The following is a 44,557-nucleotide window of genomic DNA, read 5'->3' as shown; positions in this document are numbered from 1 at the left end:
GCTTGCTCGCGAAAAACTCACAGGCGCCGCGTTCATTCAGGAAGCACGCGTTATCGTTGACGTTTTTCGCGAGCAAGCTCGCTCCTACAGGGGGCGATGTACGCTTAACTGACTGGCATTAGGGCTTGCCCCCTCCCACATTAGACTCAACACATATTCAAAAATAGAATATCAATTGAGTTTAATATTATTTTCAAGTCTTAAAACTCGGCTTTATCATCGCGCCGCAGGCGAAGACGCGCTACGCGCTTTAAGGCAGGATACGACTACTGCGTCACCTGCTTCGCTCAACATAAAAAACACAGGGGCTCTTCATGACTATTTCTGTATTCCGTCGCACGTTGCTGGTTGGCACTTTGGGTCTGGCTCTCGGCGCCGGTTGGCTGGGCCAGGCGGTTGCCGGCGAGCAACTGGGCAATATTAAAAAGGCCGGCGAGATCAAAATCGGCCTGGAAGGCACCTACCCGCCGTTCAGCTTCGTCGATGAAAGCGGCAAGCTCAGCGGTTTCGAAGTCGAGCTGTCCGAAGCCCTGGCCAAGGAGCTGGGCGTGAAGGTCAAGCTCCAGGCCACACCCTGGGACGGCATCCTCGCGGCCCTGGAATCCAAGCGCCTGGACGCGGTGGTCAACCAAGTCACCATCTCTGAAGAGCGCAAGAAGAAGTACGACTTCTCCACGCCTTACACCGTTTCCGGTATCCAGGCACTGGTGCTGAAAAAGAACGTCGACACCATCAAGACCGCCAACGACCTGGCCGGCAAGAAAGTCGGGGTAGGCCTGGGCACCAACTACGAACAATGGCTCAAGGACAACCAACCAAAAGCCATTATCAAGACCTATAACGATGACCCGACCAAGTTCCAGGACCTGCGCATCGGCCGTATCGACGCCATCCTGATCGACCGCCTGGCCGCCCTGGAATACGCCAAGAAAGCCCCGGACACCGCCGCTGCCGGCGACGCGTTCTCCCGCCAGGAAGCCGGTATCGCCCTGCGCAAAGGCGAGCCCGAGCTGCTTGAAGCGGTGAACAAGGCCCTCGACAAGCTGCGCACCGATGGCACCTTGAAGAAGCTGTCCGAGAAGTACTTCAACGCTGACGTCACTCAATAATGGAAGCAGGTTTCCAACTCGCGCTGGACTCCGCGCCCTTTCTGCTCAAGGGCGCGTACTACACGGTGATTCTCAGCCTTGGCGGGATGTTTTTCGGTTTGCTGCTGGGCTTCGGCCTGGCCTTGATGCGCCTGTCGCGCTTCAAGCTGCTGAGCTGGACAGCCCGTGTCTACGTGTCGTTCTTTCGCGGCACGCCCTTGCTGGTACAGCTGTTCCTGATCTACTACGGCTTGCCACAAGTGGGCATCGAGCTGGATCCGATCCCGGCCGCCATGATCGGCTTTTCGCTGAACATGGCCGCCTACGCCTGTGAAATCCTGCGGGCCGCCATCGCTTCCATCGAGCGTGGCCAGTGGGAGGCCGCCGCGAGTATCGGCATGACCCGTGCGCAGACCCTGCGCCGGGCCATCCTGCCGCAGGCGATGCGCACCGCCCTGCCGCCTTTGGGCAACAGCTTTATTTCGCTGGTCAAGGACACCGCGCTGGCCGCCACCATCCAGGTGCCAGAGCTATTCCGCCAGGCTCAACTGGTGTCTGCGCGCACCTTCGAAATTTTCACCATGTATCTGTCCGCCGCCCTGATCTACTGGGTACTGGCAAGCATCCTGGCGCATTTCCAAAACCGCCTGGAAGACCGGGTCAACCGGCATGACCTGGAGTCTTGAAGCATGATCGTGGTTGAAAAACTGACCAAACAATTCAACGGTCAGGTGGTACTCAACGGCATCGACCTGGAGGTCAAGGAAGGCGAAGTCGTCGCCATCATCGGCCCCAGCGGTTCCGGCAAGACCACCTTCCTGCGCTGCCTGAATTTCCTCGAAGAACCCACCAGCGGCCGAATCAAGGTGGGCGACATCCAGATCGACGGCAGCAAACCGCTCAACCAGCAACAAGGCCTGGTACGGCGCCTGCGCCAGCACGTGGGTTTTGTGTTCCAGAACTTCAACCTGTTCCCCCACCGCACGGCGCTGGAAAACGTCATCGAAGGGCCGACCGTGGTCAAGAAGATGCCGCGCGAAGAGGCTATCGCCCTGGGGCGCAAACTGCTGGCCAGGGTCGGCCTGGCGGGCAAGGAAGACGCCTACCCACGGCGCCTTTCCGGCGGCCAGCAACAGCGCGTGGCGATTGCCCGCGCGCTGGCCATGGAGCCGGAGGTGATCCTCTTCGACGAACCCACCTCCGCGCTGGACCCGGAGTTGGTCGGCGAAGTACTGGCGACCATCCGCAGCCTCGCCGAAGAAAACCGCACCATGGTTATCGTCACCCATGAAATGAGCTTTGCCCGCGATGTCGCCAACCGGGTGATCTTTTTCGACAAGGGCGTGATCGTGGAGCAAGGCGAAGCCAAGGCGTTGTTCGCCAACCCCAAGGAAGAACGCACCCGGCAGTTCCTGAGCAAGTTCCTCGCCCACTGAAACCCACCCTGCAGGAGCTGGCGTGCCAGCGAAAATCGCCAACGATAACGCGTTTAACCGGCTTCACCGTGTCGTTTGGACCTTCTTCGCTGGCAAGCCAGCTCCTACAGGAACGTCTGGTTCCACCCAGTAAATCTCGCCACCACTCTCCCCTTAAAATCCCCCGCCCAGTCAGACCCTTCTGAATATCTCCGAACCCGCCGTTTAGCCTTTTGCCGCCATTGACGCTCCCCGGCCAACCCTCTTATCTAAGGCCCAGAGGATTGGATCCTATCCCGGCTACTCACTGAATCGTTCCTTTCAGCCCACCTGCGCACCCGCGCCAAAGGGCTGGAGCGATTGCTGCTGGCTGCATCAAGGAGATTACTTATGACGCACACTGCAACCCCGGCCATGCTCACTGCCCCCACCTTGCCCCAGGCCAACCGGCACGGCATCAACGCACTGTCGGCCAGCCAACTGCAGGTGGACATAGCGCCCTACCCCGGCATGGATGAGGGCGACTTGATTGAACTGTTCTGGAACAACTGCTTTGCCGCCTCACGCAGGGTGAGCGCGTGCAAGGTCGGCATGCAGACCCATCTACGGGTGCCGGAAAGTTTTGTGCAGGACGGCCTGGCACAGGTGCATTACCAGGTCATGCAAGTCGGTCGCGCGCCTGCGCGCTCGGCCGTGACAGGGGTGCGTGTAAAGACTCAATGCCCCGGTGGCCAGCCCTCCCCCCTTTGCAGCGACGAAAACCAGAACCTTGCCCCGGTCAGCCTGCCCGAGACCATTCGCCGCTACGGCGTCAACCCGAGCCAGGTGCGGCGTGGTATTCCCCTGACCATCGAACCCTACGTGAACATGGCTACGGGCGATGCCATCACCCTGCGCTGGGGCGATGCACGCATGGATCTGCCAAGAATCCAGGCCAAAGGCGTGGGCCTGGCGGTACAGGTGTGGGTGCCTTCGACGCTGATGGTTGAAGCGGGCGACGACTGTCGGCTGGAAGTGACGTACTGCATTCTCGATCGTGTCGGCAACAATTCGCGCTGGGCCCCGACCCGCACCTTACGCATTGCCGCCTGCGCCCCGAGCCAGCCGGCCGGGACCACGCGGATCTATCAACCACGCCCCTTCGGCTCCCCCTGCGAGCCTGGGTAACAGACCTTCTATGCATATTCCCAAAAGTTAGTTTATTTAAATATTTAACACGCTTAGGGTATATGCACCGGACCACCGGACATCTTTGATTTTTCTGTTTTCATTTCATTGAATGCGAGGTCGGTATGGTCAGAATTACCCCGGTGCATAACGCCAGGGCATTACGTGCAGCCAAGGAGCGGCGCTGATGTCTAACTTGGCTCTAACACCCCCCCAGAGTGATCTGGATGTAGCGCCCCTGCTGTTGCCGGCCACCGTGCTGCGCAACGATGCAGAGGCGCTGAAGGCTGCCCACGAGCTGGCCCAGGCCGCGCGCCTGCAAGCCGCCAAGCGTGATCAGCAGCGCAAGCTGCCGTGGGCGCAGATCGAACAATTCACTCGCAGTGGGCTGGGCAGTATTTCCATTCCTCGCGAGTACGGCGGCCCACAAGTTTCATTCGTGACCCTGGCCGAAGTCTTCGCAATCATCAGCGCGGCAGACCCGGCCCTGGGGCAGATCCCGCAGAACCATTTCGGCATCCTGCATGTGTTGCAGGGCGCCGCCACCGCACGCCAGAAAGAGCACCTGTTCCAGAGCGTCCTCGACGGCTGGCGCATCGGCAATGGCGGACCTGAACGCGGCACCAAAAACACCCTGGAGCTCAAGGCGCGCATCACCGCCCAGGGCGACGGTTACGTGATCAGCGGCCAGAAGTTCTACTCCACCGGCGCGCTGTTTGCCCATTGGGTGGCCGTGAAGGCACTGAACGACGACGGCAAGCAGGTCATGGCGTTTGTGCGCCGTGGCACCGAAGGGCTGCGCATCGTGGATGACTGGTCGGGCTTCGGCCAACGCACCACCGCCAGCGGCACCGTGCTGCTGGACCGCGTGCCAGTGGACGCCGAACTGGTCGTGGAAAACTGGCGCATCGGCGAAAGTCCGACTATCCAGGGCGCCGTTTCACAACTGATCCAGGCCGCCATCGACGCCGGCATCGCCCGTGGCGCCCTGGATGACACCATCGCCTTCGTCCGTGAGCGTTCGCGCCCGTGGATCGACGCCAAGGTCGAGCGCGCCAGCGATGACCTCTACGTGATCGCCGATATCGGCAAGCTGAAAATCGAACTGCATGCCGCCGAAGCGCTGTTGCGCAAGGCCGGGCAAGTGCTGGACCAGGTCAGCGCCGCGCCGATCACCGCACAGTCCGCCGCACGTGCATCGATTGCCGTGGCCGAGGCGAAGGTGCTCACCACTGAAGTGTCGTTGCTGGTCAGCGAAAAACTCTTCGAACTGGCCGGCAGCCGCGCCACCCTCGCGGAGTTCAACCTCGACCGTCACTGGCGCAACGCCCGGGTGCACACCCTGCACGACCCGGTGCGCTGGAAGTATCACGCCGTCGGCGCCTATCGCTTGAACGGCACGTTGCCGGCTCGCCACTCCTGGATTTAACCGACCAGACCTCTGGAGAAACTCATGACCCTTTCTCACCGTGTCGCGGTTATCACCAGCGACGAACAAGCCCTTATTGTCGCCAGCGACCTGGCCGAAGACTTCCGCCGCGACAGCGCCCAGCGCGACCGCGAACGCCGCCTGCCGCTGCCCGAGTTGGACGTGTTCTCGCGCTCCGGCCTGTGGGGCATCAGCGTGCCCAAGGCATACGGCGGCGCCGGCGTGTCCAACGTCACCCTGGCCAAGGTCATTGCCCTCATCGCCCAGGCGGATGCCTCCCTGGGCCAGATTCCGCAAAACCATTTCTATGCCCTCGAAGTGCTGCGCGTGAATGGCAGCCCTGAACAGCAACAACGCCTGTACGCCGAAGTACTCGCCGGCCAGCGTTTCGGCAACGCCCTGGCAGAACTGGGCACCAAGACCGCCCACGACCGTGTTACGTCCATCACCCGCGACGGCGACGGCTTCCGCATCACCGGCCGCAAGTTCTACGCCACCGGCGCGATCTACGCCCAGCGCATCCCCACCTCGGTGGTGGATGAACACGGCGTGCAGCAACTGGCCTTCGTGCCCCGCGACAGCGAAGGCCTGAGCGTGATTGACGACTGGAGCGGCTTCGGCCAGCGCAGCACCGGCAGCGGCTCGGTGGTGTTCGATAACGTGTGGGTTGCGGCGCAAGACGTGATCCCGTTCCAGAGTGCATTTGAGCGCCCGACCACCGTCGGCCCGCTGGCGCAGATTCTTCACGCCGCCATCGACACCGGCATCGCCCGCGCCGCCTTTGAAGATGCGCTGCACTTTGTACGCACCAAGACCCGCCCGTGGATCGATTCCGGCAACGACAAAGCCACCGAAGACCCACTGACCCTGAAGAGCTTCGGCCACCTGAGCATTCGCCTGCACGCCGCCGAAGCCTTGCTGGAGCGTTCGGGTGAATACCTCGACCGCGCCCAGGCCGACAGCAATACCGAGACCGTTGCCGCCGCGTCTATCGCCGTCGCTGAAGTGCGCGCCTTGAGCACCGAGATTTCCCTGGCCGCCGGCAGCACCCTGTTCGAACTCGCCGGCAGCCAGGCCACCCTGGCCGAGCACGGCCTCGACCGCCACTGGCGCAACGCCCGCGTGCACACCCTGCACGACCCGGTGCGCTGGAAATACCACGCGGTAGGCAATTACTACCTCAACGCTGAAAACCCGCCACTGCGGGGGACCATTTGATGGCAAAGAAAAAGATCCTGCTCAATGCCTTCAACATGAACTGCATCGGGCATATCAACCACGGCATGTGGACCCATCCACGGGACACGTCCACCCAATACAAAAGCATCGAGTACTGGACCGAACTCGCACAGATTCTGGAGCGCGGTCTGTTCGACGGTTTGTTCATCGCCGATATCGTTGGCGTGTATGACGTGTACCAGAACTCGATTGATGTGCCGCTCAAGGAGTCGATCCAGCTGCCGGTCAACGACCCGCTGCTGCTGGTTTCGGCGATGGCCGCCGTGACCAAAAACCTCGGCTTCGGCCTTACCGCCAACCTCACCTATGAGCCGCCGTATCTGTTCGCCCGGCGCATGTCCACGCTCGACCACCTGAGCCGTGGCCGGGTGGGCTGGAACATCGTCACCGGCTACCTCGACAGCGCCGCCAAGGCCATGGGCCTCACCGAACAGGTCGAGCACGACCGGCGCTACGACCAGGCCGATGAATACCTGGAAGTGCTCTACAAACTCTGGGAAGGCAGCTGGGAAGACGACGCGGTGCTCAACGATCCGCAGGCGCGGGTCTATGCGCAGCCGGGCAAGGTGCACAAAGTCGAGCATCACGGCGAGTTCTACCAGATGGAGGGATATCACCTCTGCGAGCCGTCGCCGCAGCGTACGCCGGTGCTGTTCCAGGCCGGCAGTTCGGACCGTGGCTTGCTGTTTGCCGGGCGCCATGCCGAGTGCGTGTTTATCAGCGGGCAGAACAAGGCCGCGACCAAGGTCCAGGTGGACAAGGTGCGCGCCAGTGCGGTCGAGGCCGGGCGCAACCCGGATGACATCAAGGTGTTCATGGGGCTGAACGTGATCGTCGGCGCCACCGCAGAACTGGCCTGGGCCAAGCATGCCGAGTACCTGAGCTATGCCAGCGCGGAGGCCGGCGTGGCGCACTTTTCGGCGTCCACCGCGATTGATTTTTCCCAATACGAAATCGACGAACCGATCCAGTACGTGAAGAGCAACGCGATCCAGTCGGCCACCAAGAACCTGCAAAACAACGACTGGACCCGACGCAAATTGCTCGAGCAGCACGCCCTCGGCGGGCGCTATATCACCCTGGTCGGCTCGCCCGAACAGGTCGCTGACGAGCTGGAATCCTGGATCAGCGAAACCGGGCTGGATGGCTTCAACCTCACGCGCATTGTGACGCCGGAAAGCTATGTGGACTTTATCGATCTGGTGGTGCCGGAGTTGCAACGACGGGGCTCGTACAAGACCGCTTATGAGACCGGCACGCTGCGGGAAAAAGTCTTCCACGCCAGTGCTCGCTTACCCGAACAACACACCGGCTCGACCTACCGCCACTGAACAAAAAAGGTGGGAGGGGGCTTGCTCCCGATAGCGGTGTATCAGTCACCACATCTGTCAACTGAACCACTGCTATCGGGGGCAAGCCCCCTCCCACATTGGATCTGCATTGTTTGTCCTAATACCTTATGACTGGAAATACACTATGAAAAAGACATTCCTCAATAACCCAGTCAAAGCACTGGCCCTGGCCTTCGGGTTGTTCAGCTCGGCCGTATTCGCCGCCGACGCCCCGTTGAAAATCGGCACCACTGCCGCCTTCGCGATCCCCCTGGAAGCCGCAGTCGCCGAAGCCGGCAAGCAAGACCTGAAAGTCGAGCTGGTGGAGTTCACCGACTGGATCGCGCCCAACGTCAGCCTGGCCGCTGGCGATATCGACGTGAACTACTTCCAGCACATCCCGTTCCTGGAAAACGCCAAGGCCGCCGCCGGTTTTGACCTGGTGCCGTACGCGCCGGGCATCATCAACAACGTCGGCCTGTATTCTAAAAAGTACAAAAGCATCAACGACCTGCCCCAAGGCGCCAGCGTGGCGATTGCCAACGACCCGATCAACAGCGGTCGCGGCCTGCAACTGCTGGCCAAGGCCGGCTTGATCACCCTCAAACCGGGCGTGGGCTACAAGGCCACCGAAGAAGACATCGTCACCAACCCGAAGAAGATCAAGATCCTGCAAGTCGAGGCCGTGCAGCTGGTGCGCGCCTATGACGATGCGGACCTGGTGCAGGGCTACCCGGCGTACATCCGCCTGTCCAAGACCTTCGATGCCGAGTCGGCGCTGCTGTTTGACGGCCTCGACCACCCGGAATACGTGATCCAGTTCGTGATCCAGCCCAAGAGCAAAACCGACCCGCGTGTGATCAAGTTCGTCGACATCTACCAGCACTCGCCAGTGGTACGCGCTGCATTGGATAAATCCCTCGGCAAGTTGTACCAAGTCGGTTGGGAAGACAAAAAATGACCGCCGCCCACTCTCAACTGCGCGACCTGGGTTCACCGCCCAGGGACGCCGAGCAGACAGAACTTCACCCGGACCTGAACCGCGCGCACGTGCGTTTTATCAACCTGGGCAAGACCTACGACGGCGGCGTGCATGCCTTGCAAGGCATCGACCTGGCGATCCAGCACGGTGAAGTGTTCGGCATTATCGGCCGCAGCGGCGCCGGCAAGTCGTCGCTGATCCGCACCATCAACCGCCTGGAGCAGCCCAGCAGTGGCCGGGTGTTGATCGATCAGGTAGACATCGGCGAGTTCGACGAAGACCACCTGGTGGCGCTGCGTCGGCGTATCGGCATGATCTTCCAGCACTTCAACCTGATGTCGGCCAAGACCGTGTGGCAGAACGTCGAATTGCCGCTGAAAGTCGCCGGCGTGCCCAAGCCCCAGCGTGAGCAAAAAGTGCGCGAGCTGCTGGAATTGGTCGGTTTGCAGGACAAGCACAAGGCCTACCCCGCGCAACTGTCCGGCGGCCAGAAACAGCGCGTGGGCATCGCCCGTTCGTTGGTGCACGACCCGCAGATCCTGTTGTGCGATGAAGCCACCTCAGCCCTTGACCCGGAGACCACCCAATCGATCCTCGGTCTGCTGCGCGAGATCAACCGGCGACTGGGCCTGACCATCGTCTTGATCACCCACGAGATGGCGGTAATCCGCGACATCTGCGACCGCGTGGTGGTGTTGGAACACGGGCGCATCGTCGAGCAAGGCCCGGTGTGGCAAGTGTTTGGCAACCCACAGCACGAGGTCAGCAAGACCCTGCTGGCGCCGCTGCAACATGGGCTGCCGGAAGAATTGCAAAGCCGCCTACGACCCACGCCAGTGTCGACGGATGCCGCCGTGGTGTTGCGCTTGCAGCTCACCGGCAGTGCCAGCGACGAACCGGACCTGGCCGCGCTGTTCAGCGCCCTCGGCGGGCGCGTGCGCTTACTGCAGGGCGGTGTCGAACGGATCCAGGGGCATGCCTTGGGGCAACTGCTGCTGGCGGTGAATGGCTCGCCCCATAGCACCGAAGAACTGCGCAACCGCGCCGCGAACTGGGCACAACAGGTGGAGGTGCTGGGCTATGTGGTTTGATCGTTTAGTGCAAGGCGCCATCGACACCTTGTTGATGGTCGGCGTGTCGTCGTTGATCGCCTTGCTGGTGGGGATTCCGCTGGCGGTGTTTCTGGTGACCAGCGACAAAGGCGGCATCTACCAGGCACCGGCGCTCAACCGGGTGCTGGGGGCGTTCGTCAATCTGTTCCGCTCGATTCCGTTCCTGATCCTGATGGTGGCGCTGATCCCGTTCACGCGGCTGATCGTCGGCACCACCTATGGCGTGTGGGCGGCGGTCGTACCGCTGACTATCGCCGCCACACCGTTCTTCGCGCGGATCGCCGAAGTGAGTCTGCGCGAGGTCGACCACGGCCTGATCGAAGCCGCCCAGGCCATGGGTTGCCGGCGCTGGCACATCATCTGGCATGTACTGCTGCCCGAAGCGCTGCCGGGGATTGTCGGCGGGTTCACCATCACCCTGGTGACCATGATCAACTCGTCGGCCATGGCCGGGGCGATTGGTGCGGGCGGCTTGGGCGACATTGCCTATCGCTACGGCTACCAGCGTTTTGACACGCAGATCATGCTCACAGTGATTGTGCTGCTGGTGATCCTGGTGGCGGTGATCCAGTTGGGTGGTGATCGGTTGGCGCGGGTGCTCAACAAGAGGTGAGGTATAGTCGGGCGATCTCAGCGCCCGGTATTCAGCCCCATGCCTCTCAAGCCCGACGACCTCGACCAGATCACCTCCACCACCCTCGGCCACTACAACAGCGTGGCCGAGAGCTTTCGTGACGGCACCCGCGATCACGATGTGAGCCAGAACATCGACGCGCTGCTGCGGCATATCCAGGGCACGCCGCCCTTTACCGTGCTGGATTTCGGCTGCGGACCGGGGCGGGATTTGCAGACCTTTACGCGCATGGGGCATATCGCCGTCGGCCTGGACGGTTCCGAGCGGTTTGCGCAGATGGCAAGGGAAGACAGTGGCTGTGAGGTCTTGCAGCAGGACTTTCTCAAGCTGGATTTACCGGCTGAACGCTTTGACGGGATCTTTGCCAATGCGGTGCTGTTTCATATCCCCAAGCAGGAACTGCCGCGTGTACTCAAGCAACTGCATGGGGCGCTGAAGCCTGGCGGTGTGCTGTTCAGCTCTAATCCACGGGGTGAGAACCAGGAAGGCTGGAATGGGCCGAGGTATGGTTCTTATCACGACTTGAAGGCGTGGCAGGCATTGCTGACGACGGCGGGGTTTGAAGAGTTGGAGCATTACTACCGGCCGGCGGGATTGCCTCGGGATCAGCAGCCTTGGTTGGCCAGCGTTTGGCGCAAGGCTTAAGTCTGGGCAAGCCCATTCCCACATTTGAAATGCATTCCCCTGTGGGAGGGGTCTTGCCCCCGATGACGGACTGATGGACGCCACTACTGCACCTGATACACCACCGATGTCCCATCCACCACCGCTGTCACACTCCTTGCCGCAAACCCCTCTCTCGACCCGGTGGCAAAATTCGCCACCAACCGCGTGCCATCGACAAACGTGGTTTCCTGCACCTGCCGATCCGCCGTCAGCCAGCGAAACCCGGTCATCGCCTGGGTGGCCAGGCGCTCATGCAGCGGTCGGAAAAATCGATCCTGGCGCTGGATCAGCGGCAGCCGCGCCTTGAGCGTCGCAGCACTCAGGTGATACAGCGGCGGCACGTTGTAGAGCAGTTGGGTCAGCTCATTTTCAGCCCGCACATTGCTCAGCTTGAGGCTGTCGAACAGCCAGTGATGGGTGGTGATCACCGAGCCATGGAACACCGCCTGATACAGCGGCAGGCGCAGCGTCGGGTCGAAGTAGAGGGTGCGAAACGGCTCGTTCAGCGGCACCGACTTGAAAAATACCGCCGGTTGCTCCGGCGGATACCAGTTGCCCACGTAGTAGGGCGACTGTTTGTCCTGGGTCATGTCGCGATCCCCCCAGCCCAGCACCGGGGTTTGCATGCCATGGGCGAACAGGATGCCTTGGGCGGTGATGGCGTTACCGTCTTCGGAGCCGGTCGGCAATTGCAGCGTGGTGTTCAGCCAACGGGACGCATCGATATTGCCTTCGGCGTTTTGCGCCTGGGTCATCGGTGCGCTGTCGCGGTAGCTGTCGAACAGCATGCTGGTGGCGTACGCATCGAGAAACCAGGCGTTGAAGCCGGCCCTGGCCTGCACGGCTTTCACCCGCGCCTCCAGCAGAGGCCGCACGCAGCGCGGGTCGGTGTAGTGGCCGGACTGCTGGAAGCCGGTCTTGAGTGTGCCGTCCTTCAATACGATGGCGCAGGCGCGGTAAGCCTGGCTGCCCAGGTGGGCGGTGGTCCAGTCGGGGTTTTCGGTAGCGGACAGCGCGGTTTGGTAGGAATCGTAGGGCGCCATCAGGTAGCCGGCGTCGACACCGGCGCGGATGGTCTCGGGGTGCCAGAGTCCGCCTTCCCAGCCTTCGCCCAGGGTCAGCATCAAGCGCGGCAGCCCGGCGTCGCGCAGCGTCTGTACCACCTGGCTGCCCCAGGTGCCGGGGCTATCGCGCAGAGCACCGGCAAAGTCCACGGCCAATTCGCGACGCAACTCGCCATAGCGAGCGGCAAGATGGGTCATATCGGGCTCGTCCACCTGCCAACTCTGCCGGGCCTTCCTGTTGATCGCGGCGTTGAGGCCGCGCAACAGCACGCTTTGCTCGTAGCGATTCAAGGCGCGGGGCTGCGCCAGCACCGCTGCGGAGTCCTTGTCCAACAGGTCTCTGAGTTCATGAGCGCGCAAGCGCTGGAGCAACAGCGGCCAATCACGCACATCCTCGGGCGCCAGCAGGTCATTGCCCCACAGGTAGACATGGCTGGCGCCCAGCAGCTTCTCAGCCCCAGGGGTCTGCTGCAGCTTGTCAGCCAGGGGTTCATAGCGCCCCTGCTCGACCAGCCATCGGCGATAGCGCTTGGCCCCGGCCAGCGGATCGCTTTCACCCAGGTGCAACAGCAGGGTCATGGGTGCGGCAGGCCCGAGCGAGGTGAACTCATGGGCCAGCGACAACGCCTGGCCCCGCCAGCGCAGGCGGTTGTTATAGGGATTGGTCAGCAGCCAGTTGAGGGTGAAGGCGCCGTGATCGACGCCCCACAGCGGCAGGCTGAGGTCCTGGGTGGTGTTGATGTCACCCTGGGCCACCAGGAAGGCGCTCCACATGGTATTGCCGGCCGGCACGTAATGCCCTTCGGCCAACGGCCACATCAACCCTCGGCCCATGGCGCTCGCCGGTTGCAGAAGAATCGGCAGCTCACCGGCTTCCCGCGCCGTGATCGACAGCACCAGGTCGCGCTGCTCAAGGCTGGCGGTCAGGCGATAGGCACCGTCGTCCCATTGCCAACTGGCCTGTTGAGCGTTTTGTGCGAGTTGACTGACGGCACGCGCCGCTACGCCGTTGGAGGCTTGCACCTGGGGCTGGCCACTGGGTGTCACACGGATGGCGAGGGTGGCCGGGTCGAGTTCGACTCGCCACAACGGGTTTTCCAATACGGTGCTGGCAAAGGCCAGGGGCGACAGGAACAAGCAGCAGATCAGCAAGGTATGACGCATACGGTTCATGGCAGGCGACCGTTGAGAGGTGGAGGCCGGAGGGTAAAGCACTCAATGATTGGCCGGGGCAACAGGCGTCACTTGCGGAAATTTCCCACGTCTCAAATGCCCAGCTGAGATCAATTGTGGGGGGCAGTGCGACGATTCGACTTGCTCCCGATGGCGGTGGGTCAGACAAATATTTTTTGCTGACCCACCGCCATCGGGAGCAAGCCCCCTCCCACATTTTTAACCGTGGTTTTCCTGCTGGGGTTCGCGGATCTTGTACCAGGCCACATACAGCGCCGGCAGGAACAACAGCGTCAGCAAGGTGGCGATGATGATCCCGCCAATCATCGCGTAGGCCATCGGCCCCCAGAACACTTCCCGGGCGATCGGGATCATGCCCAGGCTCGCCGCAGCCGCCGTGAGCAGGATCGGCCTGCGCCGGTGCTCGGTGGCTTCCACCACCGCGTCCCAAGGCGTGTAGCCGGCCACTTCATATTCGTGGATCTGCGTCACCAGGATCACCGAGTTACGGATGATGATGCCGATCAGCGCCAGGATACCGAGGATCGCCACAAAGCCCATGGGCGTGCCCGTGGGGATCAACGCCAGCACCACGCCGATCAGCCCCAGCGGCGCGACACTGGCCACCAGGAACATCTTCTGCACGCTGTGCAGTTGGATCATCAGGAACGTCGCCATGAGGAACAGCATCAGCGGCACCACGCTGGCAATCGGGCCCTGGGCCTTGCCGCTTTCTTCCACGGTGCCGCCCGTGGCGACCTTGTAGCCCACCGGCAGGCCGGCGCTGAATTTGTCGATCTCCGGCTTGAGCTGCTTGACCAGATCGGTCGGTTGCATCTCATCGCGCACCGAGGCCTTGATGGTGATGGTCGGCTTGCGGTCGCGACGCCACACCAGCGGCTGCTCCAGCTCATAGCGCACGGTGGCGAAGGCCAGCAGCGGGATTGAGGTGCCGTTGGGCGTGACGATCTGCAGGTTCTGCAAGGTTTCCGGGGTGCCGCGCTCGGCGTCCTCGGCGCGGCCGACCACGTTGATCAGGTAGATGTCGTCGTGCACCTGGGTCACCGACGCACCGCTGACCACGCTGTTCATCAACTGCGCTACGTCTTCGGATGACAGCCCGAGTTGGCGCGCCTTGTCCTGGGCAATGTCGATGCGCAGCACTTTGCCCGGCTCGTTCCAGTCGTAGATGATCTCGCCCAGGTGGGTGTTTTGATCCAGCAGGGTCGCCAGTTCGATGGCGTGCTTGCGCACCTGGTCGGTGTCTTTGCCGGATACGCGGTACTGGATCGGACGCCCCACAGGCGGGCCCATTTCCAGTGGTTGCACAAAACTGCCGATACCCACGAAGTCATCACGCAGGCGCTTTTGCAGGCGCGCAATCAGGGCGCCGCGCTCTTCCAGGCCTTTGCTGACGATCACCAACTGCGCGTAGTAGGGGTTTTCCAGTTGCTGGTCGAGGGGCAGGTAGAAACGGATCGCGCCCTGGCCGATATAGGTGCTCCAGCGCGTAATGTCCGGATCGTCCTTGATGATCGCTTCCAGACGGTCGACCGCCTTGCGCGTCTCGTTGATCGAGGCGTTTTGCGGCAGGTTGAGGTCGACGAGAATTTCCGGGCGGTCCGACGACGGGAAGAACTGGTTCTGCACAAACTGCATGGAGAACACCGACGCCACGAACAGGCCCACGGTGATGCCGATGGCCCACCAGCGGTTGCGCATGGCCCATAGCATGCCGCCATTGAACGCGCGGCCGATGCGCCCCGGCTCGGCGCTGTGGGGTTTGACCTTGGCACTGAGGATATGCACGCCAATCACCGGCGCAAACAGCACCGCCACCACCCACGACACCAGCATCGCCACGGCGATCACCGCGAACAGGGTGAAGGTGTACTCCCCCGCCGAACTGGCGTTGAGGCCAATCGGCACGAAACCGGCGACGGTCACCAGGGTACCGGTGAGCATCGGGAATGCCGTGGAGGTGTAGGCGTAGGTCGCCGCCTGCTCCTTGGTTTCGCCTTTTTCCAGGCGCGTGATCATCATCTCCACGGTGATCATCGCGTCGTCCACCAACAGGCCGAGGGCGATGATCAACGCCCCCAGCGACACGCGCTGCATGGTGATGCCGCTGTATTCCATGAACACGAACACCAGCGCCAGCACCAACGGAATCGAGCACGCCACCACCAGCCCGGCGCGCATGCCGAGGCTGATAAAGCTCACCACCAGCACGATGATCACCGCTTCGAACAGCGCGCTGGTAAAGCCGCCGACGGCCTCTTCCACCACTTCGGCCTGGTCGGAGACCTTATGCACACCGACGCCCACCGGCAGGTCGGCGGTCAGTTCGTCCATGCGCGTGTGCAGTGCCTTGCCGAACGACTGGATGTTGCCGCCCTTCTGCATGGCGATGGCCAAGCCAATCGCCGGCTTGCCGTTGAAGCGGAACATCGGCCGCGCCGGGTCGACGTAGCCACGGCTGATCTCGGCGATGTCCGCCAGGCGATAGAAGCGGTCATTGAGGCGCAGATTGACGTCGGCCAGGTCTTTCTCCGAAGCAAACTGCCCGGATGTGCGCACCGAAATCCGCTCCGGCCCGGCCTCGATCACCCCCGCCGGGGTCACCGCGTTCTGCGACTGCAGGCTCTGCACCACCTGGCGCTGGTCAATGCCCAGGGCCGCCAATTTGCGCGTGGAGAAATTCAGGTAAATCACTTCGTCCTGCTGGCCGATCATCTCGACCTTGCCCAGCCCCGGCACCGAACGGATCTCGGCGCGCACCTGCTCCACGTAGTCGCGCAACTGGCGCATCGACAGGCCGTCGCCGGTAAAGGCGTACACCGAGCCGAACACATCACCGAATTCGTCGTTGAATGACGGCCCCTGCAAGCCCTGGGGGAAGCTACCGCGAATGTCGTCGATCTTCTTGCGGACCTGGTACCAGACCTCCGGGATGGCCTTGGCGCTGGTGGTGTCCTTGAGGAACACGAACACCGTGGATTCACCCGGCCGGGTGTAGCTTTTCACGTAGTCGAGGGAGTCGAGTTCCTCGAGTTTTTTCTCGATGCGGTCGGTGACCTGCTTGAGGGTTTCTTCCTGGGTCGCGCCCGGCCAGCGAGTCTGGATCACCATGGTCTTGATGGTGAACGAGGGGTCTTCCTCGCGGCCCAGGTTCATGTAGGAGAACACGCCCATCAGCAGCGCGACGAACATCAGGTACCAGACGAAGGACTGATGCTTGAGGGCCCAGTCGGATAAGTTGAAGCTCCCTTTCATCGCGGGCTGTCCTCGTCGATTTTGACTTTTTGCCCAGGTTTCAGGCTGTTCACGCCGGCGGTGACGATACGTTCGCCGGGTTTGACACCGCCGTTGAGCAAGGCGCTGTCCGCGTCACGGCTAAGCACCGTGATGTCGCGCGGTTGCACGGTCTGGCTTTGGGTGTCGAGGATCCAGATGCGGGGCTTGCCGTCGACGTCCTGCAAGGCGCTCAGGGGCAACTCGATGCGTGGGGCGATGGCCGAGCTCAAGGTCACGCTGATCGCCGTGCCAAGGCGGAACGCGGGGGGCGTTTCGGCCAGGGTCAGGCGCGCGCGACGGGTGCGCGTGGCGCTTTGGGCCTGGGGTTCGATCTCGCGCACGGTGGCGGTGGTGTTGACGCTGGGGTCGAGTTGCCCGGCGACGAGGAACACCACGTCCGGCGGCAGGCGCTCTGCAAGACCGGCGGGCAGGTCGATGACCGCTTCCTTGATGTCCGGGCGCGCCAGGGTCACCACTTGCTGACCGGCGCTGACCACCTGGCCGGCCTCGGCATTCCAGGCGGTGACGATGCCGGCGTGGTCGGTGCGCAGCTCGGCGTAGTTGAGCTGGTCCTTGGCCTGGTTGACCGAAGCCTGGGCCTGGTCGAGGGAGGCCTGGGTGGTCTTCAGGTCGGTCTGGGCCGCATCCAGCTGGGCCTGGGCGCCGACCCCACGGTTGAACAGCTCCTGCTGGCGACGGGCATTGGCCTGGGCATTGATGAACTGTGCCTGCACGCGCGCCAAATCGCCTTGGGCGGCGCGCAATTGGTTCTGTTGGTCGGTCGGGTCGAGCACGGCGAGCAAGGCGCCCTTGTCCACTTCGGCGCCCACATCCACGGCACGCCGGGCGATGCGACCGGGGACACGGAAGCCCAGGTTGCTTTCGTAGCGAGCCTGGATGGTGCCGGCGAAGCGGCCGAGGGTTTCCTGGTCTTCGGACTTCACCTCCATGGACAGCACCGGGCGCACGGGCTCGGGCGCCGGTTCTTCCTTTGAACAGGCCATCAGCAACAGGCTGGCGGCAAGTACAACCGTCAGGCGCTTCATGGCTGGGCTCCTGGCTGGGCGATCTCGACCAGCATGCCGGGGTGCAGCAATTGCCCACCGGCCACCACGACTTTTTCGCCACCCTTAAGGCCGTCGGCAATAATCACTTTGCCGGTGAGGTAACGCGCCACACTGACCTTATGCAGTTGCGCTTTACCCTCGCCGTCCACCAGCCATACAGCCGGCTCGTTGAGGTCTTTGGTCAACGCCGACCATGGCAGCTCGATGCTCGGCTTGGCCGGGCCATTGGCGGTGGCGCTGACCACCGAACCGAGTCGCATGCCTTGGGGCAGGGATTGCAGAGCGATCTTCACTTGCACCGTGCCGGTGTTGGCGGCCACGGCCGGGGTGACTTCACGCACTTTACCCACGGTCTTGATGCTGGGGTTATCCAGCAGGCTGACGGTGATCGGCGCATCCGGTGGCGGTTCTACCAGCAGCGATTCATAGACGTTGAACACCGCATCGCGCTCGCCATCGGTGGCCAGGCTGAAAATCGGCACGGTGGCCTGTACCACCTGACCGACTTCGGCCTGGCGCGCGGTGATCACCCCCGGCGCATCCGCAACCAGAGCGGTATAGCCGAGTTGTTCACGGGCGTTGGCCAACTGGGCCTGCGCGGCGGCCAGGGCACTTTGGCTGCTGCGCAGCGCGGCCTGGGCGGAGTCGTACTCGCTGCGGCTGGTGTAGCCCTTGGGCAGGAGTTTTTCCTGGCGCACAAACGCGGCGGCGGTCTGCTTGACCCGCGCCTGTTCGGCCACGACCTGGGCCTGGGCGGAATCGACGTTGGTCTGCAAATCCTTGGGATCGAGCCTGGCCAGCACTTGCCTGGCGGTCACGCGGTCACCCACATCCACCATGCGCTGGATGATCTTGCCGCCCACGCGGAAGGACAAGTCGGTTTGCACGCGCGCCTGCACATCCCCGGTCAGCGTGACGGCCGCGGCGAAATCCGCGGGTTGCACGGTTTGCACAAAGACTCGGGAATGCTGCTTGGGTTCGGCGTTTTCCTGGCCGCAAGCGCTCAGCAACACCACTAAACCCAAACCGACGATACAGATGGAAATACGACCGCCCATGCAGACTCCTTGTGCGCGATGCGATGTGCCAGTGTGTATGCGACTGTGAGCTTAGATCAGGGTTCCTTATCTGCATGGGGAAGGCGTATTGAGGGGGGGGTTCACCGGCCTCATCGGGGGCAAGTCCTCTCGCACATGTGACGTGTGAATACATTCAAATGTGGGAGGGAGCTTGCTCCCGATAGCGGCATAACAGTCAGCGCAGAACTAGCCCTGCCACTTCCCGCCTTCAACAATCACACTCTCGGGCTTGGTGTCATCGCTCAGCTCTTTGCGCACATATTGGTCATACAGCTTGAGCAGGAATTTCTCCTCACCCAGCTTCGCCAACTCGGCATTCACCCAGTCACGCAGTTCGATATTGCCCTTCTTCACCGCCGGGGCGATGGGCGCTTCGTCACCGAGCTTCTGTTCCAGCACGCGGTAGCCTGGGTTCTGCTTGGCCCAGCTGAACAGCACCAGGTTGTCTTGCGCATAGGCATCGCCACGCCCGGCCGACAACGCTTGCAGCGACTCGGAGTTTTTCTCGAACTTCAGCAGTTTCCAGTCCGGGTGGTTCTTGGTCAGCCAGATATCGGCAGTGGTACCGGTGGTGACGATGGTGGTGCGGGTGGCCAGGTCATCCAGGCTTTTCACCGAACTGTCCTGGGGCACCAGGGCCTGCACCGCGACTTTCAGGTTGGGGTTGGTGAAGTCCACCGCTTCCTTGCGCTCGGGCGTCACGGTCATGTTGGCGAGGATCAGGTCGACCTTGTCGCTTTGCAGGAACGGAATACGGCTGGCCGGCTCGACGGCGACGAATTCGACTTTGTTCTCATCGCCCAGCAGGTCCTTGGCGAATTGACGGCCGATATCGGTATCGAAGCCGACGTAGCGCCCGGCTTCGTTGACAAAGCCAAACGGTGGTTTGTCGGTGAATACGCCGACGATCAGCTTGTCGCGCGCCTTGATCTTGTCGAGGTAGCTCACGGCGGCAGCAGGTTTAGCAGGCTCTTCGGCCTTTTTATCGCAGCCGGCCAGTAAGGCGACGGCCAACAGTGGCAGCAGTAACTTTTTCATAGCAGCTCCAGTTCCTTGGTTTTCTTGGGCAGTGTTGAGACAAAGGAGAACTTCTCCAGGAACTGCTGCGCGCGTGCGGTTTGCGGGTTCGTAAAGAATGCCTCGGGGGTGTTGTGTTCGAGGATGCGACCGGCCTCCATAAACACCACGCGGTCGGCGACGGCGCGGGCGAAGGCCATTTCGTGGGTGACGATCAGCAGGGTCATACCGTCGCGGGCCAGGCCCTGGATCACCTCCAGCACTTCCTTGACCATCTCCGGGTCGAGGGCGGCGGTGACTTCGTCAAACAACATGACCTGAGGGTTCATGCACAGCGAACGGACGATGGCGATGCGTTGCTGCTGGCCGCCGGAGAGCTGGCGCGGGAAGGCATCGCGCTTGTCCGCCAGGCCGACGCGCGCCAGCAGTTGCTCGGCCTGCGCGCGGGCTTCGCGCGGCTCGCGCTTTTGCACTTTCAGCGGGCCGAGCAGGATGTTGTCGAGCACGCTCATGTGCGGGAACAGGTGGTAGCTCTGGAACACCATGCCCACGTCCTGGCGTACCTGGCGCCAGTCGGTGTGTTTATCCAATAGCTCTTTTCCGGCAAACCGCAGGCTGCCGCTGTGGGCCACTTCCAGGCCGTTGAGGCAGCGCAGCAAGGTGCTTTTGCCACAGCCGCTGGGGCCGAGGATTACCACCACTTCGCCGCTTTGCACACTCAAGTCGATGCCCTTGAGCACCTGCTGGTCGCCGAAGAATTTGTTGAAACCCTGGAACTCGATCAATGCGCTCATGCTTGGGCCCAGCGCCGTTCCAGCACCTTGGAGGCGGCCGACAACGGGTAGCAGATAAAGAAGAAAAACAGGAACAGCACGCCGTAGATCAACACGGACTCATAGGTGCGCTCGATGATTTGCTGGCCGACCTTGATCACGTCCACGACACCGATCAGCACCGCCAGGGAGCTGGTCTTGATGATGCGCGTGTAGACGTTGATGGTCGGCGGGGTCATGCGCTTGAGGGCCTGGGGCAGCAACACGTAGCCGTACAACTGCGGGTCGGACAAGCCAATCGACAGGCCGGCTTCGCGCTGGCCACGGGGCAGCGAATGCAACGCGCCGCGTACCACTTCACCCACTTCGCTGGCGCCCCACAACGACAGCACCAGCACCGCGCACCAGAAACTGGGGATGCTCAGGCCAAAGAAGATCGGCAGGCCAAAGAACAGCAGGTACAACCACACCAGCACCGGAATCGCCCGGAACAGCTCCAGGTAAACCCGCAGCACCGCGTTGATCAGCCTGTTGTTCAAGGTGCGCAGCACGCCATACAACACGCCGCCGACCGTACTGAAGGCGATGCTCAAAAACGAAATCGACAGGGTTTGCGCAGCGCCCTTGCCCAATTGCGGCAACGACACCCACAACAACTCAAGACCCGAACTGGCCATGCTGGAGCCTCCTTTCCAGGCGGCTGAGCAGCAGCGACAGCGGCAAGAACAACAGCACGCAAATCAGCGTCAGCACGGCGAGCATTTCGTAGGTCTTGTAGTAGAGGGCGATGTAGCTCTTGGTGGTGTAGAGAATCTCCGGCACCGCCACGGCAGAGACCACAGTGGTCTCCTTGAGCAGGAAGATGAAATTGGCGAACAACGCCGGCAGGCTGAGGATACCGGCCTGGGGCAGGATCACGTGGCGCAGCAGTTGCCAATCCGACAGACCGATGGACTTGCCCGACTCGATCTGCGCCAGCGGCACCGCTTCCACACCGGCGCGCAGCACTTCGGTGAGGTAGGCCCCGCCGAGGAAGGTCATGGTGATGATCGCCGCCCAGAACCCGGAGATATTGAACCCCAGGGCCGGCAAGGCGAAGTACACGAAAAACAGCTGGATCAGCAGCGGCGTATTGCGCGCCAGCTCCACATAGAGCGCCACCAGGCGCGACAGGTACGGCGTGCGAAACACCAGCAGTGCGGCGTTGATCAGCGCCACCAGCAACGAGGTGGCAATGGCGATCAGGCCCACTTGCAGCGTGACGCCCACGGCTTTCAGAAACGCCGGCAGGGTGCTGAGGATAAAAGCGAAATCGAAGGTCATCTTGAGTCCATGACGCCGCAGGGGTAATGCGGCGGGCGCCGTCCGATCCAGCGTGGGTAACGCTGGGTAGCGCGAACTTTAAAGGTATAAAAAGTAAAATTTAAATACCCAAATAGCATATTGATATCACCCAAAAAGATAACCCCCGGATTCGCGGGGTTGGCGGGTGACGGCTATGGTTGGGGGGTCTGTGTTTCGAGGAAATGAACAATGAACAAAGCGAAACCGATTGATCCGCAGGAGCTGGTGAAATGGTTGGTGGCGTTGCGCAGGGCGATTAACAGCCGAGCGCTCTAAAACCACTAACAATCCAAAGTGAGATGAAGATCAATTGTGGGAGGGGGCTTGCTCCCGATAGCGGTGGTTTAGTCAGTACATCTTTGACTGACACACCGCTATCGGGAGCAAGCCCCCTCCCACATTTCGATTGCATTCCAAATTCCAGGCATAAAAAACGCCGACGCTCTACAAGCCGCCGGCGTTGAAACCTTGAAGGGGGTTTTGGCTTACATCAGAACGCCGGCACGACTGCGCCGTTGTACTTCTTCTCGATGAAGGCTTTGACCTCCGGGCTGGTCAGGGCCTTGGACAGTTTCTGGATAGCGTCGCTGTCCTTGTTGTCCGGACGAGCCACCAGGAAGTTCACGTAAGGCGAGTCGGCACTTTCAATGATCAGCGCGTCCTTGGCCGGGTTCAGGCCCGCTTCGAGAGCGTAGTTGGTGTTGATCAAATCCAGGTCAACCTGGTCCAGCACGCGTGGCAGCAGGGCCGATTCCAGCTCTTTGAACTTCAGGTTCTTCGGGTTGCTGGCGATGTCTTTCGGCGTGGCCAGGGCGTTGGTCGGGTCTTTCAGGGTAATCAGACCGTTCTTTTGCAGCAGCAACAGGGCGCGGCCGCTGTTGGAGCCTTCGTTCGGGATGGCCACGGTGGCGCCATCCTTGAGCTCGGAAATGTTCTTGATCTTTTTCGAGTAGCCGCCGAAGGGTTCAACGTGCACGCCAACCACGGTGACCAGGTTGGTGCCCTTGCCCTTGTTGAAGTTTTCCAGGTACGGCAGGGTCTGGAAGTAGTTGGCGTCCAGGCGCTTCTCGGCTACCTGTACGTTTGGCTGTACGTAGTCGGTGAAGACTTTGATTTCCAGGTCCACGCCTTCCTTTTTCAGGACGGGCTTGACCAGTTCGAGGATCTCGGCGTGCGGGACCGGGGTCGCGGCTACCACCAGTTTCTCGTTGGCCTGGGCGAAGCTTGCAGTCAGGGCAGCCGCCAGTGCGGTAAACAACAGAACCTTTTTCATGCAGTGTCCTTATCGAAATTCCGGGGCGTCTCTGACGACCGTTTTTTATGTGGTGTGCCAGCGAAGTGCTATCGCGGCGTGGGATGGACAATACCTAGATTTTTTATTCCCGAACAATATCTTTTATTCACGTTGATATTCCATTTTGCTCATGTAGCGGCTTGTTCACGTAGAAAGCTGCGCAAGGTTTCCTGCTCAGCCGGGCTCGCATTGGCGAAAATCCGCTGCACTTGTTCCAACGGCGAGCCCGCCACCGGCAGGTTCAAATGTTCGGGCAGAATTTCGTCGCCGCTGCTCACCAGCAAGGCAAAGTGAATGACGTTCTCCAACTCACGGGTATTGCCCGGCCAACTGTGGTGTTCCAGCACATGCTGGGCCGCATCGCTGATCAGCGGCACCGGCAGGTCCAGGCGCTGGCTGTAGATGCCGAGAAAGTATTCGGCCAACGACAGGATGTCGCCCACCCGCTCACGCAATGCCGGCAAGTCCAGCTGACCTTCGCTGAGGTAATGGAACAGCCGCTCATGAAACTTGCCAGCCGCCACGGCCTGGGCCAGGTCGATGCTGGTGGCGGCCACCAGGCGCACGTCCACCGGGCTCGGCTGATGGGCGCCAACGCGGGTGACTTCATGGTTTTCCAGGGCCGCGAGCAGTTTTACCTGGATCGGCAGCGGCAGATCGCCGATCTCATCCAAGTACAAGGTGCCGCCATTCGCCGAGCCAAACCACCCGGCCCGGCTGCTGGCCGCGCCACTGTGGGCGCCGGCGGCATAGCCGAACAACTCGGCGTCGGCGTAGGTCGGGCTGATGGCGCCGCAATTGACCGAGACAAACAAGCCGGTGCGGTCGCTGCCCCGGTGGATATGCCGTGCCAACAGTTCTTTACCGCTGCCGGTTTCGCCGCGTATCAACACCGGCAAAGCGCGGGGGGCGAGGCTTTCCAGGTCTTCGCGCAGCTTGCGCGAGCGAGGGTCGACAAACACCAGCGCCTTGGCACGAATGCTCAGCGGGCTTTTTTCGGCGTCGGGGAAGGTCAGCAGCGGCTGACCGAAGGTTTCATGCAGACTCATGGCAAGCTCCCGCCCCAAATCCACTCAGGGACGGGGCGTTGAAAAAAATTCAGGCACTACGCCGGGCGTGGTGCTCAAGACGGCTTTGCAGGCGATACAGGTAGGCGAACCCCTGCTCCCAGCGCTGGTGACCGGACTTCACATTGATATGCCCGGCACCCGACAGGATGCCGGCTTCGGCACCCCAGTTACGCGCCAGCTCCAGGGCCCGAGGGGCGCTGACGGCACTGTCGTTATCGGAGCTGACCACCTGGCTGGGAAACGGCAACAGGTCGGTCGGGATCGGTGCAAAGTTGCGCAGGGCGGGCGAGCAGGCCGGACGCTCGACGTCCGCCGGAGCTACCAGCAAAGCACCGCGCACCTGTCGCAGGAACTGCACGGGGGCGGTGGCAGCCCAATGGGCCACGGTGATGCAGCCCAGGCTATGGGCGATCAGAATCACCGGTGTGCTGTCGGCGGCAATCGCCTCGGCCAGCGCAGCCACCCAATCTTCGCGGCGCGGCGTCAGCCAATCGGCCTGCTCAACGCGTGCGCTGTTGGGCAGGCTGTTCTGCCAGTGACTTTGCCAATGATCTTCTGGCGATCCTTGCCAGCCCGGCACGATCAGATAACGAATCGACTCGCTGTGCATGGGTGTGCCCTCCTGCAGCGTTTAACGTTGTAGGACAGTATAGGGACGAGGGTTATATTCGTTAAGGAATAAGAAGCTATTTATTAATAACCAAAAACTCAAACCTGCATGAGGTTCAAATGTGGGAGGGGGCTTGCTCCCGATGGCGGTGGGTCAGCTGACAAATAGGCCAACTGACACTCCGTCATCGGGAGCAAGCCCCCTCCCCCATTCCACATTGGGAATTGGCGGCGTGGCTTGAATTCCAGGCAAAAAAAAAAGGCCGCACCCTGCCAAGGAGACGGCCAAAAAATTGTCGAGGCTTTTGCCACTAACGTGCGGTAATCACCGACAGCTTGGTAATGCCCGCGCGCTCGATAGACGCCATGGCTCGCGCCACTTCGCCGTAGTTCACTCCATCGTCAGCCTGCAGTTGCACCCGCACATCGGGGTCCTTGGCCTTGGCCGCCTGCAGGTTGAATTCCAGCAGGTCCGGCTGGATTTCGTCCTTGTTGATGAACAGTTTGCCGGCGCCGTCGATGCTCACCACCAGCGGGTCCTTCTGCTCCACCGGTGCCACGGCCTCGGTCTTGGGCAGGTTGATCGGGATCGCGTTGGTCAACAGCGGCGCGGTGACGATAAACACCACCAGCAGCACCAGCATCACATCCACCAGCGGCGTGACGTTGATCTCGCTCAGCACCTCATCACTGTCTTGTGTGGAGAAGGCCATATCAGGATGCCTCCTTCACTTTTTGCGGGTTGCCCGGCGCATTTTTAGTCAGTGCCGGGTGCAGCAGTACGCGGAAAGAGTTCTTCTGCGCCAGGCTGTAGAAGTCGTGGGCAAAGTCATCCAGGTCGGCCGCCGTGAGCTTCAGGCGGCGCAGGAAGTAGTTGTAGACCAGCACCGCCGGTACCGCGACGGCGATCCCCACGCCCGTGGCGACCAGGGCCGCACCGATCGGGCCGGCCACGGTTTCAAGGCTGGCGGAGCCGGCGGCGCTGATGCCCTTGAGCGCTTCCATGATCCCCCACACGGTGCCGAACAGGCCGATAAACGGCGAGGTGCTGCCGATACTGGCGACCACGGCCAGGCCGGTCTCCAGGGAGCGACGCTCACGTACGATCTGCTGGCGCAGGGCACGCTCGAGGCGGTCCTGGTGGTTGATCGCCTGGCTCAAATCAGCAGCGTGCGGCGCTTCACCGACCTGGATCGCGGCGTAACCGGCCTGGGCCACACGGGCAGCGGCGCCGGGCTGGGTTTCGGCCAACTCGGCGGCCGAGTCGAGGCTCGACGCCGCCCAGAACTGTTTGTGGAACTTGCGATCCTGCGCTTTAAGGCGCCCGAACTGCACGCCCTTGAGCAGGGCCAGGCCCCAGGTGGCGACCGAAAAGACCACCAGCAGCCAGATCACCGCGCTTTCGATGGATTCAAGTGGAGATGCTAATGCCATGATGTTTTCCCTCTGTACAAGTCGCGGCGTGTGGTGCACACCGCAGCGCAATAGTTAGTGAATCTTGAAATCGATCGGTACGCTGACCCAGCCATCCTGGGCCACATCGCCCTGCTTGGCCGGCACGAAGCTCCAACGCTTCACGGCGGTCAGTGCGGCGTCGTCGAGTTGCTGGCGACCGCTGCTTTTCTGGACCTGGATCTCGCCCGGCTTGCCGCTGGCCAATACATGCACCCGCAACAACACCGTGCCTTCCCAACCGCGACGCTGCGCCAGTGACGGGTACTCCGGCGCCGGGTTCTTGAGGTACGCGGCGTTGGCCGAAGCCGGTGTCACCGGGGCTGGCGCGGGCGGAGCGGGCGCGGGGGCCGGTGGCGCCGGTTGCGGTGGCGTGGGCGCCTGCTCGACCGGTTTCGGTGCGGGCTTGGGCTCAGGCTTTGGCACCGGCTTGGGCTTAGGTTTTGGAATCGGCTTGGGCGGCGCCGGCTTGGCGGCCAACTCATCCACAACCGGCGGCGGTGGCTCGACCACGGGCGGCGGCGGTGGTGGCGGCACAGGCGGTGGCGGTTCCACCACGGGCGGTGCCGGCTGGGAAAATTCGATGGTCATCGGCGGAATTTCCGGCGGCACAATCGGCAGCACCGGAGTGGGTTTCTGGCTTACCCAATAAATCACCGCACCGTGCAGGGCCAGTACCAACAGACCGAGCAGGATCCCTTCGCGGCGGCTGGAGAAGCGCTTTGGGGTTTTCTGCGTTCGCAATTGCCCCAACGGCGCGCGGTGCGGCCGGCCAAGGTCGACCAACTCACCACTCGGTGCCTGGCGCCATTGCGCCTCGGATGCACTGGCGGCGGTCTGGACATTGCCCATTGATTCACTCCCTACGGTTTCGAAACCAAAAAACCGACGGGCCTGCGTGGAAGGCCGTCGAGGGCTGAATCATCGGTGCCAAACGCTTATCTCTTAAAGCAATCTTTAAAGTTATAGATAGATCAAATTTGAATAAGCGAACGCTCTGCAAACACCAAAGCCCCGGCCGGCGTGGCCTGGCGCCGAGGTGGTTTTTTTTGATGCTTTTCAGGCATACAAAATATTCAGTTAAGGCATGGCTCAACGGGGCTGTTTGCGCACAAATCGAACAGTTCAGCCTGTAAGCACTGCCCTGCGGCACTCAGGCCATGACGGGCATACAACGCCAGACGCACGCCTTGCACCACGGGCAAACCACTGTCCGGCCCTAGTTCCACATGCCCTGGCAGCACAACGCGTCGCGGCAACAGACTTACACCCAATCCCGCCGCCACCGCCGAACACACGCTGGCCAGGCTCGCGCTGGAATAGCCGATACGCCAGCGCCAGCCGCTCACTTCCAGGTGTTGCAGCATTTCATTGCGGTACAGGCCACCCACCGGAAAGGCCACCAACGGCAACGGATCGCGGCCCAGGCACGGCGTGCTGCGGCTGTCGACCCAGCACAACGGCTCGGGCCAGGAGGCCAGGCAGTCGGCGCTGTCGCCCATCTGCTTGACCAGCAACACATCGAACTCGCCGCTGCGGTATTGGCGCTGCAACTCGGGGCCAAGACCGCTGGTGACCTCCAGGCGCACCCGTGGATACGCCAGCACAAACGCCGACAGCAACGGCATCAGGCGCTCGGCGGCAAAGTCTTCCGGTACGCCGAGGCGCAGCACGCCGTCGCTCTGTTGGTTGATCAACACATCGGCGGCTTCTTCATGCAGTGCGAGGATACGCCGCGCATAGGCCAGCAAGCGCTCGCCCTCGGCGGTGGCGACCACGCGGCGCTGGTCGCGGTCCAGCAACTGGCACGCCACCGCCTCTTCCAGGCGGCGGATCTGCTGGCTCACGGTGGACTGGGTCAAGTGCAGGCGCTCGGCGGCGCGGGTGAAGTTGCCGCAGTCCACCACGGCGACAAAGCTGCGCAACAACACGGGATCGAACATGGGTGTCACCATTCCATTTGCCACTGGTTAGCATGGTTATATTTAATTTCAGAATACCTTTGGTGCTGGCCATACTCACGCCTCATTTACCGACTGCAAGAGCGTTGCATGACCCTGAATAAATCCCTCGCCGGCTGGGGCCTGCTGGTGGTGCTCGGCCTGAACCTGCGGCCGATCCTCAGCTCCATCAGCCCGTTGCTCGGCGAGATTCGCCAGGCCACCGGCCTGAGCTTCCAGAGCAGCGCCCTGCTGACCAGCCTGCCGGTGGTGTGCATGGGGTTGGTGGCGCTGGTGGGCGTGCGCGTCGAAGCCCGCCTGGGCGAGCGGCGCGGCATCGCCCTGGGCTTGATGATGATCCTGCTGGCGTGCCTGGCGCGCTGGTTGATGGGCCAGGCGTCGGCGCTGCTGGTCACGGCGTTGCTCGGCGGCGCGGGTGTGGCGCTGATCCAGGCCTTGGTGCCGGCGATGATCAAGCGCGAATTCCGTCATCGCGTGCCGGTGGCGATGGGCGTGTACTCCGCCTCGCTGATGGCCGGCGGCGGGCTCGCTGCGCTGCTCAGCCCGCTGGTGGCCACGCATTTCCAGCAATGGCAGGCGGGGTTGGGGGTGTGGCTGCTGCCGGCGCTGGGCGCCTTGCTGCTATGGGCCTGGCTGCCGCTGGGCGCGGCCAGAAATCCACAGGTGGTGCCGGCCTTCAAGGACCTGCGCAATCGTCGCGCCTGGTTGCTGGCGCTGTATTTCGGCCTGGTCAATTGCGGCTACATGAGCCTGGTGGCGTGGCTGCCGGCCTACTATCAGCAACTGGGCTGGGGCGTGTTGCCCAGCGGTTCGCTGCTGGCGTTCATGACTATTTTCCAGGTGCTCGCCGCGCTGTTGATGCCGGTGCTGGCGCAACGCGGTATCGACCGTCGGCCGCTGCTGGGCATTGCCCTGCTGGCCCAGACCGTGGGTTACCTCGGCCTGATCATCGCGCCGCAGGAGTATCCGCACCTCTGGGTGGCGTTGTGTGGCTTCGGCCTGGGCGCGTGTTTCGCCCTGAGCCTGCTGCTGACCCTCGACCACCACCGCGACCCACGCCAAGCCGGGCAACTGGCGGCCTTTGTGCAAGGCGTGGGCTTTTTGATCAACGCCGTATCGCCGTGGATGACCGGCTGGCTGCGCGAACTGACCGGCAATTTTGTCAGCGCCTGGGTGGTGCTGACGGTCACGGCGGTGGCGATGCTGGTGGTGACGCGAGTGTTCAGCCCGGCCACCTATCGCACAGGGCTAGAAGTCATAGCGCCCAGTCACTCCTAGCGTGCGCGGTGTACCGAGCAAGCCTTCGTAGCCGCCGTTCCCCCCCGTCCACAGAGTGGTGTAGTAGGTCTTGTCGAAGGCGTTTTTCAGCCATAACGACACGTCCCACTGCCCCTGCTCATAGTTGCCACGCAGGCCGGTGGACAGGTTGACCACGGCGTAGGCAGGAATCTGTCCATAGTCGGAGTCCTCCACCGTGCCCACGGCCTTGGAGCGGAAGGCATAGCTGGCGGTGACATAGGGTTCGAAGCCGTTATCCAGGTTCCACTTGTATTCGCCGTTGGCGTTGGCGATCCATTTCGACGCCCCCACCACTTGATGCCCACTCAGGTCGCAGGAGGCCGGCGCACCGGGGCGCAGACTGACTTCCGGCGGGCACGGCGCATCCTTGTAAGACAGGTAGCTCACATCGTTGAACGAGCCGTTGATGTTCAGCGTCAGGCCCTGGATCGGCACCAGGGTGCTTTCCACCTCGACGCCCCGCGAGCGCACCGAACCGGCGTTGGTCAGGTACTGCACACGGTTGTTCTGGTCATAGGCATTGGTCTGGTAACCGTTGACCTGGGTCCAGAACAGGTTGGCATTGAGCTGCAGCCGCCGGTCCCACAGCGTGCTTTTGAAACCCAGTTCGGCGTTGTTGGCGCGCTCGGTGCCGATCAGCAATGAGTCGGCACCGGCCGTCGGTGCTGAGCCTACCGCCAGGTTGACCCCGCCGGACTTCTCGCCATGGGACAAGGTCGCGTAGCCCAGCAGGTTTTCGTTGAAGTGGTAGCTCAGGTTCAGCAAACCCGAGGGGCTGGTGCTGTATTGCGTGAGATCACCGGAATCGTATGCCCCCGCGCGGCCACGTCGAGCCGTAGCGGCAGCACCGGTGACCGCCGCACCGCCGAGGGGAGTGTTACGCGTGACCCAGGCACTTTTTTCTTCATAGGTGCCACGCAGGCCAGCGGTGAAATCCAGGCGCTCGGTCAGGTGCCAGGTGCCTTGGGCAAACAGTGCGAAACTGTCGGTGCGAATGTGCCCGTTGCCGACGCTGCTGACGTTGGCCAGTGCGCCGGCTGGCGTGCCGTTCCAGATGTCGGCCTGCGGCCCGTAATAGCTGAAGGATTTGTTATCCAGCGAATTACCGAAGTAGTAGGCGCCCAGCACGTAATCGAAGAAACCGCCGGTAGGCGAAGCCAGCCGGAATTCCTGGGACCACTGTTTGTCTTCCACCGACACCCCGGCGTTATACGACGCCGGCACGTTAAGGCCGTCGTCGTTACGCGGGGTGAAATTCCAGAAGCGATACGAACTGACCGAGGTCAGGGTGAAGTCACTCGGCAACGTCCAGTTGGCTTCCAGCGACGTGCCGCCCTGGAACACCGTGACATGCTGGTCGCTGTCGAGGTTGACCTTGCGATGGGTGCCGTCCACCAGGGTCGCGCCTGCCGCGTTGGCCCGCGACTGGTAGAGGTTGGTGCCGTTGATGGTCGGCCCGGTGCTGTACAGCACACGGGTGCCGGCGCTGGAATCCTCTTCGTTGTAATCGCCGATCCAGCGCAGGTTGAACGCCTCGCTGGGCCTGTACAGCAGTTGCCCGCGAAAACCCTGGCGCGAGCCACCGTTGAGGTCATGGCCGTTGTATTCGTTCTTGATGTCGCCGTCGCTGCGGGTGCGATACGCCGAGAAACGCCCCGCCAGGTCATCGGTGAGCGGGCCGGAAATCGTGCCCTTGGTCTGGAAGTAGCCGTCCTCGCCCAACGAGGTTTCAATGCTGCGCTCCGGGGTAAAACTCGGCGCGCGCGTGCTGATGTTGATCACCCCCGCGGTGGTGTTTTTGCCGAACAAGGTCCCTTGCGGGCCGCGCAAGACTTCAAGCTGTTCGATGTCCATCAGGTCGAACACCGCCATGCCCGGCCGCCCGAGGTAGACGTTGTCGATATACAGCCCCACGCTGCCCTCAAGGCCGTCACTCGCCGGGTTGTTGCCCAGGCCGCGAATCGACACGCTGGACTGACGCGCATGCATGTAGGCGACGTTGACGCTGGGCACCAGTTGCTGCAAATCCTGAATCCGGTACACCCGCTGGCTCTCCAGCGCCTGCCCGCCGATCACGCTCATGGGCGTCGGCACTTCCTGGGCACTCTCGGTGCGGCGCCGAGCGGTCACCGTGACGGTTTCCAGTTGGCCATTGGCGCTCTCGCCTTCGGGCGCAGGCGTGTTTGCGTCGGCCGCGTGGCTGGGCGTCCAGCTCGCACTACCGGCCAGCAACAGCGCCAGCGGCAAGCGCTTGAGCCGCCAGGGAGAGGAAGGGACAGCGGACTTCAACAGACTCATAAGCGGCTCCGGAACCTGGAAATATCCATCGAGAGATATTCCTTTAGGTTATTTATTTATGTTTTAACGAACATTTACTGCATAAGAGATAGCCTTTATAAGGAGTCGACCTAATGCATAGCCAATGCATTTCCCAGATATTTTTGATGTGAAAAATGCATATCGATTTGCGCCAGCTTCGTCACTTCATCGCCCTTGCTGAACAACGCAGTTTTGTGGCGGCGGCGTTGGCCGTGAACCTGTCGCAATCGGCGTTCAGTCGCAGCATCCAGGCCCTGGAACACAGTGCCGGCTGCCAACTGGTGGATCGCGGCCGCAAGGACCTGGCACCGACCAAACAAGGCCAGGTCTTGCTGGAGCACGCCCGGCGCCTGGTCAGCGGCGCGCAGCAATTGGCCAACGAGATCAGCCAGTTCAATGGCCTGGAGGCGGGGGAGTTGCGCTTCGGTTGCGGCCCGGCACCGGCCGGCGGCTTGATCCCCCGCGCCATCGGCAGTTTTATCGGGCGCTACCCCAAGGCACGGGTGCAGTACCAGGTGGACGACTGGCAGAGCCTGAGCAAACGCCTGCTCAGTGAAGAGTTCGAGTTTTTCGTCGCCGACACCCGCCACTTCGAAGCCAACCCGGACTATCACACCCACCGCCTGCGCCCGCGCCGCTGGTATTTCTGCTGCCGCGCCGGCCACCCGCTGGCCCTGCGCGACAGCGTGAGCGCCGCCGAGCTGATGAGTTACCCGCTGGCCGTGACCATCCGCCCGCCCAACCTGCGCAAGGTCATCGTCGACCTCAGCGGCCGGCCCGATTACCTGCCCAATGTCGAATGCGAGAACGGCTATAGCCTGATGGGCGTAGTGCTGCGCTCCGACGCCATCGGCATCGTCAGCGCCAACAGTGATGTGCTGCACATGGCCCGGGGCGAACTGGTGTGCTTGAAGATCGAGGGCCTGGCTGAGGATCTGGAGGAGCGTTACACCCGCTACGGCATCGTCAGCCGTGCGGGGTATCGCTTGTCGCCGCTGGCGGAAGCGATGATCGAGCAGATCAAGCAGATCGATGAGTTGGATGAGGATGTGTGTGCACTGGAGAACGTCGCCGTTTAGGCCATGCATTCACTGCATCGAAGCCAGTCCCCAAATGCACTTGCCAGCCCCCCACCCGAACGGCGAAAAACCTCACCTGTCCTCCGTCTGGTGAAGCCCCATGTCCCACCCCAAACCCGTGCGCAACGTGCTGTACATCATGTGCGACCAACTGCGCCGCGATTACCTGTCGTGCTACGGCCACGCCCACTTGCACACACCGAACATCGATCGCCTGGCCGCCGCCGGCGTGCGCTTCAGCCGCGCCTATACCCAAGGCACCATCTGCGGGCCCTCACGCATGTCGGCCTATACCGGGCGCTACGTCAGCAGCCATCAGGTGGCGTGGAATGCGGTGCCGTTGCCCCTGGAAGAACTGACCATCGGCGACTACCTGCGCCCCCACGGCATCCGCACGGCACTGGTCGGCAAGACCCACGCCACGCCCAATGTGGAAGCCTTGCAACGCCTGAATATCGACCCCGACAGCGAGCAGGCCGAGCCGTTGAACGAGGTCGGCTTCGAGGCGTACCTGCGTCACGACGGCATCTACCCCGACAGCCCGCTGTTCGATGAAAAACGCGAGTCCGCGCCCTACACCCATTACCTGCGCGAGCAAGGCTACAGCGGCACCAACCCGTGGCACGAATGGGCGAATGCGGCAGCAGGTGAAAACGGCGAAGTCCTCAGCGGTTGGCACATGCGCAATGCAGGCCTGCCCGCGCGCGTGGCCGAGGAACACTCGGAAACCGTCTACACCACCGACCGTGCGATCGACTTTATCCGTGAGCAGGCCGAACAACCGTGGTGCCTGCACCTGTCGTATATCAAGCCACACTGGCCCTACATCGCACCGGCGCCGTATCACGCGCTGTATGGCGCCGAGCATATCCAGGCACCGATCCAGCCAGGGGAGACCAGCGATCACCCGGTGTACCAGGCATTCCGCCAGCACCAGGAGAGCCTGAACTTTTCCCGTGACGAGGTACGGCTCACGGTAATTCCCACCTACATGGGCTTGATCAAACAGGTCGACGACCAACTGGGGCGACTGTTCGATTTTCTGCAAGGCAACGGCCGTTGGGACGACACTCTGATCGTGTTCACCAGCGACCACGGCGATTTCCTCGGCGATCACTTCCTCGGCGAAAAAGAATTTTTGCTGGAACCTGCGGTGGGCATTCCGCTGATCGTGCGTGACCCACGCGCCGCTGCCGATGCCAGCCGTGGCACGGTGGACGCGCGCCTGGTGGAAACCATTGATGCACTGCCGACCTTCCTCGACGCCTTGGGCCTGCCCGCAGCCGAGCACCGCCTGGAAGGGCGCTCACTGATCCCGTTGCTGCACGGCCAGGCAACGCGCTGGCGCCGCTACGCCATCGCCGAGTACGACTACGCCTTCCAGGCCCCGGCCCGCGAACGCCTGGCGCAACCCATCGACCGTTGCCGCATGACCATGGTGCGCAGCGAACGCTGGAAATACCTGGCGTACGACGGCTTCCGTCCACAGCTGTTCGACCTGGAAAACGACCCGCAGGAACTGCACGACCTGGGCAGCGACCCGGCCTATGCCGAGGTGCGCGAAACCCATGTGGGGTACCTGTTCGAATGGCTGCGCGGGCTGAAGCGGCGCACCACTATCAGCCACGCAGAGATTGATCTGCGTGGCCAACGGTTTCGGTATGGTGAGCCGGAGGCGGAGAAAGTGGTGCAAATCGGCGTGTGGTAAACCACACATCGAATGTGGGAGGCCCCACTACCTCTGTGGCGAGCGGGCTTGTCCCGCGTTGGGGTGCGAGGCAGCCCCAGAACCAGGCGCAGAGGAGTGCCTGATACACCACATTCGTCTTCGTTAGGGGCGCTTCGCACCCCAACGCGGGACAAGCCCGCTCGCCACAGGTACGGTGTTCGCCCTTAACTAACTGGTATTGGGGCTTACCCCCTCCCACATTTGAAGCGTTGTCAGCTCAGAGACCTTTGGTGGTCTGGCTGCGCTGCCCGTGCACGCCCACCGGCACATCACCCTTGAGCGTCACCCGGCGCACGATGCGTTCCTGGGTGCCGTAGTCGTCCACGGCGTAATGCTGGGTCGCGCGGTTGTCCCAGATCGCCACGTCGCCGGTGTTCCAGCGCCAGCGCACGGTATTTTCCAGGCGGGTGACGTGGCTTTGCAGCAGGTTGAACAGCTGGGTCGAGTCCGCCTGGGAATAGCCTTTCAGGCGCTTGACGAAGTGCCCCAGCAACAGGGTCTTCTCGCCACTGACCGGATGCACGCGCACCACCGGGTGTTCGGTTTCGTACACCGTCGAAGTGAACACCTTGCGGTATGCCTCAAGCCGCTCTACCGACACATCCGGCTTGAGCGCGGCGTAGTCGTATTCGTTGCTGTGCACCGCCCACAAGTTATCCGCCAGGGCGCGCAGTTCGACGCTGAGGTCGTTGTAGGCGCTTGAGGTGTTGGCCCAGACCGTGTCGCCACCGGATTTGGGCGCGAGCACCGAACGCAGGACCGAGGCTTTCGGGTAGGCATCGACGAAGGTCACGTCGGTGTGCCAGGAATTGGCGCGCTGGCCACGGGTACCGTCCAGCTCCATGAGGAAGCGCGTGCCGTCGCGCACCGGCACCGTCGGGTGGGCAATCGGCTCGCCGAGCAGATGGGCAAAGGCTTCCTGGCTCTGGTCATCGAGGTGAGTCTGCTCGCGGAAGAAGATCACCTTGTACTGCACCAGCGCCTGCTGGATGGCTTCGACCGTGGCGGCATCCAGATCGCCGGACAGTGTGATGCCGCGGATCTCGGCGCCGATGCGGCCGGCGACCGGGTGAATATCCAGCGCCTGGGCGACGGGTTGAACAGCTAATGCGGCGTTGCTCATGGTGATGACCCTCTTGTGCCTGCTGATGGGGACGCTTTCCGACAACGCTCTATCCATATGCAATTTAGGTCTAGCAAATGAACGAATGCTTCGTTGACGGAATAATAGCTTGCATTTAAAACCTCTGCTCCCGTGGTCGCAAATGCCTTCGACCTATTTTTAAGATGCAGGGAAAGCATATGGATCTTCGCCAACTGCGGTACTTCATCGCCCTCAACGAACACCGCAGTTTCGTGCGTGCGGCGGACGCCATGGGCATCACCCAACCGGCGTTCAGCCGCAGCATCCAGGGGTTGGAACAGGAGTTCGGCTGCGTGCTGGTCGACCGTGGTCACAAGGACCTGCGCCCCACGCCGGAAGGCCAGGTAGTGCTGCAACACGCCCTGACCCTGGTGCATGGCGCCGCCTTGCTGAGCAGCGAAGTCACGCGCATGACCAAGCTCGACGCCGGCGACCTGCGCTTCGGCTGCGGCCCGGCCCCGGCGGTGAAACTGGTACCGGATGCGGTGGCGCGCTTTATCAGCGCCCACCCGAAAATCCGCACCAGTTTCCAGGTGGATAACTGGGAAAAACTCAGCCGTGCCCTGAGCCGTGAAGAGATCGAGTTCTTTATCGCCGACATCCGCCAATTCGAAGCCGACCCGAATTTCCAGACCCGCGCACTGACCCCCAAGCGCGGGGTATTTTTTTGCCGACCGGGGCACCCGTTGCTGGCCAAGGACAGCCTGTCGACCAACGACATGTTCGACTACCCGCTGGCGGCGCCGCTGATCTCACAGGGCATTCGCAAACTGTTGGCGAACCTGAGCGGGCGCATGGATTTTTCCCCGAGCATCCAGACCGAACATTTCCCGGCGCTGGTGAAGATCGTGCTGCAGTCCAACGCCATCGGCGTCGGCACCGAGGAGGCGTTCGCCGAAGACATCGCCCAAGGCACGTTGAAGCTGCTGCACTGGCGCAACCTGCCGCAGAACATGGAGACCATGAGCGCCCGCTGCGGGATTGTCAGCCGCACCGGTTCGCGGTTGTCGCCGGCGGCAAAAGCGATGATCGAGACGCTGGTGGAGGTGGACAGGCAGGAAGTGAGTGTGGCGGTTTGAAGGGCTTCATCGGGGGCAAGCCCCCGATGGCGATAGCCCAGGCACCACCCGACTCAAAGCCCCGCCGCCGCCAGATTCGGCGCCACCCAGTCACTCACCTGGAACGGCTTGCGAATCAGCTTCTCCTTGGAGGCCAGGTCCACCGAACCCTGCAATTTAGTCAGGAACACCGGGTCCAGGGTCGACGGGAAAATCTCGCTGAGGGTCTGGTCTTTCAAGTCATTGGTGAGGATCACCGGCGGGTAACTGGCCAGCCCGGACACCAGCGCAATGTAGGCTTGTTTGTTGTTGTCATCGGTCAACCATTGCACCGCCTGCTGCTGGGCCTTGAGCAGCTTGGCGACGGCGTCGGGGTGCTCGTCGACAAACTGTTTGCTGCCCACCAGCACCGCCTGGATGCTGCCGGCGCCGCCGAGGTCCTTGGTGGTCAGCGGAATTTCAGCCAGCCCCTTGGCTTGTAACGCCGTCAGGTTCGATCCACCCCAGGTGGCGTCGATCTGCTTGGCGGCCAACGCGGCATTGGCGGCGTTGTAGTCCAGGCTGATGACTTTGAGGTCCTTCTCACTCAAGCCCTGGCTGGCCAACGCACTGTCGAACGACAGCTGGCTTGCCGTACCACGGAACACCGCGACGCGCTTGCCCTTGAGGTCCTGCAAGGTCTTGATGCCTGAGCCCGGTACCACGCCGAGGTACTGCTTGATGTCCCGCGCGGTGGCGCTGAGCAAGCGCGTCTCCAGGCCATTGGAGCGGCCGATGATCGCCGCCAGGTCGCCCAGGTAAGCCAGGTCCACCTGGCCATTGGCGAAGGCTTCATTGATCACCGGGCCGGCGCCCTTGAAGTAATTCCACTGGATCTTGATGCCTTGGTCGGCAAAGGCTTTTTCGAAGATCTGCTGCTCGCGCAACACGTCCGTTATACCGCCGCCACTGTGCTGGCTGCCTGCGCTGAGGTCGGGCACGGCGATGCGGATTTCCTTGAGGTCGGCAGCCTGTACCAGGCCCGCCAGTGCGGTGCCTGCGACCAGGGTGATCAGTCGTTTGAAGGGCAGTTTCATAAGCGCAGCTCCTTGTGGGCGAGGGTCGCCTGGGAAGCAGAAAGTACGCACACCCTGATCAAAACTTTAAATACTATAAATTCACAATTTAATAGCTTTTGGATCTATACAAGTGAAAACGCCGGCCCCAGAGGACTATGCATAAACAGCATCGAAAATATTCTTCGAATGCATTGGATGCGTGCCGGGCAGAAGCTTTAAATGATTTTTCTTATCCCCCAATCATCTTGATTGCGTTTTTATAAGATCAAAAACACATAACGCCATCGGCGACAACGGAGGTCCTCCATGGCCCGAATTTCACTTTTGAGCCTTCCGCTCGCGGCTCCCGGCGCCACGCCACGCTGGCCGCTGCGCAGTGAACGCCTGTTGCCATGGTTGCTGCCGGTGACGCTGTTTGCGCTGTGGTGGCTGGCGAGCCGCAATCACTGGATGAGCGAACAGATCCTGCCGCCACCGTCCCTGGTGTGGAGCAGCGCCGTGGAGCTGGCCGGCGGCGAGCTGTGGAGCCACTTGGCAATCAGCCTGCAACGCCTATTCTGGGGCCTGCTGGCGGGTATTGGGGCCGGGGCGCTGCTGGGCGCGTTGCTGGGTTTCAGTGCGCGCGCCGAGCGCCTGGTGTTTCCTACGTTCAGTGCGTTGTCGCAAGTACCGACGCTGGCCTGGATTCCACTGTTCATGGTGTTCTTCGGCATTGGCGAAACCCTGAAACTGGTGGTGCTGGTGAAGGCGATCGTGGTGCCCGTCACCCTGCATACCCTGGTGGGCGTACGCGACGCCCAACCCCAGTTGCGTGAAGCCGCCCGCGTGTCGCGTTTGCCCACGCACCTGTTGATCCGCCGCCTGATCCTGCCTGCCGCGCTCCCCGCCTTTATGGCCGGGGTACGCCTTGCCCTGGCGGCCGGCTGGACCTCGCTGCTGGCGGTGGAGTTGCTGGCTTCCAGCGAAGGCATCGGCTACCTGATGGTGTGGGCGCGCCAGCTGTTCATGCTCGATATCGTCTTCGTGTGCATCGTGGTCATCGGCGTATTTGGCGTGGTGATGGACCGTGGCATTGGCTGGCTGGACCGCAAATGGGTGCACTGGCCCCATCCGGCCACGGCGCAGATTCGTCGCGGGCCGCGCTATCAAGGCTGGCAGCGCCTGCAACCGTGGTTGCTGCCCCTGCTGTTGCTGGCGCTGTGGCAGGTCGCGACGCAACAAGGCTGGGTAGACCCGAACATTCTGGTCAGCCCGTGGGTGGTGCTGCACACCACCGTCGCCGGGGTCGTGGATGGCAACCTCAGCGGTGCACTGGGCACCAGCCTGGGTCGAAGCCTGGGCGGGTTGATACTCGGCGGCGGCCTTGGCTTTGCCATGGGCCTGTGGCTGGGACTGTCACGGCGCAGTGAGCGGGTACTCGGGCCGACCCTGGCCGCCTTGCGCCAGATCGCGATTTTCGCCTGGGTGCCGCTGCTCACTGCGTGGTTTGGCCTGGGTGAGTTGGCCAAGTGGGTGTTTATCGCCCTCGCCGCCTTCTTCCCGCTGTTTATCGCCACCCAACGCAGCGTGCTGAATCTGTCGCCGCAGCTCAACGAAGCGGCGCAGGTGTTGCGCCTGAACCTGTTCCAACGGTTACGACGCCTGGTGCTGCCAGGCGCCGCAGCCGGCATTTTCGCCGGCCTGCGCCTGAGCCTGATCTACGCCTGGCTGGGCACCATCGGTGCGGAATATTTCATGCCGTCCAACGGCGGTATCGGCAGCCTGATGATCGGCGCCCAACAACTGCTGCGCATGGACCTGATCATGAGCGGCATGCTCCTGGTCGGCCTCACCGGCGCGGCCCTCAACCTGATCGGCCAACGCATCGAAACCCGCGCCACCCGCTGGAGACACGCATGAACGCACCTATCGTCAGCTTCAACCATGTGGGCAAGACCTTTGACGTCGACGGCTTCGAGCTGGAAGCCATCCGCGAATTCAACCTGGAGATTGCCGAAGGCGAATTCGTCGCGATTGTCGGCTCCAGCGGCTGCGGCAAATCCACCCTGCTGCGCCTGCTGGTGGGGCTGGATACGCAGTTTCGCGGCGAGATCCGCGTCGACGGCAAAGCGGTCAGCGGCATCGGCGGCGAACGCGGCATCGTGTTCCAGGAGCACCGTTTGTTCCCGTGGCTGAGCGTGGCGGAAAACATCGGCCTGGGCCTGGTCAACGAGCCGTTGAGCGAGGCCGAGCGAAACCGGCGCATCGCTGACTTTATCGAACTGGTGGGCCTCACCGACTTCACCCGCGCCTATCCGCACCAACTGTCCGGCGGCATGGCGCAACGGGTGGCGATTGCCCGCGGCCTGGTGGCCAGCCCGCGCATCCTGTTGCTGGACGAACCGTTCGGCGCCCTCGACGCCCTGACCCGCCAGCAGATGCAGGATGAACTCCTGGCAATTCGCGCCCGCGCGAAAATCACCACGGTGTTGGTGACCCACGACGTGGAGGAAGCGATTTTCCTCGCCGACCGGGTGGTGGTGATGGAGCCCCGGCCGGGGCGGATCAAGCAGGTGGTGGACGTCGCCCTGCCACATCCACGTCAGCGCAGCAGTTTTGAATTCCACCAACTGCGTGAAGAACTGCTGCATGAATTGACCAACGATGACCACTACCAGCCGCCGGTGCGCGAACAGATCCGCGATCTGCCATTGGCCTTTATTGCCTGCTGAAAAAAGGAGCGCCTTGATGCCGCAACGTCCCAATTTTCTAGTGATTCTGGCCGATGACATGGGCTTCTCCGACCTCGGCGCCTTTGGCGGGGAAATTTCCACGCCGCACCTGGACGCCCTGGCTCTGAACGGCCTGCGCCTGACCGACTTCCACACCGCCCCCACCTGCTCGCCCACCCGCTCGATGCTGCTGACTGGCACCGACCACCATATCGCCGGTATTGGCACCATGGCCGAGGCGCTGACCCCGGAGCTGATCGGCAAGCCCGGCTACGAGGGCTACTTGAATGACAAGGTGGTGGCGCTGCCGGAGCTGCTGCGCGAGGCCGGTTACCAGACACTGATGAGCGGCAAGTGGCACCTGGGCCTGACCGCCGAACTGGCGCCTCACGCCCGTGGTTTCGAGCGTTCGTTCTCGCTGCTGCCGGGGGCGGCCAACCACTACGGTTTCGAGCCGACCTACGACGAACACACGCCTGGCCTGCTCAAATCCACCCCGGCGCTGTACATCGAAGACGACCGGTTCGTCGAACAACTGCCCAAGGATTTCTATTCCTCCGATGCCTTCGGCGACAAGCTGCTGCAGTACCTCAAGGAGCGCGACCAGGCCCGGCCGTTCTTCGCTTACCTGCCGTTTTCCGCGCCGCACTGGCCGTTGCAAGCGCCTGCGGACATCGTTGAGAAGTACCGTGGCCGCTACGACGCCGGCCCCGACGCGCTGCGCCTGGAACGCCTGGAAAAACTCAAGGCACTCGGGCTGATCGACGCCGACGTCGAACCCCATCCGTTGATCGAACTGAACACCCAGTGGGCCGCCTTGACCGACAAACAGCGCCAGGTCTCGGCGCGGGCCATGGAGGTGTATGCGGCGATGGTCGAACGCATGGACTGGAACATCGGCCGGGTCGTGGATTACCTGCGCCAGCAGGGGCAACTGGATAACACCTTCATCGTATTCATGTCCGACAACGGTGCCGAAGGCGCCCTGCTGGAAGCCTTTCCCAAGTTCGGCCCCGAGCTGCTGACTTACCTCAACCAGCATTACGACAACAGCCTCGACAATATCGGCCGCGCCAACTCCTACGTCTGGTATGGCCCGTCGTGGGCGCAGGTGGCAACCGCACCGTCACGCTTGTTCAAGGCGTTCACCACCGAGGGCGGGATTCGCGTGCCGGCGCTGGTGCACTATCCGCAGCTGTCGCTCAAAGGCCGTATCAGCCATGGATTCGGCACGGTGATGGACATTACGCCGACCATCCTGGACCTGGCCGGCGTGCGTCATCCGGGCAAACAATGGCGTGGCAAGCCGGTGGCGCCGCTGCGGGGCAAGTCGTGGCTGGGCTTCCTCTCTGGCGAGACCGCCCAGGTGCACGACGAAAACACGGTGACCGGCTGGGAACTGTTTGGCCGCCGCGCGATTCGCCAGGGTCAGTGGAAGGCCGTGTACATCCCCGGCCCCGTGGGCCCGGCGACCTGGCAGCTGTATGACCTGGGCCAGGACCCTGGAGAAATCCACGACCTGGCCTTGAGTCATCCAGACAAACTCGCCACGTTAATCGGCCACTGGCAGCAGTATGTGGACGAAACCGGCGTGGTACTCAGCGCGTCGCCGTTTCAGCCGGATTGAGCCGGGCCTGGGGCGACGCCATGGGTTCAAGTCGATTAGCCCGCGCAAACGTACCGAAATCATTGAAGCGCACGCCCATCTGGGCCATGACCTTATGCGCCACCTTGGCCGTCATCTGGCGGATGTAGAACGGTTCCTTCACCACAAAGTGGTGAATCCCGTGGGTGCTGCCGAAGTTGAAGCAGAACGCCTGCAACGGCCATAGCCACCACGGATTCAGCACCTGGGTTTGCTGGATCACATTGCCCAGTTCCACATCGCCGTAGTAGTGCATGTTGGAGCTGACAAAGTGCAGGCAAAAGGTACGCAGCACGTTGGGGCCGATGATCACCACGGCGGCGATGTCGATCACCTGCATCATCTGCAAGGTGCCGGTGGACCAGTCGATCGGCGTGCCCAGCAGGCTGGCGATGCCGTTGGCGGCATGGAAGCCGAGGAAGATGTACCACGCGCCCCAATGCAGCAGCGCCAGGGGCGCGTAGACCAGCAGCGAGCGCTTGAGGATCTTGAGTTTGTGGCCCCAGGTCTTGGCGCGCAGCATGCGGATAAACGCCGACATCACGTTATCGCCCACCATCAGCAACCGCGCGAAGCCCCAGGGCTCGCCGTTGGTGATCGCGCGCTCCTCCATATCGGTCTCGGTGCCGGAGACCTTGTGGTGATTGAGGTGCAGGTGGCGGCGGATCCACGGGTTGATGGTGCTCGGCCGCGCCAGCCACACCAGGCCCATCATCAGGTTGTGCGGCACGCGCTGTTTGCGAAAGTACATGCTGTGGATCAGGTCGTGTTCCAGCTCGTGGGTCAGTGAGGCGAGGAACGCATTGAGCAGCAGGCAGGCCCACCAGGCCATGTGACCGCTGATATAGAGCGCCGCCGAGCCGATCATGCCCACCAGCGCAAACGCCAGGATGCCCGCGCCCAGGGCGTCCTGATGCTGCAACCACGGGTGCCGGCGGCGCAAGCGCACGCCTTCGGCGAGCACCACCTCACGGATATGCGCCGAACGCTGTTGCGCGTTCATCTGCTGGGGACTTGCAGAAGTACCGTCCATGCTCCCATCCTCTTATTCATTGAGGGTTACATCCTGCACCAGGGCTTGTTGCAGGACGCTAGCCCCACACGCCAACCTGTTGACCGCAAGCGCCAATCGCCATGACCGAACCGACTTCCCTCGCCAGCTGGACCCGCGCCCTGCGCAAGCAGCTCGATGCCCTCGGTCTCGACAGCGCCGCGCTGTGCGCCCAGGCCGGGCTCGATCCGCAGCAGATGGACGACCCCAACGCGCGTTACCCGCTGTCGGCCACCACACGCTTGTGGGCACTGGCGGTGGAGGCCAGCGGCGATCCGGCCATCGGGTTGCGGGTGTCGCGGTTTGTCAGCCCGACCACCTTTCATGCGCTGGGTTATGCGTTGGTGGCAAGCGGCAGCCTGCGCGAGGTGTTCGAGCGCATCGTGCGTTATCACCAGGTGGTCAGCGATGCCCTGACGCTCGAACTTAGCGGCGATGGCGAGCGCTACCGCTTTCGCCTGCTGCAACCACCGGGCAGCCCGGCGCCGGCGCTGGAAGCCATCGATGCGTTTGCCGCAATCTATGTGCGCACGTGCCGCAACCGCCTGGGCCGCGACTACGCGCCGTTGGCGGTGTACCTGCGGCGCCCGGAACCCGCCGACCCCAAGCCCTGGCACGCGGTGTTTCGCGCACCGGTGTTTTTCGGCGCCGAAGAAGACCGCCTCGAATTTGCCGCCCGCGATTTCGACAGCCACCTGGACGACGCCAACCCGGAACTGGCCGAACACAACGAAACCGTGCTCAAACGCACCCTCGCCCAACTGCAACCGCTGACCTGGGAACGCAAGGTGCGCGCGGCCATCGAGGCGCAACTGCCCGATGGCGAGCCAAGTGCCGAGCGGATTGCCCAGGCGCTGCACTTGAGTTTGCGCAGTTTGCAGCGGCATCTGGCGGATGAGGGGTGTCGGTTTGATGCGTTGCTCAATGAGTGCCGGGAGAATCTGGCGTTGTTGCACCTGCGGGATCCGCAGTGCTCATTGGCGGAGATCAGTCATCTGCTCGGGTTTGCGGATACCAGCAGCTTTAATCGCGCGTTCAAGCGCTGGACGGGGATGACGCCGGGGCAGTTTCGGGATGGGTTGCGGTAGGGGGATGTGTGGTGACGGTGATGGCCTCATCGGGAGCAAGCTGAACTGGCCTAATGATTTTGGACACTTCAATCGGGCGCTATGATAGCGCCCAAATCTGAGGTGTTTGGTTA

38 protein-coding genes are annotated in these 44,557 nt (G+C 62.4%); 19 read left to right on the top strand and 19 right to left on the bottom strand.

The features are described from left to right. The first annotated feature begins 314 nt into the window (after positions 1–314). The 11 genes from tcyJ to J1G35_RS26525 all read left to right on the top strand — a co-directional run bounded on the left by tcyJ (position 315) and on the right by J1G35_RS26525 (position 11,042). A complete protein-coding gene (gene tcyJ, locus J1G35_RS26575) occupies positions 315–1,109 on the top strand; it encodes a cystine ABC transporter substrate-binding protein (protein WP_223016463.1) in 795 nt (264 codons plus the stop codon). After that, complete coding sequence (gene tcyL / locus J1G35_RS26570; RefSeq protein WP_032884921.1) at positions 1,109–1,774, top strand: cystine ABC transporter permease; 666 nt, start codon at positions 1,109–1,111, stop codon at positions 1,772–1,774. The genes tcyJ and tcyL overlap by 1 nt, the downstream gene beginning before the upstream one ends. A 3-nt stretch (positions 1,775–1,777) precedes the next feature. Continuing rightward, on the top strand, positions 1,778–2,524 hold the full coding sequence (gene tcyN, locus J1G35_RS26565; RefSeq protein ID WP_053140245.1) for an L-cystine ABC transporter ATP-binding protein TcyN: 747 nt from the start codon (positions 1,778–1,780) through the stop codon (positions 2,522–2,524). A 369-nt stretch (positions 2,525–2,893) separates the two neighbouring features. Next, the gene (locus J1G35_RS26560) at positions 2,894–3,670 is read left to right on the top strand and encodes a hypothetical protein (RefSeq protein ID WP_053140242.1); all 777 of its coding nucleotides are present in this window, start codon (positions 2,894–2,896) and stop codon (positions 3,668–3,670) included. 187 nt (positions 3,671–3,857) lie between these two features. Continuing rightward, a complete protein-coding gene (locus J1G35_RS26555) occupies positions 3,858–5,099 on the top strand; it encodes an SfnB family sulfur acquisition oxidoreductase (protein ID WP_223016462.1) in 1,242 nt (413 codons plus the stop codon). 24 nt (positions 5,100–5,123) lie between these two features. After that, positions 5,124–6,317: an SfnB family sulfur acquisition oxidoreductase gene (locus tag J1G35_RS26550; protein WP_223016461.1), complete on the top strand. Its 1,194-nt coding sequence runs from the start codon at positions 5,124–5,126 to the stop codon at positions 6,315–6,317. Beyond that, positions 6,317–7,669 (top strand): LLM class flavin-dependent oxidoreductase, encoded by a 1,353-nt coding sequence (locus J1G35_RS26545; protein WP_223016460.1) that lies wholly within the window; start codon positions 6,317–6,319, stop codon positions 7,667–7,669. The genes J1G35_RS26550 and J1G35_RS26545 overlap by 1 nt, the downstream gene beginning before the upstream one ends. Before the next feature lie 145 nt (positions 7,670–7,814). Beyond that, a complete protein-coding gene (locus tag J1G35_RS26540) occupies positions 7,815–8,630 on the top strand; it encodes a MetQ/NlpA family ABC transporter substrate-binding protein (RefSeq protein WP_223016459.1) in 816 nt (271 codons plus the stop codon). Next, entirely contained in the window at positions 8,627–9,742 is a 1,116-nt protein-coding gene (locus J1G35_RS26535; RefSeq protein WP_053140228.1) for an ATP-binding cassette domain-containing protein, read from the top strand. The genes J1G35_RS26540 and J1G35_RS26535 overlap by 4 nt, the downstream gene beginning before the upstream one ends. Next, positions 9,732–10,376, top strand: a complete 645-nt coding sequence (locus J1G35_RS26530) for a methionine ABC transporter permease (RefSeq protein ID WP_016974994.1) — start codon at positions 9,732–9,734, stop codon at positions 10,374–10,376. Before J1G35_RS26535 ends, J1G35_RS26530 begins: the two co-directional genes overlap by 11 nt. Before the next feature lie 39 nt (positions 10,377–10,415). After that, positions 10,416–11,042, top strand: coding sequence for a class I SAM-dependent methyltransferase (locus J1G35_RS26525; protein ID WP_223016458.1), 627 nt, complete (start codon positions 10,416–10,418; stop codon positions 11,040–11,042). Between the two features lie 83 nt (positions 11,043–11,125). Here the strand turns inward: J1G35_RS26525 and J1G35_RS26520 are convergent, their stop codons facing one another. From J1G35_RS26520 to J1G35_RS26450, 15 genes are all read right to left on the bottom strand, one after another. Then, on the bottom strand, positions 11,126–13,300 hold the full coding sequence (locus J1G35_RS26520; RefSeq protein WP_223016457.1) for a glycoside hydrolase: 2,175 nt from the start codon (positions 13,298–13,300) through the stop codon (positions 11,126–11,128). 219 nt (positions 13,301–13,519) lie between these two features. Beyond that, positions 13,520–16,576 carry an efflux RND transporter permease subunit gene (locus J1G35_RS26515; protein ID WP_223016456.1) on the bottom strand — a complete coding sequence of 1,019 codons (3,057 nt, stop codon included), beginning with the start codon at positions 16,574–16,576 and terminating at the stop codon, positions 13,520–13,522. Continuing rightward, positions 16,573–17,643 carry an efflux RND transporter periplasmic adaptor subunit gene (locus J1G35_RS26510; protein WP_223016455.1) on the bottom strand — a complete coding sequence of 357 codons (1,071 nt, stop codon included), beginning with the start codon at positions 17,641–17,643 and terminating at the stop codon, positions 16,573–16,575. The genes J1G35_RS26515 and J1G35_RS26510 overlap by 4 nt, the downstream gene beginning before the upstream one ends. Continuing rightward, positions 17,640–18,722 (bottom strand): efflux RND transporter periplasmic adaptor subunit, encoded by a 1,083-nt coding sequence (locus J1G35_RS26505; RefSeq protein WP_223016454.1) that lies wholly within the window; start codon positions 18,720–18,722, stop codon positions 17,640–17,642. Before J1G35_RS26505 ends, J1G35_RS26510 begins: the two co-directional genes overlap by 4 nt. A 207-nt stretch (positions 18,723–18,929) precedes the next feature. Then, positions 18,930–19,781 (bottom strand): transporter substrate-binding domain-containing protein, encoded by an 852-nt coding sequence (locus J1G35_RS26500; protein WP_053140210.1) that lies wholly within the window; start codon positions 19,779–19,781, stop codon positions 18,930–18,932. Further along, positions 19,778–20,554: an amino acid ABC transporter ATP-binding protein gene (locus tag J1G35_RS26495; protein WP_223016453.1), complete on the bottom strand. Its 777-nt coding sequence runs from the start codon at positions 20,552–20,554 to the stop codon at positions 19,778–19,780. The genes J1G35_RS26500 and J1G35_RS26495 overlap by 4 nt, the downstream gene beginning before the upstream one ends. Further along, positions 20,551–21,210, bottom strand: coding sequence for an amino acid ABC transporter permease (locus J1G35_RS26490; protein ID WP_033898855.1), 660 nt, complete (start codon positions 21,208–21,210; stop codon positions 20,551–20,553). The genes J1G35_RS26495 and J1G35_RS26490 overlap by 4 nt, the downstream gene beginning before the upstream one ends. Further along, positions 21,191–21,856: an amino acid ABC transporter permease gene (locus J1G35_RS26485; protein ID WP_003187615.1), complete on the bottom strand. Its 666-nt coding sequence runs from the start codon at positions 21,854–21,856 to the stop codon at positions 21,191–21,193. The genes J1G35_RS26490 and J1G35_RS26485 overlap by 20 nt, the downstream gene beginning before the upstream one ends. A gap of 511 nt (positions 21,857–22,367) precedes the next feature. Continuing rightward, a complete protein-coding gene (locus tag J1G35_RS26480) occupies positions 22,368–23,150 on the bottom strand; it encodes a MetQ/NlpA family ABC transporter substrate-binding protein (protein ID WP_053137617.1) in 783 nt (260 codons plus the stop codon). 149 nt (positions 23,151–23,299) lie between these two features. Beyond that, positions 23,300–24,220 carry a sigma 54-interacting transcriptional regulator gene (locus tag J1G35_RS26475; RefSeq protein ID WP_223016452.1) on the bottom strand — a complete coding sequence of 307 codons (921 nt, stop codon included), beginning with the start codon at positions 24,218–24,220 and terminating at the stop codon, positions 23,300–23,302. Between the two features lie 49 nt (positions 24,221–24,269). Then, the gene (locus tag J1G35_RS26470) at positions 24,270–24,851 is read right to left on the bottom strand and encodes an alpha/beta hydrolase (protein ID WP_223016451.1); all 582 of its coding nucleotides are present in this window, start codon (positions 24,849–24,851) and stop codon (positions 24,270–24,272) included. 310 nt (positions 24,852–25,161) lie between these two features. Continuing rightward, positions 25,162–25,563: a biopolymer transporter ExbD gene (locus J1G35_RS26465; protein WP_010565408.1), complete on the bottom strand. Its 402-nt coding sequence runs from the start codon at positions 25,561–25,563 to the stop codon at positions 25,162–25,164. A gap of 1 nt (position 25,564) precedes the next feature. Then, positions 25,565–26,287 (bottom strand): MotA/TolQ/ExbB proton channel family protein, encoded by a 723-nt coding sequence (locus J1G35_RS26460; RefSeq protein ID WP_156338296.1) that lies wholly within the window; start codon positions 26,285–26,287, stop codon positions 25,565–25,567. Positions 26,288–26,338: 51 nt separating this feature from the next. Continuing rightward, positions 26,339–27,154 carry an energy transducer TonB gene (locus J1G35_RS26455; RefSeq protein ID WP_053137632.1) on the bottom strand — a complete coding sequence of 272 codons (816 nt, stop codon included), beginning with the start codon at positions 27,152–27,154 and terminating at the stop codon, positions 26,339–26,341. A 224-nt stretch (positions 27,155–27,378) separates the two neighbouring features. Next, entirely contained in the window at positions 27,379–28,245 is an 867-nt protein-coding gene (locus J1G35_RS26450) for a LysR family transcriptional regulator (RefSeq protein ID WP_223016450.1), read from the bottom strand. Between the two features lie 108 nt (positions 28,246–28,353). Between J1G35_RS26450 and J1G35_RS26445 the strand changes: the two genes are divergently transcribed. Next, positions 28,354–29,541 carry a CynX/NimT family MFS transporter gene (locus J1G35_RS26445; RefSeq protein WP_053137638.1) on the top strand — a complete coding sequence of 396 codons (1,188 nt, stop codon included), beginning with the start codon at positions 28,354–28,356 and terminating at the stop codon, positions 29,539–29,541. Here J1G35_RS26445 and J1G35_RS26440 read toward each other — a convergent pair. Further along, entirely contained in the window at positions 29,512–31,860 is a 2,349-nt protein-coding gene (locus J1G35_RS26440; protein WP_223016449.1) for a TonB-dependent receptor, read from the bottom strand. The two genes, J1G35_RS26445 and J1G35_RS26440, sit on opposite strands and share 30 nt — an antisense overlap. 155 nt (positions 31,861–32,015) lie before the next feature. On the opposite strand from J1G35_RS26440, the gene J1G35_RS26435 reads away from it, so the two are divergent. Together J1G35_RS26435 and J1G35_RS26430 are read left to right on the top strand one after the other, a co-directional pair. Continuing rightward, positions 32,016–32,960 (top strand): LysR family transcriptional regulator, encoded by a 945-nt coding sequence (locus J1G35_RS26435; protein WP_053137643.1) that lies wholly within the window; start codon positions 32,016–32,018, stop codon positions 32,958–32,960. Positions 32,961–33,060: 100 nt separating this feature from the next. After that, complete coding sequence (locus J1G35_RS26430; RefSeq protein ID WP_223016448.1) at positions 33,061–34,668, top strand: alkaline phosphatase family protein; 1,608 nt, start codon at positions 33,061–33,063, stop codon at positions 34,666–34,668. A 238-nt stretch (positions 34,669–34,906) separates the two neighbouring features. Here J1G35_RS26430 and J1G35_RS26425 read toward each other — a convergent pair whose 3' ends face one another. Beyond that, complete coding sequence (locus J1G35_RS26425; protein WP_223016447.1) at positions 34,907–35,812, bottom strand: TauD/TfdA family dioxygenase; 906 nt, start codon at positions 35,810–35,812, stop codon at positions 34,907–34,909. Positions 35,813–35,991: 179 nt separating this feature from the next. Here J1G35_RS26425 and J1G35_RS26420 point away from each other — a divergent pair, with 179 nt between their 5' ends. Continuing rightward, positions 35,992–36,912, top strand: a complete 921-nt coding sequence (locus J1G35_RS26420; protein ID WP_053137653.1) for a LysR family transcriptional regulator — start codon at positions 35,992–35,994, stop codon at positions 36,910–36,912. A 53-nt stretch (positions 36,913–36,965) separates the two neighbouring features. Here the strand turns inward: J1G35_RS26420 and J1G35_RS26415 are convergent, their stop codons facing one another. Continuing rightward, on the bottom strand, positions 36,966–37,967 hold the full coding sequence (locus J1G35_RS26415; RefSeq protein ID WP_223016446.1) for an ABC transporter substrate-binding protein: 1,002 nt from the start codon (positions 37,965–37,967) through the stop codon (positions 36,966–36,968). Between the two features lie 288 nt (positions 37,968–38,255). Here J1G35_RS26415 and J1G35_RS26410 point away from each other — a divergent pair, with 288 nt between their 5' ends. Genes J1G35_RS26410 through J1G35_RS26400 form a run of 3 tightly spaced genes read left to right on the top strand, consistent with a single transcriptional unit; the run spans position 38,256 to position 42,287 of the window. Beyond that, positions 38,256–39,848, top strand: a complete 1,593-nt coding sequence (locus tag J1G35_RS26410; RefSeq protein ID WP_223016445.1) for an ABC transporter permease — start codon at positions 38,256–38,258, stop codon at positions 39,846–39,848. Continuing rightward, positions 39,845–40,660 carry an ABC transporter ATP-binding protein gene (locus tag J1G35_RS26405; protein WP_053137662.1) on the top strand — a complete coding sequence of 272 codons (816 nt, stop codon included), beginning with the start codon at positions 39,845–39,847 and terminating at the stop codon, positions 40,658–40,660. Before J1G35_RS26410 ends, J1G35_RS26405 begins: the two co-directional genes overlap by 4 nt. Positions 40,661–40,676: 16 nt before the next feature. Then, entirely contained in the window at positions 40,677–42,287 is a 1,611-nt protein-coding gene (locus tag J1G35_RS26400; protein WP_223016444.1) for an arylsulfatase, read from the top strand. Here the strand turns inward: J1G35_RS26400 and J1G35_RS26395 are convergent. Continuing rightward, positions 42,259–43,338: a fatty acid desaturase gene (locus tag J1G35_RS26395; RefSeq protein ID WP_223016443.1), complete on the bottom strand. Its 1,080-nt coding sequence runs from the start codon at positions 43,336–43,338 to the stop codon at positions 42,259–42,261. The genes J1G35_RS26400 and J1G35_RS26395 overlap by 29 nt on opposite strands. A 101-nt stretch (positions 43,339–43,439) precedes the next feature. Here J1G35_RS26395 and J1G35_RS26390 point away from each other — a divergent pair, with 101 nt between their 5' ends. Then, positions 43,440–44,444, top strand: coding sequence for an AraC family transcriptional regulator (locus J1G35_RS26390; RefSeq protein ID WP_053137671.1), 1,005 nt, complete (start codon positions 43,440–43,442; stop codon positions 44,442–44,444). Positions 44,445–44,557 lie beyond the last annotated feature (113 nt).

It is taken from the genome of Pseudomonas sp. SH10-3B (assembly GCF_019891415.1).
In the GTDB taxonomy this organism is placed as follows: domain Bacteria; phylum Pseudomonadota; class Gammaproteobacteria; order Pseudomonadales; family Pseudomonadaceae; genus Aquipseudomonas.
Note: the sequence above shows the minus strand (reverse complement) of the source record. Positions and strands in the feature narration are given on the sequence as shown.

Coding starts and splice junctions, on each gene's coding strand:
- J1G35_RS26545 (WP_223016460.1), top strand. CDS start 6,317: ATGGCAAAGAAAAAGATCCTGCTCAATGCCTTCAACATGAACTGCATC.
- J1G35_RS26410 (WP_223016445.1), top strand. CDS start 38,256: ATGGCCCGAATTTCACTTTTGAGCCTTCCGCTCGCGGCTCCCGGCGCC.
- J1G35_RS26520 (WP_223016457.1), bottom strand. CDS start 13,300: ATGAACCGTATGCGTCATACCTTGCTGATCTGCTGCTTGTTCCTGTCG.
- J1G35_RS26470 (WP_223016451.1), bottom strand. CDS start 24,851: ATGCACAGCGAGTCGATTCGTTATCTGATCGTGCCGGGCTGGCAAGGA.
- J1G35_RS26505 (WP_223016454.1), bottom strand. CDS start 18,722: ATGGGCGGTCGTATTTCCATCTGTATCGTCGGTTTGGGTTTAGTGGTG.
- J1G35_RS26430 (WP_223016448.1), top strand. CDS start 33,061: ATGTCCCACCCCAAACCCGTGCGCAACGTGCTGTACATCATGTGCGAC.
- J1G35_RS26435 (WP_053137643.1), top strand. CDS start 32,016: ATGCATATCGATTTGCGCCAGCTTCGTCACTTCATCGCCCTTGCTGAA.
- J1G35_RS26500 (WP_053140210.1), bottom strand. CDS start 19,781: ATGAAAAAGTTACTGCTGCCACTGTTGGCCGTCGCCTTACTGGCCGGC.
- J1G35_RS26475 (WP_223016452.1), bottom strand. CDS start 24,220: ATGAGTCTGCATGAAACCTTCGGTCAGCCGCTGCTGACCTTCCCCGAC.
- J1G35_RS26400 (WP_223016444.1), top strand. CDS start 40,677: ATGCCGCAACGTCCCAATTTTCTAGTGATTCTGGCCGATGACATGGGC.
- J1G35_RS26555 (WP_223016462.1), top strand. CDS start 3,858: ATGTCTAACTTGGCTCTAACACCCCCCCAGAGTGATCTGGATGTAGCG.
- J1G35_RS26510 (WP_223016455.1), bottom strand. CDS start 17,643: ATGAAGCGCCTGACGGTTGTACTTGCCGCCAGCCTGTTGCTGATGGCC.
- tcyJ (WP_223016463.1), top strand. CDS start 315: ATGACTATTTCTGTATTCCGTCGCACGTTGCTGGTTGGCACTTTGGGT.
- tcyN (WP_053140245.1), top strand. CDS start 1,778: ATGATCGTGGTTGAAAAACTGACCAAACAATTCAACGGTCAGGTGGTA.
- tcyL (WP_032884921.1), top strand. CDS start 1,109: ATGGAAGCAGGTTTCCAACTCGCGCTGGACTCCGCGCCCTTTCTGCTC.
- J1G35_RS26560 (WP_053140242.1), top strand. CDS start 2,894: ATGACGCACACTGCAACCCCGGCCATGCTCACTGCCCCCACCTTGCCC.
- J1G35_RS26395 (WP_223016443.1), bottom strand. CDS start 43,338: ATGGACGGTACTTCTGCAAGTCCCCAGCAGATGAACGCGCAACAGCGT.
- J1G35_RS26530 (WP_016974994.1), top strand. CDS start 9,732: ATGTGGTTTGATCGTTTAGTGCAAGGCGCCATCGACACCTTGTTGATG.
- J1G35_RS26490 (WP_033898855.1), bottom strand. CDS start 21,210: ATGGCCAGTTCGGGTCTTGAGTTGTTGTGGGTGTCGTTGCCGCAATTG.
- J1G35_RS26515 (WP_223016456.1), bottom strand. CDS start 16,576: ATGAAAGGGAGCTTCAACTTATCCGACTGGGCCCTCAAGCATCAGTCC.
- J1G35_RS26450 (WP_223016450.1), bottom strand. CDS start 28,245: ATGTTCGATCCCGTGTTGTTGCGCAGCTTTGTCGCCGTGGTGGACTGC.
- J1G35_RS26540 (WP_223016459.1), top strand. CDS start 7,815: ATGAAAAAGACATTCCTCAATAACCCAGTCAAAGCACTGGCCCTGGCC.
- J1G35_RS26415 (WP_223016446.1), bottom strand. CDS start 37,967: ATGAAACTGCCCTTCAAACGACTGATCACCCTGGTCGCAGGCACCGCA.
- J1G35_RS26405 (WP_053137662.1), top strand. CDS start 39,845: ATGAACGCACCTATCGTCAGCTTCAACCATGTGGGCAAGACCTTTGAC.
- J1G35_RS26525 (WP_223016458.1), top strand. CDS start 10,416: ATGCCTCTCAAGCCCGACGACCTCGACCAGATCACCTCCACCACCCTC.
- J1G35_RS26485 (WP_003187615.1), bottom strand. CDS start 21,856: ATGACCTTCGATTTCGCTTTTATCCTCAGCACCCTGCCGGCGTTTCTG.
- J1G35_RS26425 (WP_223016447.1), bottom strand. CDS start 35,812: ATGAGCAACGCCGCATTAGCTGTTCAACCCGTCGCCCAGGCGCTGGAT.
- J1G35_RS26495 (WP_223016453.1), bottom strand. CDS start 20,554: ATGAGCGCATTGATCGAGTTCCAGGGTTTCAACAAATTCTTCGGCGAC.
- J1G35_RS26465 (WP_010565408.1), bottom strand. CDS start 25,563: ATGGCCTTCTCCACACAAGACAGTGATGAGGTGCTGAGCGAGATCAAC.
- J1G35_RS26440 (WP_223016449.1), bottom strand. CDS start 31,860: ATGAGTCTGTTGAAGTCCGCTGTCCCTTCCTCTCCCTGGCGGCTCAAG.
- J1G35_RS26455 (WP_053137632.1), bottom strand. CDS start 27,154: ATGGGCAATGTCCAGACCGCCGCCAGTGCATCCGAGGCGCAATGGCGC.
- J1G35_RS26390 (WP_053137671.1), top strand. CDS start 43,440: ATGACCGAACCGACTTCCCTCGCCAGCTGGACCCGCGCCCTGCGCAAG.
- J1G35_RS26420 (WP_053137653.1), top strand. CDS start 35,992: ATGGATCTTCGCCAACTGCGGTACTTCATCGCCCTCAACGAACACCGC.
- J1G35_RS26535 (WP_053140228.1), top strand. CDS start 8,627: ATGACCGCCGCCCACTCTCAACTGCGCGACCTGGGTTCACCGCCCAGG.
- J1G35_RS26550 (WP_223016461.1), top strand. CDS start 5,124: ATGACCCTTTCTCACCGTGTCGCGGTTATCACCAGCGACGAACAAGCC.
- J1G35_RS26480 (WP_053137617.1), bottom strand. CDS start 23,150: ATGAAAAAGGTTCTGTTGTTTACCGCACTGGCGGCTGCCCTGACTGCA.
- J1G35_RS26445 (WP_053137638.1), top strand. CDS start 28,354: ATGACCCTGAATAAATCCCTCGCCGGCTGGGGCCTGCTGGTGGTGCTC.